Origin of the sequence: Actinoplanes sp. NPDC051861 (genome assembly GCF_040681145.1) — a bacterium.
Classification (GTDB): Bacteria; Actinomycetota; Actinomycetes; order Mycobacteriales; family Micromonosporaceae; genus Actinoplanes.
Window position 1 is genome coordinate 1 of the sequence record NZ_JBFAYE010000030.1, and the last position, 57,671, is coordinate 57,671.

Sequence of the window (57,671 nt, forward strand, 5' to 3'; positions counted from 1 at the left end):
TAGAACGGCGACGTCAAGCACCGCCACTCCTTCCGGAGGTCTCCTCTCTGATCAAGGCACCACGCCGAACGTCAACAACCTCCGTGGTCAGTACACCTAGCGCTTCGCGAACGATCTCGTAGACCTTGAAGAGATCTATCCAGGTGGTGGGTTCGGCTCGGCCCATGATCCGTAGCGCTTCGTTGGCGTCAACGTCACTCATGGCCTTCCGGATTCGCTCTGCCCCCGGCGGTGGGGGAGCGGGGGCTTCGTTGCCGACAGGATCGATCAGGACAGCGGCGGCATAGGCGTAACCGCGCGCCTCTGCCGTGTCGGCGAAGCCAACGTGGTGATGGTTGCTTTCGCCCTCCTGAAACCTTCCGACCAGGGCAACCGGTCGAAAACTGCTGCTGTTGGCCTGTCCTACCCCGTTCACGAGCGCCAAGACGCGCTCGGCGGCGTTGTAGAACTCCTCGCCAGGCGGACGTTGGTCGATCTCAATGGAGGCCAAGAAGTAGTCGTTGCCGTCCTTGATCACCTGTGTATCGCCAGACGAGAACAGGGCGCCGAGTTCGTATAGATCAAACTCGTGGCCCTTGAGAAAGGCTTTCCAGATCACGGATCATGACCTTAATCGGCCTAGTCGTTGAGTTCCAACGGGATATAGCCGATGACGCACGAGTTCGTATGGATGATCAGACATCTCTGAAGCCCTGTGCGCAGCCAGGCAGTGACATGGCCCAACTTGTGTAAGTGACCTAGTCTTACGCAAAAGAGAGCCCGACTGACCTTTTGCCGGAGGTCACACAGTGGCACGTCGTTTCAAGATAGTCCGAATTTATCCAAAGACGGCAGAACCTGAACCAAGCCAACGCCTTCGCAGGGCGGCAACCCGGCGACGGGCACTGGATTGGGTCAAAGCGATCGGCGCGTTGCTCCTGGCTGCGGCGACGTTTCTGGGGGCCCTTTCCGGCTTCCTGGGTCAGGTGCTGGGTCACTGAGAAGCGAGGGACGCCGGGTCAACGCCGGCGTCCCTCGCTCGGGTTTGCGGCGTCTGCCGGGTCCGTCGCGCTGCGATGTTGGCAACGATGAGCGTTCCGAACGCTTCACCTATAGCCAGGATGAGCCCGAACGACTCGACACCTGCCCGGAGGTCCGCGATGCGTGGTGGGGCGGGCAGCGCGTAACCCGGCGCGCCCAGATCAAGCTCGCCCGACCGGTGCCGCCTCGATCCCATGTCGGCGATGGCGAGTGTCGAGTCGGCTGGGTCTTTCGGCGGCCACTGAGACGGAAACTGAGACGCCAGAAGCGGCGAAGGCCGGACCCCGGGGTCCGGCCTTCCACGTTTGCCCTGCTCAGGGCTGGCGGAGGATACGAGATTCGAACTCGTGAGGGTGTTAACCCAACACGCTTTCCAAGCGTGCGCCCTAGGCCTCTAGGCGAATCCTCCGTGCGCCAGGATACAGACGCGTTCGCGAAGTTTCGCGCAGGGGGCTGCGCATGCCGGGAGTGCTCACCGGGTAGGCTCTGGATCAGCCCCTCGTGCGGCGTGCATCTCGTGAACCTCCCCAGGGCCGGAAGGCAGCAAGGATAAGCGGGCTCTGACGGGTGCACGGGGGGTCCTTTCACTTCCGGGGCACCTCGTTTGTTCTTGTCAGACCCTGCACGGAGAATGGGCGCGGTCGTCAGGAGGTGGCAGGAGTGGCGCTCGCCCTCTATCGGAAGTACCGGCCTCGCACCTTCGCCGAGGTCATCGGTCAGGAGCACGTCACCGAGCCGCTGTCGCAGGCGTTGCGCAGCGGGCGGCTGAATCATGCCTACCTGTTCTCCGGCCCGCGTGGCTGCGGCAAGACGTCCAGCGCGCGCATCCTCGCGCGCTCGCTCAACTGCGAGCAGGGCCCGACGCCCGACCCGTGCGGCGTCTGCGGCTCCTGCAAGTCGCTGGCCAACGACGGCGCCGGATCGATCGACGTCATCGAGATCGACGCGGCCAGCCACGGCGGTGTCGACGACGCCCGCGAGCTCCGGGAGAAGGCGTTCTTCGCCCCGGCCAGCAGTCGCTACAAGATCTATGTGATCGACGAGGCGCACATGGTCTCGTCGGCCGGCTTCAACGCGCTGCTCAAGCTCGTCGAGGAGCCGCCGGACTTCGTGAAGTTCATCTTCGCGACCACCGAGCCCGAGAAGGTGCTCGGCACGATCCGCTCGCGGACCCATCACTACCCGTTCCGGCTGATCCCGCCCGCGGTGCTCCGGCCGTACCTTCAGCAGCTCACCGACGCCGAGGGCGTCCAGATCGACCCGGCGGTCTTCCCGCTCGTCGTCCGGGCCGGCGGCGGCAGCGCCCGCGACACCCTCTCCGTCCTCGACCAGTTGATCGCCGGCGCCGGGCCGGACGGTGTCAGCTACTCCCGAGCGGTCGCCCTCCTCGGCGTCACGGACGTGGCCCTGATCGACGAGATGTGCGACGCCCTGGCCGCGGGCGACGGCGCGGCGGCCTACGCCACGATCGACCGCGTGGCCGAGGCCGGCCACGACCCGCGACGTTTCGCCTCCGACCTGCTCGAGCGACTCCGCGACCTCATCGTCCTGCAGCAGGTGCCGGACGCGGTCGCCAAGGGCCTGATCGACGGCCCGGCGGACCAACTCGACGCGATGGCGGGCCAGGCGTCCCGGCTGGGCGCGGCGACACTGTCCCGCTCGGCGGACATCGTGCACAACGGTCTGGTGGAGATGCGCGGCACGACCGCACCCCGCCTCCTGCTGGAGTTGATCACCGCGCGGATGTTGCTGCCGGGGGCGGAGGATTCGACGGGGGCGCTGCTGCAGCGGTTGGAGCGGTTGGAGCGCGGAGGGTTGCCGGTTTCGTCGGATTCGGCCCCTGTTCCTGTGGCGTCCGCTCCGTCTAGCTCCGTGGCGTCGGCCCCTTCCGCCCCTGCTGCTTCCGTTCCTTCCGCCTCGGGCGGCTCTGCTGCCTCTGGCTCGGGCGGTTTGGCGGCGGCCCGGGCTGCCGCGGCGGCCGCCGCGTCGGTGGCCAAGGGCCGCCCGACGACCGCGTCGGCGCGGCCGGTGTCGCCGGCCGCACCGGCGGCTCCGACTTCGGCTTCGGCTTCGGCTTCGGCTTCGGCTCCGGCGTCGGCTTCGGCTTCGGCTCCGGCGTCGGCTTCGGCTCCGGCTTCTGCGTCGGCTCCGGCCCCGGAGGAGCCTGCGGCTGCTGACTCGTCTGTTTCTGTTTCGGCGGATCCTGAGTCTTCCGTTCCTGCCGTGCCCGGGGCTTCCGATTCGGCCACGCCCATTTCGGATAAGTCGGGTTCGGGGGAGCCTGACTGGAATGACGTAGCCGACGGCGGTCGCGTCTCGCCTCCCGCGGACGCTGGTGTCTACGACGACGAGCCGCCGTGGGACGAGGAGCCGCCGGAGGACGGCGAGCCCGCCGGCCCGGCGCCGAAGGTGGACGAGCGCCTGGAGAAGATCCGCGCCGCCTGGCAGTCACTTGGCCGGCGGCAGGACAGGGTGCGGGCGATGCAGGAGTACGGCATCGGCGTGCGCGAACTCGACGGCGACACCATCGTCTTCGCCGCACCCAACCAGAAGCTGGTCGACCGCTTCCTGAACTGGCGCGACGCGATCGCCTCCGAGTTCGGCGAAGCACTCGGCGGCCGCTGGCGGATCCGCTGCGAGGTCGGCGAGGCAACCACCCCGGCTCGCGGTCCCGCCGCTCAGGGCGGCCCCTCCAACACCCGACGCCAGCAGCCCTCCGGCGGTCCCGCCGCACCCGGCCGCTCGGCACCGCAGGCCGCCGCGCCCACGACGCCCGCTCGCTCGGCCCCACAGGCCGCCGTGGCTCCCGCCCCCCAGCACAACACGGGCCGCACCGAGTCCCGCCCGTCCCGGCCTTCCCGGCCCCCGGCCGCCGACGACGACTGGCCTGAGCCGGCCCGTCCCGCCCCAAGCATCCCCGCCCCAGAACAATCACTGGCCGACAGCGACACCGGCTGGCCCGAACCCGCCCGTCCCGGCTCTGCGGGCAACGGCTCGCCCGAGGCTGCCCGGCCTGGAGCGGCGGCGAACTCGGCGAACGACTGGCCGGAACCGGTCAAACCGGGCGCGAAGGCGGCCTCCGCCGGCCCGGTGGCGGGTGCGGCGGGTGCCGGCGCGACCGGTGGCGACGCGGGTTCAGGCAGTGAGGCCGAATCCGGTCGTGAGGCGGAGTCGGGTGGTGAGGCGGAGTTCGGCGGGGCGCCATCGCCTGCCGAGTCTGACGCGGTTCGTCCGACTGCTGACCCGCCGGAACCCGGCACGCCGCCGACGCCCTCGTCCGTGCCGGCTCCCTCCGCGCCGGTTCCTTCGGCTGCGACTCCCTCCGGTGCGGGTCCGGCTCGATCGGCCGCGATGGAGGCGGCTCGGGCCGCCGCGCGGCCCGGTGGTGGCGTGCCCAGCAGCGGTCTGGCCGCGGCCCGCGCGGCGGCCGCCAACGCGCGTAATCCCGCCGCCGCCCGATCCGCCGCGGCACCGGCACCGGCGGCCAGCCCGTCCAGCGGTCCGGGCGGTCCCGGCGGTTCTGGAGGTCCCGGCGGCGCTGGGAGTGCAGGGCGTCCCGGCGGTCCCGGTGGCGCCGCCGGTGGTCCGGGTGGCGCGGCCGGTAGCGCCGGGGGTCGTCCCGGTGGTGCCAGCGGCGGCGCCGGTGGCCTCGGTCGTCCCGGCGGTCCGGGTGGTGCCGGGGGTGGCGGTGGTCCGGGCGGTGCCGGGGGTCGTGCCGGTGGTGGCGGTGGCCTGAGTCGGACTGGTGGGGCTGGTGGGGGTGCCTGGTCTGACGGCAGTCCGACGGAGGAGGCGCCTTACGACCCCGAGTACGACGGGCCGCCGCCCGGCGGCACCGCCGGGTTTGAGGGGTTTGATCCTGGTGATGAGCCGCTCGATGACGTGATCGATGAGAAGACCGCGCGGCAGAGCGGTGAGGAGCAGGCCATGCAGTTGCTTCGGGACGCATTTGGGGCGGAGAAGATCGGCGAGATCTGAGTGCGGTGCGGGGCGTGGGTGTCCCGTGGCGTCTCGGCGGGCAAAGGGAGCGCGACGGCTACGCTGGCGGCGGTAACTCCGGCCGCCGCGTGTCATCGATGGTGGTTCACGAAAACCGATGAGTTGAGGAGCGGTTCATGCGCCCCGGTGCACAGCCCAACATGCAGCAGATCATGAAGCAGGCGCAGAAGATGCAGCAGCAGGTCGCGCAGGCGCAGGCCGAGCTGGCCGAGGCTGAGTTGACCGGCACCGCCGGCGGTGGCCTGGTGACCGTGGTGATCACCGGGTTGGGTGAGTTCAAGGCGGTGAAGATCGACCCGAAGGCTGTGGACGCCGACGACGTCGAGACGCTGGAGGACCTGGTGCTCGCGGCCATCCACAACGCCGCCGAGGCGCAGCGGGAGCTGGCCGAGGCGAAGATGGGCCCGGCCACCGGCGGCTTCTCCCTGCCGGGGTTCTGATCCCGTGTACGAAGGCGCCATCCAGGACCTGATCGATGAGCTGGGCCGGCTGCCGGGCGTGGGCCCGAAATCGGCTCAGCGCATCGCCTTCCATGTCCTCTCCGCCGACCCCGCGGATGTGAATCGGCTGGCCGGGGCTCTGCGGAAGGTCAAGGAGCTGGTCCGGTTCTGCACGACCTGCTTCAACGTGGCCGAGTCGGAGCAGTGCCGCGTCTGCCGGGATCCGCGCCGTACCAACGAGGTGCTGTGTGTGGTGGAGGAGCCGAAGGACGTCGTGGCGATCGAGCGGACCGGCGAGTTCCGGGGCCGCTATCACGTGCTCGGCGGCGCGATCAATCCGCTGGAGGGCATCGGCCCGGACAACCTGCGGATCCGGGAGCTGCTGATGCGGCTCGGCACCGGTGAGGTCAACGAGCTGATCCTGGCGACCGACCCGAACACCGAGGGCGAGGCGACCGCCACCTATCTGGGCCTGCTCGTGAAGCCGATGGGCATCGCGGTGACCCGGCTGGCGAGCGGCCTTCCGGTCGGTGGTGACCTTGAGTACGCGGACGAGATCACTCTGGGTAGGGCCTTCGAGGGTCGCCGGGCGATCTGATTTAACATCCGGTAATGCCGCTGTAACGCCACGCAAGTTGTTTAGCCCGGATTAGCAACTTGCGAACTGTCTACGCGGTACTTTCCGTTTGTTCGGCGTCTAGGTCACGGTGACATCACGAGGGAGACACGGAAACGCTCGTGTGCGGTCGGTGAGCTTGACCCGGGGCACGCACTAGGTGAATGTTCCTCTCGATGGCGGCCACACCCGCTGTCGAGTCCCTCGTGCGTCGGCCCAATCTAGGCCGACGGGCACGGGGGTCGGCACTCGAGGCATGCGACAACCGATCGGTTGCCGTTCGCTGCGTGGGCCATCGTCAACGGCGGGGGATTTCCGTGTATCCCGGTGACCGGTGGCGTTGACTCCCGCTGCGCGGCGGCCGGGAGAGGACCGGACACTTCATGGTCGTTGGACCCGGAACGGCCGCGGACCAGGCTCCGGTAGCCCCGGACCCCGCGGAAGGCTCCGTTCCCGGCAAGGCGATCGAGGGCCGCTCCCTGGGCCGGATCGCATGGACCCGGCTCAAGCGCGACAAGGTCGCGATGGCCGGTGGCTCCGTCGTCATCTTCCTGATCCTGGTCGCGATCTTCGCGCCCGCGATTGTGAGCGTTCTCGGCTCCCCGCCGAACGAGTTCCACCAGAACCTGATCGACACGAGCACCCTGGCTCCCAAGGGCGGGACCGGCATCAGCGCCGAGCACCTGTTCGGTGTGGAGCCGCAGAACGGCCGGGACATCTTCAGCCGGGTCGTCTACGGTGCCCGGATCTCGCTGCTGATCGCCTTCCTGGCCACGCTGCTGTCGGTCCTCATCGGCGCGACGCTGGGCGTGGTCGCCGGCTACTTCGGCGGCTGGGTCGACTCGCTGATCAGCCGCGCGATGGACGTCTTCCTGGCGTTCCCGCTGCTGGTCTTCTCGATCGCGCTGGCCGGCGTCATCCCGGACACGGCCTTCGGGCTCTCCGGCGACTCGCTCCGCATCGCCCTGCTGATCTTCATCATCGGCTTCTTCAGCTGGCCGTACATCGGGCGCATCGTCCGGGGCCAGACACTGTCGCTGCGGGAGCGTGAGTTCGTCGACGCGGCGCGGAGCCTCGGCGCCCGCGGGCCGTACGTGATCTTCAAGGAGATGCTGCCGAACCTGGTGGCGCCGATCCTGATCTACGCGACGCTGCTGATCCCCACGAACATCCTCTTCGAGGCGGCGCTGTCGTTCCTCGGCGTGGGTATCCGGCCGCCGACGGCGAGCTGGGGCGGCATGCTCTCGGACGCGGCCCGGTTCTACACGATCTGGCACTTCATGTTCTTCCCGGGCATGGCGATCTTCATCACCGTGCTCGCGTTCAACCTCTTCGGCGACGGTCTGCGTGACGCGCTCGATCCCAAGGGGCGGCGCTGACCATGGCGCCCGATGCTTTCCCACCAGCCGTGCGGTTCGGACCCGGACCGTTCCACCAGGGAGGTTGCTGCAAGTGATTCGCAAATCGAGAGCGCTGGTGGCCGGTACGGCCGCTTTGGCGCTGACGCTCTCCGCCGCCGCGTGCGGCGGAAGCGACGATTCTGATTCCAACAACAGCTCCAGCGCGAAGCCGGAGTTCAACGCCGCCTTGACGAAGGTGTTCAACCCTTCGGACAAGAAGGGCGGCACCATCCGCATGGCCAACTCCGGTGACTGGGACACCCTCGACCCGGGCGAGACCTACTACGGCTACTCGTGGAACTTCCTCCGCCTGTACGGCCGTGGCCTGCTCATGTTCAAGCCGACCCCGGGCGCCGAGGGCAACACCCTCACCCCGGACCTGGCCGAGGGCATGGGTGTGCCGAGCGACGGCGGTAAGACCTGGACCTACAAGATCCGCCAGGGCATCAAGTACGAGGACGGCTCGCCGGTCACGGCGAAGGACGTGAAGTACGCGGTGCTGCGCTCCATCGACAAGGAGACGTTCCCGAACGGGCCGGCGTACTTCGAGGGCTTCCTCAACCTGCCCGAGGGCTACAAGGGCCCGTACAAGTCGAAGGGCGTGAACACCGACTCGGCGATCACCACGCCGGACGACAACACGATCGTCTTCCACCTGAAGGCGGCGTTCGGTGGCTTCGACTACGTCGCGGCGCTCCCGCAGACCGTGCCGGTGCCGGAGGCCAAGGACACCGGTGCGAAGTACAAGGAGCACGTGGTCTCCACGGGCCCCTACAAGTTCGAGACGAACAACCTCGGCAAGGACTTCAAGCTGGTCCGTAACGACCAGTGGGACCCGGCGACCGACCCGAACCGCAAGGCGCTGCCGGACGCGTACGAGGTCCAGCTGAACGTCAACGCGGACGACATCGACAACCGGCTGCTCTCCGGCGACCTGGACGTCGACGTCGTGGGCACCGGCGTGCAGCCGGCCGCACTCGGCCGCGTGGTCGGCGACCCGACCCTGAAGGCGCAGACCGACAACCCGGCTCTGGCCCGCCTCTGGTACACGTCGATCAACCCGACCGTGGCGCCGCTGGACAAGATCGACTGCCGTAAGGCCATCGAGTACGCCGCTGACCGCACCGGCTACCAGACCGCGTACGGCGGCCCGCTCGCCGGTGGCGACATCGCCACCTCGGTGCTGCCCCCGATGATCCCGGGCTACCAGAAGGTCGACCTGTACTCGGCCGGCGCCGACAACACCGGTGACGTGGCGAAGGCCAAGGAGGCCCTGACCGCGTGTGGCCAGCCGAACGGCTTCGAGACCAACATCTCGTACCGTGCGGAGCGCCCGAAGGAGAAGGCGGCCGCCGAGTCGCTGCAGCAGGCGCTGGCCCGGGTCGGCATCAAGCTGACGCTCAAGCCGTTCCCGCAGGGTGACTACTTCTCCCAGTACGCCGGCAACCCGCCGTACGTGAAGAACAACAAGCTGGGCCTGGTCGTCAACGGCTGGGGCGCTGACTGGAACGACGGCTTCGGCTTCCTCTCGCAGATCGTGGACAGCCGGGTCATCCGGGAGACCGGTGGCTCGTCCAACACCAGCGTGCGGATCCCCGAGGTCGACCAGATGCTGGACGCTGCGGTCGCCGAGACCGACAACGCCAAGCGTGAGGCCATGTGGACTCAGATCGACAAGCGCGTCATGGAAGAGGCTGTGATCTTCCCGGGCATCGTCGCGAAGAGCCTGATCATCCGGCCGAAGACGCTGTCCAACGTCTTCGTCAGCGAGGCGTACAACATGTACGACTACCTCTCGCTGGGCGTCGCGTAAACATCCCCACCATCACGACACCTTCGATAGGTAGGTGAAGGCAGCAGGCGGCCGGTCCGGGGCGACCCGGGCCGGCCGTCCCAGCCGGACTCTGTGATCACATACATCATCAGGCGTCTTTTTGCGGCAGTAGTGCTGCTCTTCATCATCAGCGCCGCCACTTTCTCGATCTTCTACCTGGTCCCTCGCCTGGTCGGGTCGACCCCGGAGACGCTGGCCACCCGGTACGTGGGTCGCGCCGCCACCCCGGAGACGGTCCACCTGATCGCCGAGAAGCTGGGCTTCTACGACCCGGTCTGGCTTCAGTACGGCCGCTGGGTGAAAGGCATCTTCTTCGGCGCCGAGTACAACTACGGCGCCGCCACCGAGCACTGCCCCGCGCCGTGCTTCGGCTACTCGTTCATCACCAAGCAGCCGGTCTGGCCGGATCTGATCGACCGGCTGCCGGTGACGCTGTCGCTGGCGATCGGCGCCGCGATCCTCTGGCTGATCTTCGGCCTCTCGATCGGCACCGTGTCCGCCCTGCGCCGGGGCTCGTTCCTGGACCGCGCCGCGATGACCTTCTCGCTGGCCGGCGTCTCGCTGCCGATCTTCTTCACCGGCATGGTCGGACTGCTGGTGTTCAGCTACACGCTCGGGTGGACCGCACCAGGCGGCACATATACCCCGTTCACTGAAAATCCTGGCGAATGGTTCTACGCACTGCTGCTGCCGTGGATCGTGCTCGCCCTCCAGTTCTCCGCCCAGTACGCGCGATTAACCCGCGCCGGAATGCTGGAGACGATGAGCGAGGACTACATCCGTACGGCGCGCGCGAAGGGTCTGCGTGAGCGCGACGTGAACGTCAAGCACGGCCTGCGCGCCGCGCTGACCCCCATCCTGACCATCTTCGGCCTGGACTTCGGCCTGCTGATCGGCGGCGCGGTGCTCACCGAGCAGGTGTTCTCCCTGCCCGGCCTCGGCAAGTACGCGGTGGACGCGATCACCAACAACGACCTGCCGAAGGTGCTGGGTGTGACCATGATGGCGGCGTTCTTCGTGGTCATCGCCAACCTGGTCGTGGACCTGTTGTACGCGGTCGTCGACCCGAGAGTGAGGCTGGGCTGATGCCGGACGGGCAGGCGTTCCTTCAGGTCAAGGACCTCAAGATTCATTTCCCCACCGACGACGGTCTGGTCCGCAGCGTCGACGGCCTCTCGTTCTCCCTGGAGCGCGGCAAGACTCTCGGCATCGTGGGTGAGTCGGGCTCCGGCAAGTCGGTGACGAGCCTGGGCATCATGGGGCTGTACAACAAGCGGAACTCCAAGATCTCAGGCGAGATCTGGCTGGACGGCGACGAGATCGTCTCGGCCGGGCAGGAGACCGTGCGCGGGTTGCGTGGCAACAAGCTGGCGATGATCTTCCAGGACCCGCTGTCCTCGATGCACCCGTACTACACGGTCGGGCACCAGATCATCGAGGCGTACCGGGTGCACCACAACGTCTCGAAGAAGGTCGCCCGCAAGCACGCGGTCGACATGCTGGGCCGGGTCGGCATCCCGCAGCCGGACCGCCGGGTGGACGACTACCCGCACCAGTTCTCCGGTGGTATGCGTCAGCGCGCGATGATCGCGATGGCGCTGGTCAACGACCCGCAGTTGCTGATCGCCGACGAGCCGACGACCGCGCTGGACGTGACGGTGCAGGCCCAGATCATGGACCTGATGCACGACCTGCAGGCGGAGTTCAACTCGGCCCTCATCGTGATCACCCACGACCTGGGCGTGGTGGCGGAACTCGCCGACGACGTGCTGGTGATGTACGGCGGTCGCTGCATCGAGAACGCGTCGGCCGCGACGGTCTTCGAGCGGCCTGAGCACCCGTACACATGGGGTTTGCTCGGCTCCATGCCCCGCATGGACCGTCCCAACCAGGACCGGCTCGTCCCGATCCCCGGCTCGCCGCCCTCGTTGATCAACCTGCCGCAGGGCTGCGCCTTCAGCCCGCGCTGCGCCTACGAGCCGCGCACCGGTGGGCTGGGCACCACGGTCATGCCGGAGCTGGCTCGTGCCGGCGGCAGCAACCACCTGGTCCGGTGCCATCTGCCCACCGAGGAGCGGCAGCGGATCTGGCTGGAAGAGGTAAAGCCGAAGTTGGAGGCCCCGTGAGCAACAAGGAAGCACTCCTGAAGGTCAAGGGGCTGGAGAAGCACTTCCCGATCACCAAGGGCCTGCTGCGCCGCCAGGTCGGCGCGGTCCGTGCCGTCGACGGCGTGGACTTCGAGGTCTTCAAGGGCGAGACCCTCGGCCTCGTCGGTGAGTCCGGTTGTGGCAAGTCCACCACCGGCCGCCTGCTGACCCGCCTGCTGGAGCCGACCGGCGGCTCGATCGAGTTCGAGGGCAAGAACATCGCCCACCTGAGTCAAGGTAAGCTGCGCCCGCTCCGGCGGGACATGCAGATGATCTTCCAGGACCCGTTCTCGTCGCTGAACCCGCGGCACACCGTCGGCACGATCGTCGGCGCGCCGCTGCGGATCCAGAAGGTCAAGACCGAGCACGGCGTCAAGCGGGCCGTCCAGGACCTGCTCAAGCTGGTGGGCCTGAACCCGGAGCACTACAACCGGTACCCGCACGAGTTCTCCGGCGGTCAGCGCCAGCGCATCGGCATCGCCCGCACGCTCGCCCTGCGGCCGAAGATGATCGTGGCGGACGAGCCGGTCTCCGCGCTCGACGTGTCGATCCAGGCGCAGGTGGTGAACCTGCTCGAGGATCTGCAGAACGAGTTCGACCTGACCTACGTGTTCATCGCGCACGACCTGTCGGTGGTGCGGCACATCTCCGACCGGGTCGCCGTCATGTACCTGGGCAAGGTGGTGGAGATCGCGGATCGGGAAGACCTGTACAGCAACCCGCGTCACCCGTACACCGTCGCCCTGATGTCCGCCGTGCCGGTGCCGGACCCGGTTCGCCGCGATCGCGCGCAGCGTGAGCGCGTGCTGCTCACCGGCGACGTGCCCAGCCCGATCAACCCGCCGTCGGGTTGTCGTTTCCGGACACGCTGCTGGAAGGCGCAGGACATCTGCGCCACCGAGGAGCCGCCGCTGGTGCAGCGCCTCGACGATCCGGCGTCGCACCTGACCGCGTGCCACTTCCCGGTTGCCGCGGATGAGCAGGTGGCCGGGCGCCGTCCGGCCGGCACCAAGGCCTGAGAGACGAAGGAGGCGGTCTTGCGGGGCCGCCTCCTTTTTCACACTAGGAAGACCACCGGACCTGCGGCGAGCGGTAAAAACGGACACCCAGCCGGGTCCAGCGAGGTCCATACGCGCCGAGCCGAGCGCGGAACGAGGGCCAATCATGCGTCGCACGCGGCGACCATCCCAGCTCGGCGAGCGCCACGAGACGCGGAAAAGCCAGAAACTCGATGTCCGCGAGATCGCGCAGGGTCTCCGACCACAGCGGCGCCTCAACACCGAAAACCCTTTCCTCGGGTACGCCGGACAGCAGCCGTCCCGGGTCCCAGTCATAGGCGGCCCGCACCTCGATCGTCCCCGCCCAGTGCAGCCCACCCGGCGTGAGCAGGTCGTACTGCATGTCCAGGTAGGTTCGGTTGGCCGGTGACATCAGCACCGGTGCGCCGGAGGCGACGAGCGGCCCGGTGTCCCACTCGTGGTTCCAGTGCTGCACCACCGCGTCGCGGGCCGCCCCGGCCTGGGCGATCTCCTGCCAGCCGATGGCCGTCTTGCCGTACTTGGCCACCAGCGGCAGCACCCGCTCGACGAACCGCAGGTAGTCGGCGTGCGGCGTCGAGTGCGCCTCGTCGCCGCCGATGTGCAGATACGGTCCGGGTGTCATCTCCGCGAGCTCACGGATCACGTCCTCGGCGAACCGGTAGGTGACCTCCTTGCCGGCGCAGAGCGAGCTGTATCCGACCCGGATGTCGATCCGCGGCCGCGGCGCCATTCCGTCGCAGGTCAGCTCGGGGTACGCGACCTGAGCAGCGTTGACGTGGCCCGGCATGTCTATCTCGGGAACGATCGTGACGAACCGGTCGGCGGCGTAGCGGACCAGTGCCCGGTAGTCGTTCTTGGTGAGGTAGCCACCGCCGATGCCGCGTACGCCGGTGCCCTTCGCGCCGCCGATGTCGGTCAGCCGGGGCCAGCTGTCGATCCGGATCCGCCAGCCCTGGTCGTCGGAGAGATGCAGGTGCAGGTGATTGATCTTGAAGCGGCTGATCTGGTCGATGTAGCGGCGGATCTCGGCCGGCTCGTGGAAATGACGGGCCAGGTCGAGCATGGCGCCGCGGTAGGCGTACCGGGGACGGTCCACGATCTGTCCGCCGGGAAACACCCAGTCTCGCTTCTGGACGGTCGTCGACTCGATCTCCGCCGGCAGCAGCTGCCGCAGCGTCTGCACGCCCGCGAACAACCCGGCCGGCCGGGTCGCTCGCACCTCGATGCCGTCCGCGCGCACATCGAGCCGGTAACCCTCGTCTCCGAGCCCGGTGTCGGCGAGGACCAGGGTGATCGCGTTGCCGGAGGCCGACGGCACGATCGGCAACGGGAAGCCGGTGGCCGGCCGGAACGCCTCGGCGAGCCGCTCCGCCACCGGTGTCGAAGCACCGGCAGCGACGATTGCGGTGTCCCGGCTCAGCGGGAAAGTGGTGTGCCGGTCGGGAATCGCCTGTGCCGGCGCGGGCAGGACCCCGGACAGCGACGCCGGAACGGGTCCCGGTCCCGGAGCTGCGGAGGCGCCGCTGACCAGCAGAGTCAGTGCCAGCAGGCTGGAGACGGCCAGACGAGGATGACGCATTGCGCTGACCGTACCCAGTCGGATCAATGTCAGCCGTCAGGACGGTTCAGCAGCGCCACGGCGATGGCGTGGACGGCGTCCAGGTCGGCGGGATCGGACAACGCTGTTTTGCCGCCTGTCACCCCGTACCATTCCTCGGCGTCCCTGTACTGAACGCTCAGGGTGACCTTGCCCTCGGAGAATGCGCTGCGCAGCGTCAGCTCGCCGGTCACGACGCCGACCTCGTCGGTCATCACGCCGCCCGGCCCGGGGGTGATGTCGGTGGTCCTGGTCTGCTCCGTTTCGGTCATCCGCAGGTCTCCAGCATGTCGGCGAGTGCATCCTTCTCCGCGCTGGTGACGGTCAGCTTCCAGTAGCTCTTGACCGTGATCCAGTCCTCGGCGTACGTGCACCAATGTTCCCGCGCGGGCGGTTTCCATGTCGATGGATCCTGATCGCCTTTCGACCGGTTCGACGTGGCCGAGACGGCGACGAGCTGAGGGCGCTCCAGATCGTTGGCGAATTCGCCGCGCTTGTCGTTGGTCCACTCGCCGGCGCCGGAGCGCCACGCGTTCGCCAGCGGCACCATGTGGTCGATGTCCACCTTGGTCGGCGAGCTGAGGACCTGGTCGTCGTAGACGCTGTGCCAGGTGCCGGCCACCACGTTGCAGCCGGAGAGTTTGACCTTCTCCCCGTCGCGTTCCAGGACGGTGTCGCGGACGTCGCAGTTGTCGCCGGTGTCGCGCCAGTGCGGGAACTTCTCCCGCGAGTAGCCCTTCATCGACGCCGCCTTGGCGACGGTCAGCTTGCTGAGCTGGACCGCGGCGTCGCTGCCGTCGGAGGTGCTTGCCGGCGGGTTGGGCTCGGCCACGACGACGTCGCAACCGGCGAGCAGCGCGGCGGTGAGCAGGAGCGGGAGGAAACGAGGCGCATGTGGGGGCACATTCGCCAGAGTAGGCGGGTTCCTCGCGTGCCGCGCGGCGGCGGCACGCGAGGGATGAATCTCAGCCCGCCCGGTTGACCGCGCTGGTCACCGCTTTGATGGACGCGCTCACGATGTTCGCGTCGATGCCGACACCCCATACGGTACGGTCGCCGACCTCGACCTCGACGTACGCCGCGGCCTGGGCGTCGCCACCGGAGGTCAGCGCGTGCTCGTTGTAGTCCAGCACCCGCGCGTTGATCCCCAGCGGCTCGATGGCCTGCACGAACGCGGCGATCGGGCCGTTGCCGACACCGACCAGCGGCCGGCGCGTGCCGCGGTGGAACACCTCGACGTCGATCTCGACCTTGCCGTCCACCGTGGCCGTGCTGTAGCTCTCCACCGTGAAGGCGGTCGCTGTCTGGTGGTCCACCAGGTATTCGCCGGCGAAGATGTCCCACATCTGCTGCGGGCCGACCTCGCCGCCCTCCTCGTCGGTGTGGTGCTGCACCACGCCGGAGAACTCGATCTGCAGCCGCCGCGGCAGGTCGAGTTTGTGCTCCTCCTTCATGATGTACGCCACGCCGCCCTTGCCGGACTGCGAGTTGACCCGGATGACCGCCTCGTACGTGCGGCCCACGTCCTTCGGGTCGATCGGCAGGTAGGGCACGCCCCAGCCGAAGTCGTCGATCGGCGTGCCGGCCTCGTCCGCGTCGGCCTGCAGCGCGGTGAAACCCTTCTTGATCGCGTCCTGGTGCGAGCCGGAGAACGCGGTGTAGACCAGGTCGCCCGCGTACGGGTGGCGCTCGTGCACCGGCAGCTGGTTGCAGTACTCAACCGTGCGCTTGATCTCGTCGATGTTCGAGAAGTCCACCTGCGGGTCGATGCCCTGCGAGAACAGGTTCAGGCCCAGCGTCACCAGGTCGACGTTGCCGGTCCGCTCGCCGTTGCCGAACAGGCAGCCCTCGATCCGGTCGGCGCCCGCCAGCAGGCCCAGCTCGGCGGCGGCCACCGCGGTGCCCCGGTCGTTGTGCGGGTGCAGGCTCAGGATCACGCTGTCGCGCCGCGGCAGGTTGCGGTGCATCCACTCGATGGAGTCCGCGTACACGTTCGGGGTGGCCATCTCGACGGTGGCAGGCAGGTTGATGATCAGCGGACGGGCCGGGGTCGGGTCGATCACGTCGATGACCGCCGAGCAGATCTCCAGCGCGTACTCCAGCTCGGTGCCGGTGTACGACTCCGGCGAGTACTCGTAGAAGATCTCGGTGTCCGGGGTGTGGATCTCGGCGTACTTCTGGCAGAGCCGCGCGCCGGTCGTCGCGATGTCGGTGATGCCATCCCTGTCCAGGCCGAACACCACGCGCCGCTGCAGCACCGAGGTCGAGTTGTAGAAGTGCACGATCGCGCGCTTGGCGCCGCGGATCGACTCGAACGTCCGGTCGATCAGGTGCTCCCGGCACTGCACCAGGACCTGGATCGTGACGTCGTCCGGGATCAGGTCCTGCTCGATCAGCTGCCGTACGAAATCAAAATCGGTCTGGCTGGCGGCCGGGAAGCCGACCTCGATCTCCTTGTAGCCCATCTTCACCAGCAGCATGAACATCCGCCGCTTGCGTTCCGGAGACATCGGGTCGATCAGGGCCTGGTTGCCGTCGCGCAGGTCGACCGCACACCAGCGGGGAGATTTCTCCACATGACGGCTCGGCCATTGCCGGTCAGGCAGGGGGATCGGGAACTGCTTCTGGTACGGCTCGTAGCGCTGGAACGGCATCGAGCTGGGCCGCTGGGTGGCAAACGGGTTGGTGGACATGTGACTGCTCCTGTCGATGAGAAGACGAGCAGGCGGCGTGCATCAACTCCGCGACGAGGTGCCGGCCTGGAATGGGGCCTCGTCGCGGCAGCGAAGGAGGAGAAACGCGTGCCACATGTCGCCAAACACGTTACGTGATCTACTTCCGGGTGGCTAACCATTCGCCCGGATGGTGGGAACCCGTCAGGCGGACGGTGCGACGTCGGGCGCGTTCATGCCCATCGGCTCGCCGGCGACCTCCGGGCCGGGTAGCTGCACGGCCTGTGGACCGGCGACCTGGCTGACGAGCGTGAGCAGTCCGAACTCGACCCGGGCCGCGCTGAGCAGGCCGTCCGGGGTGTAGCAGTAGATGCCCACGTCCACCGGCGCGTCCAGCGAGGCGGAGACCGAGTCGACCGCGAAGCAGCTGCCCTGCGCGCCGGGCAGCGGCTGGACGGCGGAGACGGCCAGCGCCGACTGGCGGTCGGTGAAGACCTTCAGCCACTGCCGGAACAGCCGCTGCACCTTCGGGTCGTAGCGGCGCGGCACCTTGTCGCCGCGCTCGGCCACCCGGATGCACATCCCGGTGACCGGATTCTCCGCGGTCGGCAGTGAGCACTGATAGACGCCGTTGGCGTTGCGGACGATCGAGACGCCCGTGGTGCCGCCGAGCGCGCCGTTCGGAATGTCCACCCGCCAGCTGCCGTCGTTCGCCACGGTGGCGATCACGTTGCGGGGCACGCCGTCGCCGACGTCCCAGGTGTACAGCGCGGCGTACCGGCGGTCGAGGGCGAGTGCGGCGAGCCCGGCCAGGGCGTCGCGGCCGTCGCCGGCCGGCTCGGACGCGGCCGCCGGTGACGCGGGCCCGGTGGGCGCCGGCCCCGGTTCGTCGCCGCCGCAACCGGCCAGGGCCACGCCCAGCAGGGTGGCGGTCAGCGCGGACAGTACGCGCCGGGAACCGGAGGGAAGGAACACCGCGCCATTCTCGCCCTATTCAGCGACACGCCGCTTTTGTGTCTTCGGCGTGTCGCGCCGCGGTGGCCGGAATCTGGGAACGCCTGTCGAGGCACCGCAACGGCGCGGCTAGGGTGGTGGCGATCGCTCTGACCCTAAGGAATGGTTCGCCGTGGCTCTTGTGGTGCAGAAGTACGGTGGCTCGTCGGTCGCGACCGCCGAGCGCATCAAGCGCGTGGCGGAGCGCATCGTGGCAGCCCGTAAGGCGGGCGACGACGTCGTGGTCGTCGTCTCCGCGATGGGCGACACCACCGACGAGCTGCTGGATCTGGCCAACCAGGTCAGCCCGCTGCCGCCCGGCCGCGAGCTGGACATGCTGCTCACCGCCGGTGAGCGGATCTCGATGGCGCTGCTCGCCATGGCCATCCACAACCTGGGTTACGAGGCCCGGTCCTACACCGGCTCGCAGGCCGGCGTGCTCACCACGTCGGCGCACGGCAAGGCCCGGATCATCGATGTCACTCCCGGCCGGCTGCGCACCGCGCTCGACGAGGGCGCGATCGCCATCGTCGCCGGCTTCCAGGGCGTCTCGCAGGACACCAAGGACATCACCACCCTCGGCCGCGGCGGTTCGGACACCACCGCTGTCGCTCTCGCGGCGGCGCTGCACGCCGACGTCTGTGAGATCTACACCGACGTGGACGGCGTCTTCACCGCCGACCCGCGGATCGTGCCGAACGCCCAGCACATCAAGCAGATCACCTACGAGGAGATGCTGGAGCTGGCCGCGGGCGGGGCGAAGGTGCTGATGTTGCGATGCGTGGAGTACGCACGCCGTTTCCGCGTGCCGATCCACGTACGCTCGTCGTACTCGAACAAAGAAGGCACGCTCGTCACCGGATCGATGGAGGACCTCGACGTGGAGCAGGCACTGATCACCGGGGTCGCGCACGACCGCAGCGAAGCCAAGATCACGATCGTGGGGGTGCCGGACGAGCCGGGCGCCGCCGGCCGGATCTTCGAGACCGTCGCGCAGGCCGGCATCGACATCGACATGATCGTCCAGAACGTCTCCACCGAGGGCACCGGGCGCACCGACATCTCGTTCACGCTGCCGAAGGCGGACGGCCCGAGCGCGATGTCCGCGCTCGACAAGATCAAGGACCAGATCAAGTTCAAGACCCTGCTCTTCGACGACCACGTCGGCAAGGTCTCGCTGATCGGCGCCGGCATGCGCTCGCACCCGGGCGTCGCGGCGGCGTTCTTCGCCTGCATCGGTGCGGCCGGCGTCAACATCGAGATGATCTCCACGTCGGAGATCCGGGTCTCGATCGTCTGCCGTGACACCGACCTGGACACCGCGGTCCGCGCCGTCCACGACCAGTTCGAACTCGGTGGTAATGAGGAGGCGGTCGTCTACGCGGGAACCGGCCGGTAAGCCGGGCGATGGCGCAGCCAACGCTCGCCGTCGTCGGGGCGACCGGCTCCGTCGGAGCCGTCATGCTCGACCTGCTCTCGTCCCGCCGCAACGTGTGGGGCGAGATCAGGCTGATCGCGACGGCCCGGTCGGCCGGCAAGGTGCTCACCTGCCGCGGCGAGCAGCTGGTCGTGCGCGAGCTGAGCCCCGAGGCGTTCGACGGGATCGACGTCGCCATGTTCGACGTGCCCGACGACGTCGCGCTCCAGTGGGCCCCGATCGCCGCCTCCCGCGGCACGATCGTGGTGGACAACTCCACGGCGTTCCGGATGGATCCGGACATCCCGCTGGTCGTCCCCGAGATCAACCGGGAGGATCTCCAGCACCGCCCGCGCGGCATCGTGTCCAGCGCCAACGCCACCACCGCGACGATGGTCATGGCGGTGGCCCCGCTCCACGCGGAGTACGGGTTGCGCGAGCTCGTCCTGGCCTCCTACCAGTCCGCCTCCGGCGCCGGTCAGTACGGCATCGACACGCTGCACGACCAGCTCAGCAAGGTGGCCGGTGATCGGCTGCTCGGCTCCCGCCCCGGCAACGTGCGCCAGGCCGTCGGCGACGACCTCGGCCCGTTCCCGGCACCGCTCGCGCTCAACGTGGTCCCGTGGTCGGGCGAGCAGGCCGCGCTCGGCTGGTCCACCGAGGAGCTCAAGCTCCGCAACGAGACCCGCAAGATCCTCGCGCTGCCGGCCCTGAAGGTCTCGGCCACCTGCGTACGCGTGCCGGTGGTGACCGGGCACTCGATCGCGGTGCACGCGGTCTTCGCCTCCGAGGTGACCGCCGACGGCGCCCGCCAGGTGCTGCGCAACGCACCCGGCGTGATCCTGGTGGACGACCCCGAGGCCGGCGAGTTCCCGATGCCGATCGACGCGGTCGGCACCGACCCGTCGTGGGTCGGCCGCATCCGCCGGGCGATGGACGACCCGCGCGCCCTGTCCCTCTTCGTGACCGGCGACAACAGGCGCAAGGGCGCGGCGCTCAACACGGTTCAGATCGCCGAGGCCATCGCTGCGGAGTTCGGTAAGTGACCGGCATCTGCGAGGTCGTGATCACGGCCGCCGACCCCGAGTGGCTGGCCGAGTTCACCCGCCGCCTGGTCGCGGACCGGCTCGCGGCGTGCGGTCAGCAGGTCACGGCGATCCGCTCGATCTACCGCTGGGACGGCGAGGTGCAGGACGAGCCGGAGGCCCGGGTCGCCCTGCACACACGGCTCGATCTCGTCGACCAGATCATCGAGCGGGCGAACGCCGAGCATCCGTATGAGGTGCCCTGCGTCCTCGCCCTCCCGGTCGTGGCAGCCAACCCGGCCTATGTCGCCTGGGTACGCGAGGAAACCCAGGGCTAGCTAGCGCGCGGCTGTGGCGATTTGCGCCCGCATACGAACCCGAAATCGCCACAACCGTGCCGGCAGCGTGCTGACCGAGTGGGTGGTGGGGGCGTCAGGCGACGGCGTCGAGGTCCGCGCGGGTCAGCAGCGCCCGCAGCGTGATCCCCTCGGCGGCCAGCGCCTGCGCGCCGCCCTCCTGACGGTCGATGACGCAGACCGCGTGGTCGACGTGTGCGCCCAGCTTGCGCAGGTCCTTGGTGGACAGCACGACCTGGCCACCGGACGTGACCACGTCCTCGACGACCAGCACGCGGCGGCCGGCGACCTCGGCGCCCTCGGCGAGGCGGGCGGTGCCGTACTGCTTGGCCTGCTTGCGGACGAAGGCGGTGGGCAGCTTGGCGTGCCGCGCCAGGGCGGTGACGACCGCGATGCCGCCCATCTCCAGTCCGGCGAGGACCTCGGTGCCCTCCGGGATGAGGACGGCCAGCTGCTGGGCCAGGTTGTCGAGCAGGACGGGGTCGGCCTCGAACTGGTACTTGTCGAAGTATTCGGTCGCGGTGCGGCCGGAGCGCAGGGTGAATTCGCCGGTCAGCCGGCTCACGCTGCGAACCTGCCGGGCAAGGTCGGAGTCAGTCACAAGGACTCAGCTTGTCAGGCGTCCACCGCGCGGCGCGCAGCGGCCCCGACGGTCACCCGTTGGCGTACTTGATCTCCTCACTACCGCATCATATGTCTGTTTGGGGTAGTTTTCGCCTAATTAGTGGCTTGCGCCCGGAAGGAAAGTTCTGTGACACCCTTCGCGATGCTCTTCCTGCTCGCCCTCGCCGGCTCCTCCTGCTTCGCCCTCGGCCGCGCTCTCGGCCGGGGCGAGCGCTACGAGCGGGGCTACCGCGAGGGCTTCCGCGACGGCGAGACCGGCTCCCTGGCCCGCGCCACCCGGCTCATGCAACTCGGCGAGCGCACCGCCATCGCACCGGTCGTGGAGACCATGCTCGGGCCGTACACGGTTCCGCAGCAGATGGCTCCGCGCGTGGTCAGCCCTCAGTTGGCGCTCTGAGCTCCCCGTACGCGATCAGGGCCGGTTCCCGGAGTGGGAACCGGCCCTGCTGTTCGTCCGAGCCGCGCGACGCGGTGGTGGGCTGCCTCGGGTGCACGTTCAACGGGGGGCCGAACGGCGGCAAGGGCAGCGCGAAGACTGAGGACGGGCCATGCCCGAATCGTGTCCGCTGCCGGCTCGGGAGCGCCGAGAAAGTCGGCGGTCGTCGGCGGTCAGAGGATGAAGATCCGCTGCTGCGTGCCGTCCTTGCGGGTCACGACGAGTTGTCCCTCGCCGTCGCTCAGCAGGTCCTCGACGAGGGCGTAGACCTGGACCGCGCGGTTGAGCACGTCCGTTTTCCCCAGGCCTGTCTCTTCCGTCAGCTTCTGGAGATCCCGGTGGGACCGCTTCGTCAGATTGACGGTGACGCGGACCAGTCCGTTGCCACCCGAGCCCTCGGCCGTGGGCTTCTCCCCGGTCGGGGGTGGCGGATTCTCGCCGGCCTGCATGGAATCGCCCGATTTGGTTAGCGAGTTTGCGGGCTCAGCCACGATCTGTACCTCCACTGCTTCCGGACCCAGAGTGACTGGGTCATGACCTGACTGTAACTATGCAGGTCTTCTGCTGCTGTCTAACGGTGAACATTGCTGGTCGACACTCAGGCTTCAGCAGTTTTTCTGCTGCATCAACGGACAGCATGTCCGGTGGGTCGAGGATACAGAGATCAACTGCAGATCGACACCCCTTGGAGATCCAAATCTATTAGATCGTTGTGCATATGACGAGGTAGCGACGGCGCATGGTGACGCAACTATCACTGATAGTTGTGTCCGAAACCAAAATCGGTAAGGAGCGACCCCGCGCGCAGGCATACTTAAGTCATACGACTGCTGCATCTTGACTGGCAATCGGCCGTTTCATGGGTGCTACTCTGGTCCAACCGGACGACAGCCCGTCGTCCAACCGCATGACATCGAAGTCGCGCGGTTCAGGGAAGGTGGACCAGAGACAATGTCAGTCCCGACCACCGGAGAGGAGGAGAGCGAGCCAGAACTCGTCCGGAGGGACGATTTCTTGGCCAGCCCCTCGGATCCTCGATCGATCCCCTCGCAGGTGAGCAACCCTGATGTGGTCTATGCCCGCAACCGGGTGCACGCCTTGTGGATCAGAATGCGCACCGCCGTCAGGCGAGCATTCAGCCAGCGCCACCCCGTCCCGCTGACAGTCGACGAGTGCGAGATCGTCGAGGACAACCTCGCGGATGGTTCTGTCAATCCTATCCCGACCATCGATGCGAGCCCTCTCGTCATCCGCCGGCCCCACCAGGGCGACCCGGAGCACGAGGCACGCCACCCGGACAAGACAACCGTCTGGGTCGGGCTCAAGGTCCTCGAGACACTCGAGATAACGGTCGGTTTCATCACCTCGAGGACCTCGCTCGTGCGAGCGTTCGTCTTCCTGGCGGTGACTTCCGCGGCGCTCGGCACCGTTGCGCTGCTGAGCCTGCTCATTCCCGATGTGCCCGACCCGGTTCTGGCCGCCTCTCTCTGGGGACTTCTCATCGTCCTCGTGGGCGGACCGGTGTTCGGCATAGGCCTGTGGTTCGTCGACCGCAAAGTCGATCGCAAACACGACCACGGCGGTAACACCGACGGCAAGCGTAACCGCGACGACCCCGGCCGCGACCGCCACTGACGTCCACATGAACACCGTCGGCCGGCCGGGAGCGACCCGGTGGTCAAGAGCCGCCCGCACCCGCCGGCCGACGCCCCTGACCTTGTTGACCTGGGAGTTTGATCACTGTGGTCGTCATGGAGACAACGGCTGAAGAAGACGACACCCTTATCCACCACGCGTTCGCCGCGCCGGCGGACGCCTGGACCTTCCGCTGGAAGGTCACCCTGACCCTCCGGCTCGACTCACTGAGCACCTACGAGACGCACCGCACCGTCAACACCCCCGACGAGCTGTGCGAGCTCGTCCTGCACAGCAGCATGGACCCGCGGATCGTGGCGTACAGCTATCACCGCTACGCGACCTTCGACATCAACGCCGCGCCGACCGCGTGCCGCTGGTGCGACGAGTCGTTCGTCGACACCCCGCCGCGTCAGGAGTGGCGCAACTGCACCTGCGGCGTGCATGTCGTGCACACCTGCTGCGCGTGCGGATCAAGCGACATCTTCCCGCGCCCCAGCCACACCTGCAGCGAGTCGGTCGGTGCGTGACGAGAGGGGCCGGTTCCTGTCTCAGGGGCCGGCCCTGACGGCCACCGAGATGTCGCCCTCCACCTCGAGGCCGGACCCGTGGAACAACTCCAGGTGGTACGTGCCTTCCTCGAGTCCGGACCAGGTCAGCACGCTCTCCTGACCGACGATCGCCAGCTGCTTGCTGATGTCGTCATCGCCCCGGTGCAGCCAGACGTTGATGCGGGCGCCCAGCATCGGCTCGAACTCACTGCGCGCGGCGATCGTCACCGTGATCGAGCCGCTCGCCGGCACCGGGAAGCTCCGGGTCCTCGGCAGGCGAGCCTTCATCCGGAACCAGCTCGTCCAGCTTCCCGGGGACCGGCTGGGAGCGGTGATGTACTGCCGCGGTGTCCGCTGGCGCAGGACGCTGCTGTAGACCTCGGTCATGTCCGGCCGCAATCCGCCGCCGAACACCTCGGAGCCGATCACACCGCCGGTGCCCCGATTCACCTGGCGATATGAGGTGCGCCCGAGCCAGGCGGTCACCGGCCGTCCGGTGGCGTCGGCGACCTCGGCGGCGAGGCTGCGCTCGCCATACTCGATGCCGGGCAGCAGCGACGGATCGGTCCCGGTGTTGCAGGAGTCGAAAGTCACCTCGGCGTCCGCTGTGAAGGGCGCCGGCGGGAGACCGCGCGCCTCGGCGAGGCTGAGCCCGTAGTCCTTGAGGTCCGGCCAGCCGTACCGCAGGGTCAGCGCGCCCGGCACCCCGTGACTGAACACGTGGAGCCCGGTGATCGAACCCGGCGGGAACTGCCGCAGCCGGTCGGCCAGCGTCCGCTCCGGAGTGATCCACAGGACGGTGGCACCTCCCGCCCGGGCCTCGATCTGGGCCGGGTCCACGCCCGCCCGGTCGTAGCCGGTCCGTTCGACCAGCCAGACCCGCTGCGCCCCGCCGACCTGGGCACCGGCGTCGGCGAACTGGAAGGCGTGCCCGGGAAGCTCACCCGGCCCGGGGGAGCCCACCACGACGACTGTGTAGTTGCCGGGCGGGAGCGAGCCCTGGACCGCCTGCGCGAGCGCGGCGTTGCCGACGGGCGGGAGCACGGCGGGGTCGTCACCAGCCTTGACCGCCTGCGCCAGGACGGCATTGCCGACGGTGCCGGCCCGGGCGGAGGACAACCCGCCGGCCGGGGCGCCCCGGGCGGAGGACAGGCCGCCGGCCGCGCCCCGGGTCGGGGACAAACCGCTGGCAGCACGTTTTGGCGTGACGATCGGGCCGCCGACGAGCTGCGGCCCGGAGGTGCGGAGCTTCCGATTCCCCACACCCCACTATCTCCCGGATCCCGCTGTCAGGAGCCCGGCGGAACACGGGATGGCATGCACATGTCAGGGCGGCGGGGCGTTGACGGCGGTGACCATGCAGGTGTCCCGGCGGTCGCCGGGCGGCCCTGAGCGGCACCCTGATCGCGCCGACTCACGAGAGCCGCCTCGCTGCTTCTGGGGGACTTCGGTCACACGTAAAGAAAAAGAAGCGGAAGCAACCGACTAGCTGAACCACCGGCTGAAGAAGCCTTTGCGAGCGCCCGGATTATGGACAGTGGGCGTTTCGTCCTCGTGCGTCGGCGTATTGGGAACAATCGGACGTGGCCGAGGCAGATGGTTCGACGTCGAGCGGTAGACCGCCGGCGGGGGCTGGGGCAGATTCGGGTCCAGCTGGAGGTTGTTGAGCAGGTCGCGTAGTTGTTCGGCGCTGGGGCGGGAGGCCGGGTCGTTGGCCATGCCGTAACGCAGGATGTCGGTCAGTGACCGGGGGACGCCGTGCAGCTCGGGGATCGGCTGGTGGAACAGGTCCATCAGGGTGATCAGGCTGGGGCTGCGATCGGTGCTCCAGCGTGGCGGGCGGCCGTTCATCACCGCGTAAAGAGTGGCGCAGAGGGCGTAGACGTCAGCGGCGCCGGACGGGCTGTCGTGGCGGAACATCTCGGGTGGGGCATAGGCCGGCGTCAGCACCTCGAGGGTGACCGAGGAGTCGCGCATCTCGCCCAGGACGGCCAGGCCGAAGTCGGCGAGGACGGCCGCGTTGAACTGCGAATACAGGATGTTGGCCGGCTTCACGTCGCGGTGCAGGACGCCGTTGGCGTGTGAGTGCACGAGGGCGTCGGCGATCTTGATGCCGACGTCGCGGGCCTCGACGGGTGTCAGCGGGGAGACGCGCATCCGGTCCAGGTAGGAGCCGTCGCAGAGCTCCATGATGAGGTACGGATGCTGGTCGACGGTCACGCCGACGTCGAAGAGGTCCACCACGTGCGGGTGGGAGGACATGCGGCCGGCGGCGCGGGCCTCGCGGAGGAAGCGGGCCTGGTCGCGGGCGTTGTCGAGGGTGCGGTTCTCCATCTTGATGGCGACCTCGCGCCCGACGGAGTCCTGGGTGGCCCGGTAGACGGTGGCGTAACCACCGCGGGCCATGACCGACAAACCGGACATGCCTGGCACGTACGGTACGGGTAGGGCGCCAGGCGGAGTCTCCGTCACGTTAAAGAAAATACGCCAGGCGGATCAAAGATCATCCAGGCATGTCAGACGCGTAGGCGACAGTTTCCGCCGCAGCCGTTTCGAGACCTGGTAGGGCGAGGGTATCGCGCAGTTCCTCGGCGGCTGCCCGCTCGCTGGCCTGCTCGGTGGCGTTCGCCAGACGGACCGCCTCCTCGGCGGCGGCCAGTGCCTCCTCGCACCGGTCGGCGGCGGCCAGCACGCGGGCGCGGACCATGGCGGTGATCACGCCGCTGCGGACGTCCTCGGCGGGAACCTCACGGGCGCGCTCGATCCAGGTCAGTGCCGACTCGACGCGGCCTTCGGCGAGAAGGGCGGAGGCGTACGCGGCAAGCGCGTGCCGCCGCGAGAAGAGCAACGACGGTGTGGCCGTGTCACTGGCGATCGGCGCCAGCAACCCGATCGCCGTCGTCGCGTCGCCCGCGCGGTTGCGGGCCTCGGCGAGCAGCACCCGGGGTCCGACCTGGGCCGGCGCCAGCGGGTTGTGCGGCTCCACCGCGGTCATCACCCGGCGGGCGTCCGCCTCGGCAGTGGCCAGGTCGCCGCGTTGCAGGGCGACGAAACCGTGCAGCGTCCCGGCCATGCCGATCAGCAGCGGGTGCCCGGTGCGGTCGGCGTAGACGAGAGCGTCGGTGAGCAGGTCGGCGGCGTGGTCCAACTCGTTCAGGCTGCGGGCGATGGCGCCGCGCACGACCATGGCGAGTCCCCGCCCCCAGTCGTCGGAGAGCTCGTTGAACTCGCGGAACGCCCGCCGCGCCTGACTGTCCGCGGCGCCGAGATCGCCCAGTTCGGCGGCCGCGTACGCCTCGACGACCCGCAACGTGCCGACCGCCCAGCCCTCGCCGACCCGGTCGCCGAAGGGCAGGAAGATCCGCGCGAGCCGGCGGGCCTCCTGCAGGCGGCCGGCGAGCAGGCGGGCGAACGCGGTGGTGCCGCGCATCCAGGACCGGCCGACCGGATCGCCGAGCTCGGCGAAGAGGCGCGCGGCCCGGCCGAGGACGGCGTCGGTGCCGGCGAAGTCGCCACGGGTGGTGGTCACCCACGCCAGGTTCTGCAGGGCCCAGGCCTGACCGTGGCGGTCGCCCGCCGCCAGCGTCACCTGGTATGCCGCGGCGAACCGGCTGCTCGCCTGGCTGAGCCGCCCGGACAGGAAGTCGGCCATGCCGAGCCGCCGCATGGCGTTGGCTCGCTCCGGCAGCAGCTGGGCCTCGGTGGCGACCTCCAGGGCCTCCTGCCAGGCCGAGACGGCACGGCTGGTGTCGCCGAGTGCCTCGTACGCCCGGCCGACCAGGATCGTGCCCTCGGCGCGGCACACCGGATCGTCTGCGGCCGCCTTGGTGATCTTCTCGCCGTACGCCAGCGCCTCCTCGGCCCGGCCCAGGCGCAGCAGCGCACGGGCGTGCACGAGCTGGTCCGGCAGCGGCAGGCCGTCCTTGGTGAGCGCGGTGGCGCGTTCCGCGTACTCGATCGCGGCGGCCGGCTCGATGTTGGCCAGTGCCCGCCGCGCCATCCGCCCCAGCGCGGCCACGCCCAGCGGCGCCACCTCGCGAGCCGCGGCGTCCGGGCGCAGGCGTACCGCGTCGGCCAGTGCCACGGTCGCTTCGACGTGGGTGGCGATGAACGCGTCCCGCTCGTTGTCGGACAGGTTGAGCCGCACCGACCCGTCGGCGCCGTCCGCCCAGCCGGCCAGGTACGCGTGCCGCTCCGCCAGGTCGGCCTTGCCGATGTTCGCGTACGCCGCCTCGCGCATCAGCGGCGTGGAGAACGAGTATCCGCCCCGGGTCCGGTGCAGCATGCGGCGTTGCAGCAGCTCGTCGACGGAAGGCTCCAGTTCCGCGACCTCCGAGCGGCGTTCCCACAACGCCTCCAGGACACCGGACGGCACTGTCGTCCCGGCCACCGAGGCGTCCCGCAGGACCGAGCGTGGCTCGGCGGGCAACGCGTCGATACGCGCCGCGAGCACGGCGGCCAGGTCACGGGAGAGCAGCCGGCTGCCGAGCGACCCGGCGGCCAGGTGCCACCGGCCGGCCGCGTTGGCGCCCACCGCCGGGGTGAGCGCGCCCCGCTCCATCAGCAGCGTGACCATCTCGGCCAGATAGAACGGGTTGCCCTGCGCGGTGGCGAGCAGCCGGTCGCTGTCCGGCTGGGGCAGCTTGCCGCCGTTCAGATACGACGTGAGCAGCCGGGACGCGTCGGCACCTCGCAGCGGCGGCAGCGTGTGCACCTCGGCGTCGGCCAGCCGGGTCATCGCGCCGGCGGTGCGGACCAGCTCCGGGCGGCCGAGCAGGAGCACCACGACCGGGCCGTCGAGCCGGGAGAGCGTGCTCCCGAGAGCCGCGACGGTGGTGGCGGTGGCGTCGTGCAGGTCGTCCACGATGACCATCAGCGGCGCCTCGACGGCCAGCGCGCTGAGCAGGTCGGCGACCGCGATCGAGATCGCCTCGGCGTCGACCCGCTTGGCGCTCGGCGGCCAGTCGGCGGGCGCGGCCGGCCCGACCGGGTTGCCGGGCGCCTCGCCGTAGCCGAGCAGCACCAGCAGCCGGTCGGTGTCGAGTTGGGCGCCGATGCGGGCGGCCAGCTTGCGCAGGCGTTCCTCGACGACCGCGCGGCCGATCGTGGCGATCATGTCCTTGGGCAGGCCGGCCGCCTTGCGGACGATGTCGGCCAGGGGCGCGTAGCGCCGGCGCTCACCGAACGCGCGGCAGCGCACCCGCAGGACCCGGGCGCCGTGTCCCGCATAGGGACCGGTGCCGGCCTCGTAACCGGCGGCGAGCCGTTTCACCTCGCCGGCGAACCGGGACTTGCCGATGCCGGCCTCGGCGGTCATCACCATGATCCGCGGAGTGCCGGAGTCGATCGCCTCGGCGAGCCGGCCGGAGACCCGGCCGAGCTCGGTCTCACGGCCCACGAACGGCGCCTCGTCGCCGAGCCCGGAGCGGGTGCCCGGCGCGTCGTGCAGGCCGAGCAGCTCGTAGGTGGGCACCGGCTCCCGCTTGCCCTTGAGCCGCAGGGGCCGCAGCTGACGCCAGGAGGCCACATGCCGGGTGCCGGCGCTGGTCCGCTCGCCGGCGTAGACCCCGCCGACCGCGGCCGCGTCGGCCAGCCGGGCGGCGGTGTTCACGGTGTCGCCGATGACCGTGTACTCGATGCCGGCCTGCATGCCGGCGACCACCTCACCGGTGTTCAGCCCGACCCGCAGGCCGAGCGGCGCGCCGCCGCCGCGCTCGTCGTCGAGCACCCGGCGGACCGCGCGCTGCATGCTCAGGGCGGCACGGACCGCGCGCTCCGCGTCGTCCTCGTGCGCCACGGGTGCGCCGAAGACCGCCATGATCCCGTCGCCGGTCAGTTTGTCGACGTGCCCGCCGAACGTCTTGACCGCTCCGGCCAGGGACGCCAGCACCCGGTCGGTCACCGCGCCGACCCGCTCCGGGTCGAGGTCCTCGGACCAGGAGGTGAAGTCGGAGAGGTCGCCGAAGAGCACGGTCACGATCCGGCGCTCGGCAGCCGGCAGCGCCGCGGCCGCGGGCAGGGCCGCACCGCAGTGATGACAGAAGCGGGCGCCGGGCACGGCGACGGTCCCGCACACGGGGCAGGTCACGGCCGATCCAACCGATTCACGCCGGTCCCGGATTCCCGATTGAGGTGATCGATCTGCGCGGCGGCGGACCACTCGGCGGCGAAGCGCAGGTGGGGATCGATGTCCGGGTAGACCAGATCGACCACCGCCGCCGGGGTTCTCGCCCCGGTCGCCATGGCGGCACGGACCTGCGCCAGTCGCTCGCGGCGGTGGCCGAGGTAGAAGTGGGCACGCTCGGCGGTGTCGGTCCGGGCCGGTCCGTGGCCCGGCAGCATCAAGACCGAGGGGTACGCGCTGAGCACTCCCAGACTCGTCAGATAGGCACCCAGGTCGCCGTCGGGCGGGGCCACCACAGTGGTCCCACGCCCCAGCATCGTGTCGCCGGTGAACATCACGCGGTCGTTCCCACACTCGACGAGAAAGCACACGGAATCACTTGTGTGCCCCGGAGTGTCCAGCACCGTTATTTCCAGGCCGTTCCCGTCGAGAGGCCCGTTCGGGTCCAACGGCTCACTGTCGCGGCAGTGCCGCGGGTCGGCGGCCCGGACCGGGGTGCCACCGAGCAGCTCGGCGAGCCGGTCGGCGCCCTCGACGTGGTCGTGATGACCGTGCGTGACAAGAATGGAACCGAACGGCCCGTGCTCGGCGATCCGGCGCAGGTGACCCTCGTCCAGCGGCCCGGGGTCGATCACGGTGGCGAAATCCGCTCCGGGAGCGCGCAAAATCCAGGTGTTGGTGCCGTCCAGCGTCATCGGTCCCGGGTTGGGCGCCCGCAGCAGCGTCACCCAACCCGGCAACCGGTCGACCTCTGCCGACTCGGGCTCAGCACCCCCCATGCCCCGAATCGTACGTCGCCTCATGGGTGATGGCCGAGACACGATGTCCGATCCGGTCACCTTCGGTCACCAAAAGCGGCCGAATCCCCACAAGATCACGCTACTTCGGCGATGACCTCGACCTCCACCGGTGCACCCAGCGGCAATTCGGAAACGCCGACCGCGCTGCGGGCGTGCCGTCCCTGCTCACCGAGGACGTCGCCGAAGAGGTTGGACGCGCCGTTCACCACGAGCGGCTGACCGGTGAAGCCCGGCGCGGACGCCACGAAACCGGTCACCTTGACGATCTTGACGAGCCGGCCGAGGCCGACCAGCGACTCGATCGCGGCGAGCGCGTTCAGGCCGCAGATGCGGGCCAGGTCGGCGGCCTCCTCGGGGGTGACCTCGTCGCCGACCTTGCCGGTCTTCGGCAGCTTGCCGTCGACGAGCGGGAGCTGGCCGGAGACGTAGACGTAGTTCCCGGACTGCACGGCCGGCACGTAGGCCGCCAGCGGCGGGACCACCTTGGGCAGGCTGAGGCCGAGTTCGGCGAGTTTGGCGTACGCGTCCACGCCGCCCTCACCGGCCACCGGGGCGGGCCCGGTCACGACTTGGGCCGCTTCAGGTAGGCGACAAGCTGCTCCGGGTTGGGGCCGGGCACCACCTGGACGAGCTCCCAGCCGTCCTCGCCCCAGTTGTCGAGGATCTGCTTGGTCGCGTGGACCAGCAGGGGCACGGTCACGTACTCCCACTTCTGCATGGCTGGACTTCTCCCTCTCGATCGGCTACGGCGTTCAGCTTAGGACCCGGCGGTCCGGGTGGTTGGTTAGGCTGAGCCCAGATCACTGAGCGCGAATCAGCGGAGGTGACATGACGCATCGTGCAGAGGACGGCGCCTCCGGGCATCCGGAACCGCCGCCGTCACCCGAACCGGAACCGCCCATGCCCATCCCGCCCGACGAGCCGATTCCCATACCGGAGCCGCCGCACCTGGCGGACCGGTTCGGGAGCGGCCCGCCGGCCGGGCTCCCGATCGCTGGAGGTCTGCCACCGCCGGCCCTTCCGCAAGCCGGTCCGGACGCCGCGGGGGCGTCCGGACCGCAACTCGAGGCGACCGCCGAGCATCCGGCGCTGTACCCGCCGCCCGATCCCACCCAGGTGATCTCCCGTACACCGCCTGCCGGATGGCAGCAGCCGCCGCCGTCCGGGCCGTGGCACGCCCGGCACGAGAAACCCGGCGAGTGGCAGCACCCGCCGCCCGAACATCTGGCCTTTCAGCACTCCCCGCCGGCGGAGACCGGCCCCCAGGAACCGATCTGGGTGGGACCGCAGGCCGCCGGCGCGGCACCGCTGCTGCCCGGCGGACCGCGCCGCCGCTCCACCGTCTTCCTCTCGCTGGCCCTCGCGGCCACCCTGGTGCTCTGCGGCGGCGGTGCGGTCTCGGCGTACTTCCTGTTCCGCGACGCCGACAATCCCGGCTCGCCGGACCCCGCGACGGCCGTCAACCGGTTCCTGACCGCGGTCTACACGCAGCAGGACGCGAGCGCGGCCGAGGATCTCGTCTGCCGCAAGTCGCGGGACACCGAGAAACTCGCGCAGCGGGTGGAGCAGATCAGCACGTACGCCGACAGCTACGACGGTGCCGTCTTCCGCTGGGACGACCCGGCCGTTGGTGACCGCGGGGACGACGAGGCCACGGTCGGCGTACGCGTGGTGCTGTCGACCGAGGACGAGAAGTCGGCGAACCAGGATCTCCGGTTCACGGTCATCCGGAAGACCGGCTGGCTGGTGTGCGACGTGTCCGGCTGACACCTCGCCGTACCTTTGACGCATGGGCGAACACCGGAACTGGCCGGAGCGGCTGCACGTGGTCACCGGCAAGGGCGGCACCGGCAAGACGAGCGTCGCCGCCGCTCTGGCGCTGGGCCTGGCCTCCGGCGGGCGGCGCACGCTGCTGGTCGAGGTGGAGGGCCGGCAGGGCATCGCCCAGCTGTTCGGCCTGGATCCGCTGCCGTACGCGGAACGCCGCATCGCCACCACGACCGGCGGCGGCGAGGTCCGCGCCCTGGCCGTGGACCCCGAGGAGGCCCTCCTCGAATACCTGGACATGTTCTACAAGCTCGGCGCGGCCGGCCGGGCACTGCGCAAGGTCGGCGCCATCGACTTCGCCACGACCATCGCGCCCGGCCTTCGTGACGTGCTGCTCACCGGCAAGGTCAAGGAGGCGACCACCCGGTCGCACGAGGGCCGCCGGTATTACGACGCCGTGGTGCTCGACGCGCCGCCCACCGGTCGCGTCGGCCGGTTCCTGAACGTCACCGAGGAGACCGCCCGGCTGGTCAAGGTCGGCCCGATCAAGACGCAGAGCGAAGGTGTGGCGTCCCTGCTGCGCTCCCCGATGACCGCGGTGCACGTGGTCACCCTGCTGGAGGAGATGCCGGTCCAGGAGAGCCTGGACGCGATCGCCGAGCTCAAGGCCCTGCACATCCCGGTCGGCCGGATCATCGTGAACAACACCCGCCCGGCGCTGCTGGACTCCGGCAAGGTGACCAAGGCGGAGCTCAAGCGCGGCCTGGCGGCGGCCGGTGTGACGACCGCCCCGGCGACGGTGAGCCAACTCGCAGGCGAAGCACAGGCGCACCTGACCCGCCGGGAGCTGGAGGAGTCGCTGCGGCTGGAGTTGGCCGAGCTGGGACGCCCGATGGTGGAGCTGCCGCAACTCCCGGACGGCGTCGACCTGGCCGGCCTGGAGCGGTTCGCGGCGCGCCTGTTGCGCGCTTGATCAGGGGAATGTCCGATCAAGACGCACTACGCTGGAACGGTGGCTGAACTGACCGCTCCACGCCTCGACGTCGATGGCCTGCTCGCCGACCCGGCCATCCGGATCGTGGTCTGCTGCGGCGCCGGCGGGGTCGGCAAGACCACGACGGCCGCGGCGCTCGGCCTGCGCGCCGCCGAGGTGCACGGGCGCCGGACGGTCGTGCTGACCATCGACCCGGCCCGCCGCCTCGCCCAGTCGATGGGACTCACCGAGCTGGACAACACACCCCGTCAGGTGAAAGGCATCGACGCCGCGGAGAACGGCGGCGAGCTGCACGCCATGATGCTGGACATGAAGCGCACCTTCGACGAGGTGGTGGAGCAGCACACCACGCCGAAGCGCGCCGCGGAGATCTTCGCGAACCCGTTCTACCAGGCCATGAGCTCCACCTTCTCCGGCACGCAGGAGTACATGGCGATGGAGAAACTGGGCCAGTTGCGCGCCGGCGACGAGTGGGACCTGATCGTGGTCGACACCCCGCCGTCGCGGTCCGCGCTCGACTTCCTGGACGCGCCGGCCCGGCTCTCCCGGTTTCTCGACGGCCGCATGCTGCGCATGCTGCTGGCGCCGGCGCGCACCGGCGGGCGGAGCATGTTCAGCCTGGTCACCGCGTCGTTCGGGCTCTTCTCCCGCGCGGTGCAGAAGATTCTGGGCGCTCAGCTGCTCACCGACCTGTCCGGCTTCGTCGCGGCGCTCGACTCGATGTTCGGCGGGTTCCGCCAGCGCGCCGACCAGACCTACCGCGTCCTGCAGGACCCGCAGACCGCGTTCCTGCTGGTCGCGGCGCCCGAGCGGGACGCGATCCGGGAGGCGGCGTATTTCGCTGAGCGCCTGGTGGCCGAGCGGATGCCGCTGGGCGGTCTCGTGCTCAACCGGATGCACCAGACCGAGCCGGCCGGCCTGACGGCCGAGGAGAGCGAGGCGGCGGCCGAGCGGCTGGACGCCGAGGGCGACCAGCGGATCACCGCCGACGTGCTGCGCATCCACGCCACCCTGCTGCGGCAGACCGAGAGAGAGGTACGCGTGGCGGCCGCCTTCACCGAGGCTTTCCCCTCGGTGCCGGCCACCGCTGTCGCCGCGCAGCCCGCCGACGTTCACGACGTCGACGGGCTGCGGACGATCGGAGCGCTGCTCGCCTAGGACACGCCCTAATCGATCAGCGGGTGGTGGAGACGAGCACCTTGTCGGCACCCTTCTCCCGCAGAGCGGCCTCGAACATCTTGCGCCAGCTCGCCACGTGCGGGTGCCGGCGCAACAGGGCGCGGCGCTCCCGTTCCGTCATGCCTCCCCACACGCCGAACTCGATGCGGTTGTCCAGGGCGTCGGCGAGGCATTCGTAGCGGACCGGGCAGCTGCGGCAAATCCTCTTCGCCACGTTCTGCTCGGCGCCCTGCACGAACAACGCGTCAGGGTCGCCACTCTGACACGCCGCCATGCTGGGCCAGTCGCTGATCATCCCCATCGGTAAACGTCCCCCCTTGCTGTCACCCCCTGCGTCGGCGGCAATGTCCCCCTCGCCGCGCGGACGCCGTGCGATGTCTCGCCGGACCATCATGCTCTGTAGTTGGGTGATTACGCAACGTTGTCCCTCAAATACGTATAGCCCGGTAGTTCCGGGCATAGCGGCCACGCAGGTGTAGCGGAACGGGGGTTTCTTTGGTGCATATGTGGGAAACCGCCCCGCCGGAAGGGGGTGACACCTCACACTCGATACGGTCAGAGCTGGCCTTCTCGACGGGCGGTCGCGTGCGTCGTTCGCGTACCCTGCTCGGGTGACCTCGACCTCCTGGTTTCGCAGACGCGATCACAACATCTTCACGAACGCCACATCGCTGCTGGTCTGCGGCCTGTTGGCGGGCGTCGTGGTCGCTGCTGCAGCCTTCCCCGCCGCCGCTATGACCGGGCTGGCCGCCAAGGCCGGCGGCCAGACGTTTGCGAACCTGCCGAGTGAGCTCAAGGACTTCAGCTCACCGCAGATCAGCCGGGTCTACGCCAGAGACGGGCGGACCCCGCTTGCGCAGTTCTACGACGAGTTCCGCAGCAACGTTCCGCTGAAGGACATCTCGAAGAACATGCAGAACGCGATCCTGGCGGCCGAGGACCGCAAGTTCTACGACCACAACGGCGTCGACCTCAAGGGTGTCGCCCGTGCGTTCGTGGGCAACAGCTCGGGCGGCACCCAGCAGGGCGCCTCCACGCTGACGATGCAGTACGTGCGGATGTCGCTGGCCTACTCGGCCACCAACCCGCAGGAGGTGGTCGACGCCACCGAGGACAGCCCGAAGCGCAAGATCACCGAAATGAAGTACGCGCTGCAGGTCGAGAAGCAGCTCACCAAGGACCAGATCCTCGAGCGCTACCTCAACACCGCGCCCTTCGGCAACCAGGCGTACGGGGTCTTCGCCGCCAGCCAGGTCTATTTCAACAAGCGGCCCAAGGACCTCACCGTCGCCGAGGCCGCGATGCTCTCCGGCATGGTGAAGGCGCCGTCCAGCTTCAACCCGACGACCCCGTCGGGCCACGAGCAGATCACCGCGCGCCGCGACAACTACATCATCCCCGGCATGGTCACCATGGGGGCGATCACGCAGCAGCAGGCCGACGAGGCCAAGAAGGAGAAGGTCCCCACCAAGGTCAAGCAGGTCGGCAACGGCTGCGCCTGGGTGTCGAAGAACTACTGGGGCTTCTTCTGCGACTACTTCTACCGCTGGTGGATGGAGCAGGACGCCTTCGGCGCGACGGAGTACGACCGGGAGCGCCGCCTCAAGAGCGGTGGCTACCGGGTCGTCACCACCATCGACCTGCAGGGTCAGGCGGCGGCTCGCAAGGAGATCGCGAAGCGCCAGTCCGACAAGAGCCAGAACGCCGTGATGCTGGCCGGCATCGAGCCCAGCACCGGCAAGGTGCGCCTGCTCGCGGCGAACCGGAAGTACAAGCTCGACGACTCCGACGACCCGCAGAACGAGATCTCCTCGGACCCGAGGAAGGCCAAGAAGAACATCCGCGGCACCCACCCGAACACCACCAACCCGCTGCTCAGCGGTGGTGGCGACATCAGTGGTTACCAGGCGGGCTCGGTGTTCAAGATCTTCACGATCGTGGCCGGCCTGGAGGCGGGCTATCCGCTGGGCTACACGATCAAGACCGACGCGCAGTACCGGTCGAAGTACAAGACCAGCCCCAGCGACCGCTCGGCGTGCCCCGGCACCGACCAGTGGTGCCCGAAGAACTCCGGCAAGGGTGTCGGCGTCTTCACGATGTGGAGCGCCTTCGCGAAGTCGATCAACACGTACTTCGTACCGCTCGAGGAACGCGCCGGCGCCGACAAGGTGGTCGCCGTGGCCAAGCGGTTCGGCGTCCAGTTCCGGGCCGGCAAGGACCGCGAGATGGCCGACGATCCGGATCAGGCGCGGGCCTGGGGCACGTTCACCCTCGGTGTCTCCCAGTCGACCCCGCTGGACATGGCGAACGCGTACGCGACGCTGGCCGGTGACGGCATGTACTGCCAGCCCACCCCGGTGGAGAACATCACCACCAACGAGGGCGAGAAGCTCGACGTCGGCAAGCCGCACTGCATCCGGGCCACCACCAAGGACGTGGCCCGGGCTGCGCTGGACGCGGCCCGCTGCCCGGTCGGCGACTCGGCCCAGCTCGGCGCGTGCAACGGCAACACGGCCGGCCCGACCAGGGGCATCGTCGGCCACCCGGTCTTCGGCAAGTCCGGTACCACCGACAACGACAAGACCGCCTCGCTGATCGCGGGCACCACGTCGCTGGTCGTCGCCGGATACATGGCCAACCCGGACTGGCCGGAGCACCGGGACCGGATGAGCCACGATGTCATCAACCCGGCCGTCCAGTACACGCTCAAGGCGTACATGCAGGACAAGCCGAAGGAGCAGTTCAAGAAGCCGGGCAGCACCAAGATCGCGTACGGCGACCAGCGCTCCATCCCGAACGTGGAGTGCGACTCGATCGGCTCGGCCCGCTCCAAGCTCGAGGGCGCCGGCTTCGAGGTGTCGACCGGCGGCGAGGTGGACTCGGAATGCCCCAAGGGCACCGCGGCGGGCACCAACCCGTCCGGCCGGACCATCAAGAACGGCGCCGTGATCATCGAGATCAGCAACGGGAAGAACTCGAAACCCGAGACGCCAGAGGGCGAGGAGGGGCCGACCCCACCGGGTAGGCGCAACGGCAACTAGCCACACCACCGGAAACGGGCGGGAGATCGAATCTCCCGCCCGTTTCTCAGTTCAGCCGGCGCCGCACCTCGGCCGCGACCCGGCCGCCCTCAGCACGTCCCGCGACCGCCGCCTGTGCCGCCTTCATAGCCGGGCCCATCTGGCCCTTGCTGGTGAAACCGCCCGCCGCGAGCGCCTGACCGACAAGCTCGGCGATCTCCGCATCGGTGAGCTGCTTCGGCAGGTAGCGGTCCAGCACCTCACCCTCGGCCGTCTCCTTCGCCGCCTGGTCGTCCCGCCCGGCACCGGCGAAAGCGGTAGCCGCCTCCCGGCGCTTCTTCGCCTCCTTGGTCAGCACCGCCAGCACCTCGTCGTCGGACAGCTCCCGCGCCTCGTCACCGGCGACCTCGGCGGTCCGCACGGCCGACAGCGCCATCCGCAGCGTCGACGTGATCAGCTCGTCGCGGGACTTCATGGCGGTGTGCAGGTCATCGTTCAGGCGGTCTTTCAGCGTTCCCATGGCGGAGAAACTACCCTTGCCGTCATGCGCAAGCGCTCCCTTATTTCCGCCGCCGCCGCGTTGACCGCGCTGGGCGGGGCGACGTTCGCCTATGCCTCCCTGATCGAACGCAACATGTTCACGCTCCGGCGCTTCGACGTCCCGGTGCTGGAACCCGACGCCGAACCGCTGCGCATCCTGCACATCTCGGACCTGCACATGATGCCCGAGCAGCGGCGCAAGCAGGAGTGGGTGTCCGCGCTCGGCGGCACCGACCCCGACCTGGTCATCGTCACCGGCGACAACATGGCCTCGCCGTACGCGATCCCCGGCGTCCTGCGAGCCCTGGAACCCTTCCTCGACGTGCCCGGCGCGTTCGTCTTCGGCTCCAACGACTACCGCGGCCCGGTCTTCAAGAACCCGCTCAAATACGTCCTGCCCGGCGAGCGCGAGTACGTCCAGGGCACCGACCTGCCCGCCGACGACCTGCGCGACGCCTTCACCGACGCCGGCTGGGCCGACCTGAACAACGCCCGCACGGTCCTGAAAGCCGGCGGCCGCTCCATCGAACTGGTCGGCGTCGACGACCCACACATCGAGCAGGACGACTACCCGTCGGTGGCCGGCCCGATCAGCACCGGCGCCGACCTGCACCTGGGCGTCACCCACACCCCCGCCTCCCGCGTCCTCGACGCCATGGCCGCCGACGGCTTCGCCCTCCTCCTCGCCGGGCACACCCACGGCGGCCAGGTCTGCGTCCCCGGCTTCGGCGCCCTCACCACCAACTGCGACCTCCCCCTCTCCATGGCAAAGGGCCTCCACCGCTGGCCCGGCACCGACACCTGGCTCCACGTCTCCGCCGGCCTGGGCACCCACCCCACCGCCCCCATCCGCTTCGCCTGCCGCCCGGAGGCTTCACTGCTTACACTGATACCGCGCTGACCTGCGGTTTCGCGGTTGGGGGATACCGATTTCCGGAGGGTGGGGGGCGTCAGCTAGTATTTCTCTCGCAGCTCGGGGTGTGGCGCAGCTTGGTAGCGCGCTTCGTTCGGGACGAAGAGGCCGTGGGTTCAAATCCCGCCACCCCGACCAAGTTGCAGTGCAGGTCAGGGCCGATTTCCGGAAACGGATCTCCGGCCCTGACCTGTTTCTGCGGCCGGTTCGGCTTGCTCCCGTGCGGCCTGTTCAGCGCACAACTCATCCAGAATGGGTGAGTCGCCGGGGTGATCCTTGAGCGAGGCTGAGGGCCGAGCGAAGGAGTGGCATGAAGGCTCGGCCGGCCCATCTCAACGCGGCGATCGCGAGCCTGTTCATCGTGGGCTCGGCGTGTTTCGTGCTGGGATCGGTGTCGGCGTACGCCGACGCGGTCGGCGGGGTGGCCGACGCCGTCACCTTCTTCGTCGGTTCGATCTTCTTCACCGCTGCGTCGTTCCTTCAACTCGTGCAGGCCCAGACCCCGGCCATGACCGGTGTCGACGCCGTGCTGCTGACTGAACCCGAACCGCTGCGCTGGTGGAACGTGTCACCGCACAACCGGAGCTGGCTCGCGGCGATCACCCAGTTTCCCGGCACGCTGTTCTTCAACGCGAGCACGCTGGCGGCCCTGGCTCGCAACGCCTCGGTGCAGCAGCAGGACAGGCACGTGTGGCGGCCGGACATCTACGGATCGACGCTGTTTCTCGTGGCCGCCGTTTTCGGCATTCTCGCGGTCGGGACCTTCTGGAGCTGGCGGCCGCGGTCGCTGCCGTGGTGGATTGCGTGGTTGAACATGATCGGATCCGTCCTGTTCATGGCCTCCGCTCTGGCCAGCTTCGTCGTGCCCGGCTCCGGTGACGTGCGCAATCTGTGGATCGATGTCGCCGGCACGCTGTTCGGCGCGCTGTGTTTCCTGATCGGAGCCGTCCTGATGTTCCCGGCCTGGACACGGGCCGGTCACCACGCCGACCCCGCGGCCCGGCCGACCTAGGAGAACGTGCATGACCACGACACCCGACGGCAACCGCGACGCCGACGCAGAACTGTTCGGCAACCGGTTCGCCACCCAGGAAGTGCCGACCCGGACGTTCCCGGACGGCGGCATGACAGCCACCGACGCGTTCCGTCTCGTCTCGGAGGAGATGGCTCTGGAAGGCGATCCGGCCCGGAACCTGGCGACGTTCGTCACGACGTGGATGGAGCCGGAGGCGCAGCGGATCATCGCCGCCAACCTGCACCGGAACTTCATCGACCACGCCGAGTACCCCCGCACCGCCGAGATCGAGCAGCGCTGCATCCGCATGATCGCCGACCTCTTCCACGCGCCGGGTGAGACGACCGGCGCGCGCACCCAGGGCTCGTCGGAGGCGATCATGCTGGCCGGCCTGTCGCTCAAGTGGAACTGGCGCAAGCGGCGCGGCTCGGCGGCCACGAATCCGAACCTCGTCTTCGGCGGCGACGTGCACGTCGTGTGGGAGAAGTTCTGCCGCTACTTCGACGTCGAACCGCGGATCGTGCCGCTGCGGCCCGGCAAGTACACGATCGGCCCCGATGACGTTGCACCCCACATCGATGAGAACACCATCGGTGTGGCGGCCGTGCTCGGGACGACGTTCACCGGACACAAGGACGACATCGTCGGCATCAACGACCTGTTGCTCCAGATCAAGAGCGAGCGCGGCCTCGATGTGCCGTTGCACGTCGACGGTGCCAGCGGCGGTTTCGTGTGGCCGTTCCTCTACCCCGATTCGCCGTGGGACTTCCGGCTCGAACAGGTGCGCTCGATCAACGTGTCCGGGCACAAGTTCGGCCTGGTGTATCCCGGCATCGGCTGGCTGATCTTCCGGGAGAAGGCGGACCTGGCCAGAGAGCTCGTCTTCGAGGAGAACTACCTCGGCAAGACGGACTCGACGTTCACCCTCAACTTCTCCACCGGCTCGGCGATGGTGCTGGCCCAGTACTACAACCTCGTCCGCTACGGCCGCGCCGGTTACCGCTACGTCATGAAGAGCATGCAGACCAACGCCCGCGCGCTCGGCGAGAAGCTGGCGGCGATGGGCCACTTCGAGCTGATCGGGCCCGGCGAGGAGCAACTCCCGCTGGTGGCATTCCGCCTCGCCGCCGACAACGGATACGACGAGTTCGACCTTGCTTGGCAGCTTTCGGCCGAACGCGGCTGGATGGTGCCCGCCTATACCCTTCCGCCGAACGCGCAGACCGTGACGATCATGCGGGCGCTGGTCAAGGAGACGATGACCCACGAGCACGTCGACACGCTCGCTCGCGACATCGAAGAGGCGTGCGCCACGCTCGCGAAGAAGGGCGGCGCACACGAGTCCGAACGGAACAAGATCGTCATTGGTCCCGGCCACTGACGGGGGACCGTAGGATCAGCCGGTCTCGGACGAGGGCCGGGGCGCGGAGGCGGCACGGCGGGCGGTGAGCAGAAGTGTGGCGATGTAGGCGACGACGACCGACAGGATGATCAGGGGTGCGGCGCCGGCCCCGGCACGGGTCAGCAGTAACGCGATCACGATCGAGGACAGGGGAAGCCGGAGCACCGCGACGACCGAGGCCCCGACGAGCGCACCGATCATCGCCGTCTGTGCGGTCGTGGCCAGGTGCCCGGCGAGCAGACCGCCGACCAGTCCCAGGAAGATCGCTGGGAAGGTGGGGCCGCCCCGGGCGCTGCCCAGCGACAGCGCCCAGGCCACGGCCTTGCACAGCAGCAGGAGGGCGAGGGTGCCGACGGAAACGGTGCCCGCCTGTTCGAGCAGCGGAGTTATCGCTTCCTGGCCCGAGAACAGCACCGCTTCGGCCGGCTGTCCGCTGACCTCGTGGAAGGCAATCGCACCGAGACCGACGATCAAGGCCGCGACCGGGGTCAGCAGGAGGCGGTGCCGGGCGACCAGGGTGCGTACCAGTTCGGCGAGCCGGATAACCAGGAACACGACTACGGCAGCCAGCAGGGCCAGCGGCACGCTCCACAGGAAGTCGGTGAGTTGCGGCGTCGGATAGGGCGGCAGGGTGATCGCCGGTAGGGCGAACGCGTTGGTGCTCAAACCGGTCAGTGAACCGATGCCGACGAACATCAACGAACCGGTACCGGCGGCGAGCAGGCCAGGCAGCAGGATGACCGGCAGGGTCGAGCCGCCTATCGCAGCCGCCTCGATGATGATCACTGCGCCGACGACCGGCGAACCGAAGATGGTCGCCAGCGCAGCGAACCCGGCCGACGCGGTCAGGATGAGCTTTGCCTGGTCCGGCAGCTGGCGGCGGGGCAGGCCGATCAGGAACATCGTCAGGCCGGTGCCCAGGGCGATCAGTGGTGCCTCCGGTCCCAGTACCAGCCCCAGGCCGACCGTGGCCACCGCAGCCAGGACGACGCCCGGCATGTCGGCTGCCGTGGTCGGCGCAGCGATCCTGAGTCCCTCGGACGGCTCGTGGCCGCCATTACCGGGCAGCCAGACCACCGCAGACGCGATGACGAACCCCGCCACGGCGAGCACTGGGAGCGGCCACCACCAGGGGGGCGAGGAGAATCCGACCGAGGTGGGCAGCTCCCGGTACAACCACACCTGCAACCAGTGCGTGAACTCCAGGAATGCCCAGCATGCCGCGGAAACGACCACGCCCAGCACGGCGGACAGCAACAACAGCAGCCAGTACCGCCGACTCCGGATCAGCGCCCAGGGATCCGTTATGGCGTACGTCCCCGCCCGGTCGGCCTGATTCGGCTCTGCCCCGCGCGCCTGGCCCATGGCTGTCAGCATGCGAGGCGACGGCTGGCCCCGCATCGCCCGGTAGGGATGACCGGACGTGCGGGCGCTGACAGCACACGACCTCGGTCAGGCGTGGGGTGACCAGAGGTCGTACTCGTGGTCGTCGAGGAACTCGGTGGGGGTCCAGCGGCCCGAGGCCAGCGACTGGACCAGAGGGCGGGCCGGGGTGAAGGGGTGCCAGCCGGGAGAGGCGTCGGCCGCGAAGTTCGTCCATGTGGTGGTCAGGCGGGCGGCCAGGCGGTCCTGGGCGGGCGTGCGGGGTGCGAAGAGGTCCAGGTCGAAGAGGTACGCCAACTCGGCCATGTGCTGGGCGCGCCACGGCAGATCGGGCGCCGGGTAACCCGCGAACCAGGGCGTGTCGTGCTCGGCGAACTCGTACATATGGGTGTTTGTCCACCGGGACAGCAGGAGCGCGGTGTCGAAGGTCGGGACGGCCCAGTCGCGGTCGGTGGCGATGGTGGCGAGGGCGAGGCTTGCGGAGTTGTCGTAATCGGACAGCGGGTAGTGGGCCAGGACCTCGGGGCCGACTGTTGCGGGATATGAGTCGGCGGGGATCGGCGGGGCAGCGGCGTAGCGGCCGTTCTCCTCGTCGTGGTTGACGCCGATCATGACGGGGACGCGGTTGAAGCGGCCTGTTCGGAAGGCGTCCGCGGGTGAGAGTGGGAGCAGCGCGGTGCCGGCGACAGGGCGCGGCTCGGACCAGACGTCGTAGGCGGCGAGCAGGTCAGCGACCGGAACTGCCCGCAAACATGCCGCTATATCCGGCTTATCAGTGCAGCCGACGGCTGAGATGACACCGGTGCTGTCGGCCTCGGCCGAGGCTCGGGTGCGTGAGCCGCCCGTCGCGCAGGGCGCGCTCTGAATGATCGCCCGAGTGAAAAGCCCCCGGGACACCGGTGAGGCCAGGTGGTCGCAGACCGCATACCCGCCGCCGGACTGCCCCATGATCGTCACATTCCGCGGGTCGCCACCGAAGGCGCCGATGTTGGTGCGAACCCAGCGGAGCGCGGCCTGCTGGTCTTCGAGGGCCAGACTGCCGGAACCGAACCGGGAGCCGGAGTCCAGCGCGGGGTGGGTCAGGAACGACAGAACGCCGAGTCGGTAGTTCATCGACACCACGACGGCGTCGGCGGCCAGGCGGTCCGGACCGTACATGTCGCCGGTGCCGAACATCATGCTGCCGCCGTGGATCCAGACGATCACCGGCAGGTTCCGTCGGTTGCCGGCCGGCGCGGTGACGTTGAGGTAGAGGCAGTCCTCGGCCTCGCTGGGTACGCCGACCGGGAGTCCGGCGGGCTGGGCGCAGGCGGCCCCGGGCCGGGTGGCGTCCCGGACGCCGGCCCACCGGGCGGCGGGTTGCGGCGAGGCCCAGCGCTCAGGCGGCGCCGCATAAGGAATGCCTTGGTAACTGCGGGTCCCCGAGGCGGTGACAGTCCCGCGGACGACGCCCTTGTCGGTCGTGACGGTGGTGGGAGACGAGGCCGGTGCGACCAGAGCCAGGCCGGCCAGCAGAGGGATCAGTGGATTCATGCCCATCACCATACGATCGTCTGAGACGATCGTGCAAGACGGGTGTCTGATAGCGTCGGATCATGGGTAATCGGGAAGCTCTGCTCGCCGGCGCGAAGACCTGCCTGCTCGAGAAGGGCTTCGACCGCACCAGCGCACGCGACATCGCCACCACGGCGGGGGTCAGCCTGGCCGCGATCGGCTACCACTTCGGCTCCCGGGAGAACCTGCTCTTCCAGGCGCTGTTCGCGATCCTCGACGAGTGGGGCGACCTCTCCGGCCGCGTCCTGGTGCCGCCGGCCGAGCCCGGCATGACTCCTGCCCAGGCCTACGAGCGGATGTGGGACGAGCTCCTCGCCCAGGTGCGTGAGCATCCGAGGATGTGGCTGGCCTCGGTCGAGCTGTTCATGCAGGCGCAGCGACAGCCCGACCTCATGCCGCACCTCAGCGACGGCATCCGTCAGGGCCGCAGCGGCATGGCCGGGATCCTGACCAGCACTCCGGAGGCCGACGTCGAGGACCGGACCGCCCGGACACTGGGCATGCTCCAGGTGGCCCTGATGTCCGGCGTGGTGATCCAGATGCTCGCCGACCCCGAGCACCCGCCTACCGGCGCCGACGTCGTAGCCGGCCTGCGGGCGCTCGGAAAAATCGTCCAGTAACGGATCTACTCCGGATCGAGGACCGCCAGCAGCTCGCCGGTGTCCACCTCGGCCCCAGGATGCACCGGCAGCGAGGCGACGACACCGGCCGAGGGCGCGTGGACCGGATGCTCCAGCTTCATCGCCTCAAGGGTCAGCAGCAGCTCACCCGCCCTGACCCGTTGACCGGGAACGACCAGCACACGGCGAACCGCCCCAGGTAGCGGTGCGATCAGCGAGCTCTCGGCGGCCTCCGGCGCGGGCAGGGGGAAGCGGGAGATCTCGCGCAGCGCCACCGAGCCCTCGGGGCTGTCCACATACGACACGTCGCCGACCCGGTGCACCAGCACGGTGAGCCGGATGCCCTGCACGTTGAGCACGACCCGCTCGGCGGCCGCCTGCACCACCACGATCGGCGGGTGGTCGTCGGAGACCGGCGCCTGTCCGAGACCGGCCAGATCCAGTTCCTCCGGGTCCACGGCGCGGACCCACCAGACGGCCAGCTCGCCGTGGCGGTTCATCCGGTAGCCGACCTCCACGGGGCCGGTCGGGCCGTCGTAGACCGCGGTCTGCGAGCCGGACGGGACGTTGCGCCAGCCGGAGGGCAGGGAGCCGAGCACGGGGGCGGTCGCGCGCCGAGATGCGGCGCCGGCCAGGGCGGCGGCGAGGCACGACAGGCGTACGGCGTCCACTGACGACAGCAGCGGAGCGAATACCTCGGGGTGGCGGTCCAGGAAGCCGGTGTCGACGTCACCGGCGCGGAAGGAGTGATGGCGGAGTACGCGTACCAAAAGATCCCGGTTCGAAACCACGCCGTGCAGTTGCGTCCTGGCCAGCGCCGACGCCAGCATCCTGGCCGCCTCCTGGCGGCTCGGCGCCCAGGCGATCAGCTTGGCCAGCATCGGATCGTGGTGCATGCCGATCACCGACGCGTCGGCCACCCCGGCGTCCAGGCGCAGGCCGGGCTGTGGCAGCGGCCGGAACGTGCCCGCCACGTCCGGTACGGCGAACCGGTGCAGCGTGCCCGCCGCGGGCAGCCAGGCGTACGCCGGATCCTCCGCGCTGATCCGCACCTCGATGGCGTGTCCCCGGATCGGTGGCGGCCCCGGCATCGGCAGGCTGCCGCCCTCGGCGACCAGCAGCTGCAGGCGAACCATGTCGTATCCGGAGACGCACTCGGTGACCGCGTGGTCGGCCTGCAGCGTCGGGGTCAGCTCCAGGAACCAGAAGTCACCGTCGGCGTCGAGCAGGAACTCGACCGCGCCGGTGCCGACGTAGCCGAGTGCCCGTACCGCCACGATCGCCGCACGGCAGAGTTCCTCGCGCAGCGCCGGGTCGACCGCCGGCGACGGCGTCTCCTCGACGATCTTCTGGTATCGGCGCTGCACCGAGCACTCACGCTCGCCGAACGGGACCACGGCACCCTGCGCGTCGGCCAGGATCGGCACCTCGATGTGGCGGACGTTGCTGACGTACGGCTCGCAGAAGACGTCCCCGCCCACCTCGCGCCGGGTCGAGGCGACCGCCTCGGCCAGCGTCGTCGCGTCGCGGACGACCCGCATGCCGGTGCCGCCGGTGCCGGTCGAGGGTTTGATGAGCACCGGGAAGCCGGGCACCGAGTCCGGGTCGGTGAAGGTCGGCAGGACCGGGACCTGCGCCTCGGCGACCAGCTTCTTCATTTCGGTCTTCACGCTCAGCGTACGCAGCGTGGCAGCCGGCGCCCCGACCCAGATCATCCCGGCCTCGGACACCGCCTCGGCGAACTCCGGGTCCTCGGCCAGCACGCCGATGCCGGGATGCAGCGCGTTGGCGCCCGCCCGCTGTGCCGCCGCGATCAGCGCCTCGGTCCGCAGGTACGTCGCGGACGGCGTGTTGCCCGGCAGGTGGACCGCGTAGTCGGCCTCGGTGACGTGCGGTGCGTTGGAATCGACGTCGGAGTAGACGGCGACCGTTTCGATGCCGACCAGTCGGCAGGTGGCGAACACCCGGCGGGCGACCTCACCTCGGTCGGCCACCAGAATTCGTCGGATCACTGGTCTACCTTTCAGGGTCTGAACACGCCGACGTGTCCGGCGCCTTCCACGGCCGCGCTGTGCACCGCGGAGAGGCAGAGGCCGAGGACCGTACGGGTGTCGCGGGGGTCGATGACGCCGTCGTCGGCCGGGGTGCGGCCCGCTGCGGGCCAGCTGAACTGGAAACGGGGCTCGTCCGGGCGGTCCACCAGGTCGCAGGCCGCCGTTCCGACGCTGAGCACCAGGTGCGGCACGGCCGACTTGGCCACGGCGTGGACCAGTGGTGCGTCATGCCGCGCGTCCGGCGCCTCGCTGTCCTCGCCGGGCAGGGTGCCAACGTGCCGCAGGAACAGCAGCGGGGTGGCGGTGGCGTTGGCGAGGTGCAGGAAGTGCACGGCCTTCTGCGCTTCGGCGGCCGAGCACACGGCGCTCGGGGTCGCCAGCACCCCGACCGGGTATCCGTGCAGCTCACCCCAGCCGGCCACCAGGGTCGTGGCGGTGGAGCCGGGCTTGAACTCGTCGAAGTCGCTGTCGTCGAGGATCCGGGCGAGCACCTCACGTGGCTCGAAGGCGGCCGGTTCGGCGGCGGCCAGGGTCAGCAGGTCCTCGGCGTCGTAGCGGGGCGGCAACGGGTACGCGGTGCGCGGCAACGGCCCGTGCTTGCGCCAGTTCAGTCGCCGTACGCATTGCCGCGCCAGCCGCAGCCCGTCCCGCTCGTCCTCGGCCAGCTGGTCGGCGGGTCCCGCCGGCCCGGCCGGCACCACCGGGGTGGCCCGTACGTCGACGCCCGCGTGACCGTTCGCCGTTCCGCGCACCGGCTGCGGGTGGATGGTGAGCACCTTGGCGTGCCCGCGCACCATGATCGTGTAGTCGGAGAGGGCCGGCAGATAGGCCGCGTCGCCGGTGGTGACCCCGAAGATCACGCAGACGGTCGGCACCCGGTCGGCGGTGAGCCGGCTCAGCTCACGGGCGATCCCGCCGCCCGGCTTCGACTCACCGACCGACTCCACGAGGTTGATCAGCGGCAGCCGGTTGACCGAGCCGATGCGCGCGGCCCGGCGGATCTTCTCAGCGGTGTACGGGTTGACCGCACCACCGTCCACCGTCGGATCGTTGGCGATCACCACGCACTCGACGCCCTCGACGACGCCCACGCCGGTCACCACGCTCGCACCGGGCGGGTACTCCGAGCCCCGCGCCGCGGCCGGCGCCAGCTCCAGGAACGGGCTGTCCTGGTCGAGCAGCATCTCGATGCGCTCGCGGGGCAGCAGCTTCCCGCGCGCGTGGTGCCGGGTGACCCACTTCTCCCCGCCGCCACCACGTGCCTGGTCGAGCACGGCCTCCAGCTCGGCGAGGAGTTGCAGGGTGGCGCTGCGCCCCTCCAGATAGGCGGGGTCGCGGGGGTCCAGCGTGGTCTCGAGCGCGGTCATGAAGACACCCCGATGCCCGCCACGCCCCTACCTGCGTCCAAAGCCGCGCCCTTCCCTGTCACGCCGGTGCCTCTCGGCCACCTCCGTAACGAGCGTCCGTGCGGGTGCGACACGGATTCGGCTGCGGAGGCCCGGTACCTCGAACAGGTGGATCGGGCACGTTTAAGGGGCCGTCCGCATGGACGACCCCTTATAGAACTGTTATCTCAGACGCGCGCGCGGCGAGCCAGGCGCTCCGGGTCCAGGATGATCACGCTCTTGCCGTCCAGCCGGAGCCAGGCGCGCGAGGCGAAGTCGGCGAGCGCCTTGTTGACCGTCTCGCGGGACGCGCCGACCAGCTGGGCCAGCTCCTCCTGGGTCAGGTCGTGGGTGACCCGCAGGACGCCGCCGTCCCGGGTGCCGAACCGGCCGGCCATCTGCAGCAGGTTCTTGGCCACCCGGCCGGGCACGTCGGTGAAGATCAGGTCGGCCAGGGCGTCGTTGGTCCGGCGCAGGCGGCGGGCGAGCACCCGCAGCAGCTGCTCGGCGATCTCGGGCCGGTTGTTCAGCCACGGGCGCAGCGACGACTTCTTCAGCCGGGCCAGCCGGCTGTCGGTCACCGCCGTCGCGGTCGCGGTCCGCGGACCGGGGTCGAAGAGCGAGAGCTCACCGAGCATGTCGGACGGGCCCATGATGGAGACGAGATTCTGTCGGCCGTCCGCCGCACGCCGTCCGAGCTTGATCTTCCCGGAGAGCACGATGTACAGGCTGTCGCCGGCCTCGCCCTCGTTGAAGACCACGTCGCCCTTGCGGACTTCGATCGTGTCCATCTCCTTGGCGAGCGCCTCGGCGGCTTCCGGGTCAACGCCCTGGAAGATTCCGCTGCGCGCCAGTACCTCATCCATCGCCGCACCTCCGAAAACGCGCAACGTCTGCGCTCGATCAGTCTAGGCGCACGCGGGCGGGAAACGGGCGGCCACCCCTTGATCCAGATACTGGGCGGTAGCCAGATTTGCCCTGACCGCCTGAGATGAATCGGCGGTACGGGCATATCAGGACAGGCCATTCGTCGGTCGATCCCGCTTGCAGGCCGACGGTATCGTCCCGGTCGATGAATTCGCACCCCCCGTCTCGCCGTCAGGGCCTTTTCGGTCGGCCCGTTCTGACCATCACCGTTGGCCTCGCCGCCCTGGTTGGTGCCGGTTTGGGGGGAATTGCCCTAGCCAATCGGGACGGTTCGGAAGCGCCGACGTGGAGTCCGCCCGCCGCTGTTTCCTCCGAACCTGCGACCCAAGAGACCGATTCCGGACAGCAGACTGAGTCCGCCCAGGTCGAATCGATCACGCTCTCGGCAACCGGCGACATCATCATGGGCAGCGCGCCGAACAAGCTTCCGGCCAATGGCGGCGACGGCTTCTTCGACTCGGTCAAGGAGGGGCTCTCCTCCGATCTGGTGATGGGCAACCTCGAACAGCCGCTGACCGGCGACACCGGCACCTCCAAGTGCGGATCGCCGCCGCGGCCGAACTGCTTCGCGTTCCGCTCGCCACCCTCCTACGCGAACCACCTCAAGAGCGCCGGTTTCCAGCTGCTCAACACGGCGAACAACCACTCCAAGGACTTCGGCACCCAGGGTTACCGCAACACCGTGAAGGCGCTGGAGGGCGCCGGGCTGGAGCACACCGGCGCCGAGGGCCAGATCACCGTGGTCGAGGTCAAGGGGATCAAGGTCGCGGTGCTGGGCTTCTCGTCGTACGCGGGTGCGAACAACCTGAACGACCTGGACGCCGCCGAGGCTGTCGTGAAGGAGGCGAAGGGCCAGGCCGACCTGGTCGTGGTGCAGGTGCACATGGGTGCCGAGGGTTCCGACAAGACACACGTGAAACCGGGCAACGAACTGTTCTTCGGGGAGAACCGGGGTGACCCGATCAAGTTCAGCCACACCGTGATCGACGCGGGCGCTGACCTGGTCGTCGGGCACGGGCCGCACGTGCTGCGGGGCATGGAGTTCTATCAGGGCAAGCTGATCGCGTACAGCCTCGGGAACTTCGCCGGTGGCGGCAAGACGCTGTCGCGCAACGGCGTGCTCAAGAACGCGGGGATCCTGCACGTGTCGCTGACCAAGGACGGCACGTTCACCGGCGGAAAGTTCCTGTCGACCTATCTCAACAGCACCGGCGTGCCGATCCGCGACGACGAGGACGAACGCGGCCGCGAGCTGGTCAACGAGCTCTCGGCGGCGGACTTCGACGACACCGCGATCACGATCGGTGACGACGGGACGATCAAGCCTCCGGCGTGACCGACCAGGTCGCGCCGGCGACGTACTCTTTACCGGTGACCCCACCCCGCGCAGCGACTGCTTCCCGCTTCGCGCGGGAGACGGAGCTCGGCCGCAAACGCCGGGCCCGCAAGATGGCCCGGGTGCTGGCCGAGACCCACCCGGACGCGCACTGCGAGCTCGACTTCACCAACCCGCTCGAGCTGGCCGTCGCGACCATCCTGTCCGCGCAGACGACGGACGTCCGGGTCAACCAGGTGACGCCGAAGCTGTTCCAGCAGTATCGGTCGGCCGCCGACTACGCGGCCGCCGACCGCGCGGAGATGGAACAGCTGCTGCGGCCGACCGGGTTCTTCCGGGCCAAGACCAACTCCCTGATCCGCCTCGGGCAGGCGCTGGTCGAGAAACACGACGGCCAGGTGCCGAACAGGCTGGACGACCTGGTGAAGCTGCCGGGGATCGGGCGCAAGACGGCCAATGTGGTGCTGGGCAACGCCTTCGGCGTACCCGGCATCACCGTGGACACCCACTTCCGGCGGCTGACGAACCGGTTCGGCTGGGTCGACGAGGCCGACGAGGTGAAGATCGAGTTCCTGATCGCCGACATGATCGAGAAGCGCGACTGGACGATGCTGTCGCATCGGGTGATCTTCCACGGCCGGCGGGTCTGTCACGCGCGCACGCCCGCCTGCGGCGCCTGCACGCTGGCCACCATGTGCCCGTCGTACGGGACCGGCCCCACCGAGGCGGCACCGGCGGCGAAGCTGCTCAAGGGCCCGCGTGCCCGCGAGCTGGCGGTGGCCGCCGGGGTCGACCCCGACCTCGTGCCGGCGGCCGCCGTGCTGGCCCCGGAGGAACCGTGATCAGGTTCGGCGTGGCGGCAACCGTCGTCCTGCTGATGCTCGCGGGCTGTACAGCCGCTGTCGAACCGGACGATCCGGAAATACCGTCGCCGTTCGCGGAGTGTGCCGAGATCACTGGCGCGACACCCGTGAGCACCGAGGTGCCGGAGGTCTCGCTGCCCTGCTTCACCGGCGGCGGCGAGGTGCGGATGCCCGCCCTGCGCCGGCCCGTCGTGATCAACATCTGGGCGTCCTGGTGCCCGCCCTGCCGCGACGAGCTGCCGGTGTTCCAGGGGCTGGCGGACCGCGCCGAGGACCGGTTCACCGTGATCGGCGTGGACAGCGGGGACGGGCGGGACGCGGCCGCCTCGTTCGCCACCGACCGGGCCGTCGACTTCCCGACGCTGTTCGACCCCGAACGTAGGTTCGCCGGTGCGCTGGGCGCGGCCACGCTGCCGGTCACCGTGTTCGTCAACCCGGACGGCGAGATGTATGTGCACCGAAAGGCCGTCGACGTCGACCAGCTGATCGACCTGATGGCGAAGCACACCGGTGTGACGGTGACCCGATGAGCCGCGGGCAGATCCTTGGCCGGCCGGACGACCTGCCGTCGTGGTTCGAGCCACTGCTGACGCGGGCCGGCGACTGCCGGACCGAGGACTTCACCACCCTCCGCGAGCCGACCGGAGGCGGCGGCCGCTCCAGCGCTGTGCTGGTGCTGTTGGGCGAGGGCGAACGGGGAGGCGGTGGCGGGGGCGAGCCCGACCTGCTCGTCCTGCAGCGAGCCGCGACCATGCGCAACCACGCCGGTCAACCCGCCTTCCCCGGTGGTGCCACCGACCCGGAGGACGCCGACGCGACGGTCACCGCGTTGCGGGAGGCGGACGAGGAGGTCGGCCTCGACCGGTCCAGCGCGGAGGTCCTGGCGCTGCTGCCGGATCTGTGGATCCCGGTCAGCCGGTTCGTCGTCACCCCGGTGCTGGCCTGGTGGCGCCGGCCGCACCCGGTGCTTCCCCGGCAGCCCGAGGAAGTCGCGCATGTCGCACGTCTGCCGATCAGTGAACTCGCCGACCCCGAGAACCGTATCCGGGTGCGACATCCGAGCGGCTGGATCGGGCCCGCGTTCCAGGTCCGGGGCATGCTCGTCTGGGGCTTCACGGCGGGGGTGATCTCGGTTCTGCTCGACATGGCCGGGTGGTCCCGCCCCTGGGAGCCGGGCCGCATCGTCGAGCTTCCCGACGCCGCAGCGCCCGTGCCGGCCGCGCGCGGCGGAGCGCCCGATGAGGTGGTGCCATGAGGTGGCCACCGACTTCTACGCTTAGTGAGTGCCCGTGGTCGATGTGATTCTGGTCGTGCTCATGCTGCTGTTCGCGATCAGCGGATATCGGCAGGGCTTCGTGATCGGCGCGCTCTCCCTCGGTGGTTTCTTCAGCGGCGTGCTGATCGGGCTCCAGCTTGGACCGTTGCTGGCCCGGCAGTTCGAGGACGGCACCGTGCGGCTGGTGGTCGCGCTCGCGGTGATCCTCACCCTGGCGGTGCTGGGGCAGACGCTGGCCGGGTGGCTCGGCACCAACCTGCGGCGCGGCATCCTCAGCAAGCCCGTGCAGCACGTCGACGACGCCGGTGGCGCCGTGATCTCGGTGGTCGCCCTGCTGCTGGCGGCCTGGCTGGTCGCCGTTCCGCTCGGCTCGACCCCGTTCCCGGCGGTCAACCGGGAGTTCCGCAGCAGCGCGATCCTCTCCGGCATCAACGGCCTTATGCCCGAGGAGGCGCAGACGCTGTCCTCGGCGCTGCGCGACACCCTGGACACCAGCGGTTTCCCGGACGTGTTCGGCGGGCTGGCGCGGACCCAGGCCAAGGAGGTCGCCGAGCCGGACCCGCGGCTGAAGAACTCCAAGGTCGTGCAGGATTCGAAGCGGTCGGTCCTCAAGGTGCTGGGTGCGGCCCCGAGCTGCTCGCGTCGCATCGAGGGCACCGGTTTTGTGTACGCGGACGAGCGCGTGATGACCAACGCACACGTCGTGGCCGGCACCGAGGAGGTGGTCGTCGAGACCTCCCGCGGCCAGATCGAGGGCCGCGTCGTGGTGTACGACCCGAAGCGCGACCTAGCCGTCATCTACGTTCCCGGCCTGCGCGCCCCGGTCATGTCGTTCGTCGCCAAGGAAGCCACCACGGGGGCGAACGCGATCGTGCTCGGCTACCCCCAGGACGGGCCGTACAACGCGCAGTCGGCCCGCGTCCGCGACGTCAGCCGGATCACCGGCCCGGACATCTACGACTCCGGTGACGTGACCCGCGAGATCTACACGATCAAGTCGTTCGTCCGCAGCGGCAACTCGGGCGGCCCGCTCATCGACCCGAACGGCGACGTGCTCGGCGTGATCTTCGCGGCCGCGGCCGACGACAAGAACGTCGGTTTCGCCCTCACCGCGGACGAGGCGGCGGGCGTGGCGAAGGCCGGGCGGGAGAACACCAAGGGAGTACGCACCGGCGAGTGCGCCTGAGCCGTCTGTATTACCCGGTATTACCCGGTCGTGCGGGCGAACCGGCGGACGGTGACCGCGGCGGCGACCGCGGAGAGCAGGAAGAGCAGCAGCGCGATCAGCTTGGCGTGACTCGAGCCCTCGGAGGCCGGTGCCGCCGGCGCGGCCCAGCCGCCCGCGTTGGCACCGGGGACACCGGCGGTGGCGCCGGGCTGAGCGGACGACTCCGGCGCCGACTGGGCCTCGCCGGAGACCGGCGCGCTGCCGAACCGGGCCACACCCTGCGGTGGCGTGTTGTCGAGCGGGTTGTCCAGAGCGGGTGACACGTCGGCGGTGAGCGCGCCGACCGGGTCGACGAGACCGAACCCGTACTGCGGGTCGCGGCCGGGTGCACCGCGGTCCTTGGCGGTTTTGATGATCCGGTTGACCACCTCGCCCGCGGACATGTCGGGCCAGCGGGAGCGCAGCAGGGCCGCGGTGCCGGCCACCATCGGGGCGGCGAAGCTCGTGCCCTGCACACGCCAGTAGTCGTTCGGGCCGCGGGCGCCGACCAGCTGGGTCGCGGGCGCGGTGATCACGGTCTCCTTGCCGGTGATCGAACCGCCCCAGAGGACGTCGCCCTCCTTCTCCATGCCGGCGACGGCCAGCACACCGGGCTCGCGTGCCGGATACCAGACGCCGGAGGAGGAGCTGTTCGAGGCGTTCGCGTTGCCGGTGCAGGCGACCACCACGACGTCCTTGGCGAACGCGTAGTCCAGTGCCGCCGCCAGGGTGGCGCTGGAGCCGCTGCCGCCGAGCGACAGGTTCAGCACCTTGGCGCCCTTGTCCACCGCCCAGCGCACCGCTTTCGCCACCACGAGGGCGTCGTTGTAACGGTTGTCCGCGTCCAGCACCCGGACCGGCAGGATCTTGGCTTTCGGTGCGATCCCGACGACGCCGGCGTTGTCGTCGGAGCGGCCGGCGATGAGGGCCGACACCGTGGTGCCGTGTCCGACCGGGTCGGTCTGCCCGTCGCCGTCACCGGCCACCAGGTCGAGGCCGGGCAGCACCTGGCCCTCCAGGTCGGGGTGGTGAGCGTCGACGCCTGAGTCGATGACGGCGACCGTGACGCCGGTGCCGTCTGCGTACGTCCACGCGCCGGCCACGTTCAGCGTCTTGAGGTGCCACTGCTCGTAACGCACCCAGTCGGCGCCGGCGGCTGCCGGTTCGGCGGAGGCCGCCGTGGCCGGTGCGCCGACGGCGAGGAATCCGGCCAGCGCGGCAGCGCACAGCCGGCGTGCGCTCGGCAGGGACTTCTCGCTCACTCTGCTCACGGGTCGGCGTCGCCATTCCTAGACGGGTCAGTCGATGGAGGGAGATTACTCCGATCGGAGGGCGTGTCGCTGCGGTCCTGAGTGGCTAATCGCACTCGGAGTCTGCTGATTTACGCGAATCCTGGACGGCCGGGAGGTGTGCCAGCTGGATCAGCCGCATTCCCTCACGGCGTGTGATCAAACGACCACGGCCGGGTGGCATCGGCGCGGGTCGTACGCTGCCGATCAGCGCGCCCTCCTCCGGTGCGCCGGACATCACCAGCCCCGGCGCGGACAGCTCCCGGAGTCGCTGGATCACCGGTTCGTAGAGCGACCGGGCGGCACCGCCGCAGCGGCGGGTGAGGATCAGGTGCAGGCCGATGTCGCGGGCCTGCGGCAGGTGTTCCAGCAGCGGCGTCAGCGGGTTGACCGGGCCGGCCGCCACCAGGTCGTAGTCGTCGACCAGGACGAACAGTTCCGGGCCGGTCCACCAGGAGCGGTCGCGCAGCTGCTGTGCGGTCACGGCGGGGCCGGGACGGCGGCGTTGCATGTATCCGGCCACGGACTGCATCAGGTTCAGTGTTTCCGCGGCCTGAACTCCGTACCCGATGCGGTGTTCTGTCTCGGGAAGGTCCATCAGGCTGCGGCGGTAGTCGATCAGGATGATCCGGGCCTGTGACGGCTGGAACCTTGACGTCACCGCGGTGGCGACCAGGCGCAGGAAAGACGATTTGCCGCATTCCGCGTCACCGAAGAGCAGAAAGTGCGGATCGGTCGTGAAGTCGATCACCACCGGCGCCAGATCCGCCTCGGCGATGCCGATCGGGATGCGCAGGCCCGTGCCGCGATCGATGTCGCCGTACGCGACCACAGCGGGCAACATCCGCACCGGCGGCGCCTGCGGGCCGGTCCACGCGGCCGCCATCGCCCTGACCAGACCGGGAGTGTCGCCCAGAGCGCGCACCTCGGGCCGGGCGGTGAGCAGGTGCAGACCCCGGGCGCGGTCGGTCGGATGCTCCAGCACGCCCCGCCCCGGCGCCTCCGGGACAGCCGCCGCCGACCGCCGGTTGACGATCGAGTCGGCCGGATCGCCGAGCCGCAGCTCGATCCGGGAGCCGAGCAGGTCCCGGACGGCCGGGCGGAAGTCCATCCAGCGCGAGGTGGCGGCGGCGAGGTGGATCCCGTACGACAGCCCGCGCGTAGCCAGATCGGTGAGCACCGGCTCGAGCTCCTCGAAGTCGTTGCGCAGCGTCGCCCACCCGTCCACCACCAGGAAGACGTCGGCACCGCCGGCACTCCGGTATCCCGCCATCTCCAGTCCCCGCTCGGCGAAGTGGCGCTCCCGCTCGGCGAGCAGCGTCACCATCTCCCCGGCCGTACGCCGTACGCCCTCCGCCTCGAGACGACCGAACACCCCGCCCACGTGCGGCAGGTCCCGCAACGTCCCGAGGCCGCCGCCACCGAAGTCGAGGCAGTAGATCCGCACCTCGGCGGGAGTGTGCGTGAGCGCCAGCCCGCACACGATCGTCCGGAGCACAGTGGACTTGCCGCTCAGCGTCCCGCCCACGACGGCCACGTGCCCGGCCGATCCGCCCAGGTGCAGCCACATCACGTCGCGTACCTGCTCGCGGGGTTTGTCGACGAGTGCGACCGGCACCCGCAGATTGCCGTGCACCGCCGGGTTCGCGCAGGTCAGTCCGCGTTCGGCGGAGGCGCTGACCGGCCCGAGCAGCTCGTCCAGCGTCGCCGACCGGGACAGCGGCGGCAGCCACACCTGGTGCGCCGGCGGGCCCTGTCCGGCGAGCTTGCCGACCAGCAGGTCCACCAGATTCCCGGCCGGCCGGTCCGGAGCGTGGACGGGTGTGGCGACGACGCGGGAGGAGAAGATGCGAACTCCCGGCGACACGATCAGGGATCGGCGTACCGGGCCTGACGCGTAGGCCACCTTGAACCGGATCAGCTCCTCGGTGCCGGCCTTCAGGAACGCGTGCCCCGGCGACCGTGGCAGCTCGTAGGCGTCCGGCACACCCAGCACCGCCCGGGACTCCAGGGCCGAGAACGTCCGCAGCCCGATCCGGTACGACAGGTGGGTGTCCAGGCCCCGCAGCCGCCCGTCCTCCAGCCGCTGACTGGCCAGCAGCAGGTGCACACCCAGCGACCGTCCCAGCCGCCCGATCTGCAGGAACAGCTCGATGAACTCCGGTTTCCGCTGCAGCAACTCGGAGAACTCGTCGCAGACCACCAGCAGCGACGGCATCGG

Annotated in this window: 49 protein-coding genes, 2 tRNA genes, 1 other RNA gene and 1 pseudogene (1 of these 53 running past the window's edge); 29 read left to right on the top strand and 24 right to left on the bottom strand. The window is 69.6% G+C overall.

Annotation, left to right across the window (positions count from 1 at the left end; genetic code table 11):
* Positions 1-13: 13 nt before the first annotated feature.
* Positions 14-598, bottom strand: a complete 585-nt coding sequence (locus AB0M02_RS42895) for a hypothetical protein (protein WP_364238268.1) — start codon at positions 596-598, stop codon at positions 14-16.
* A gap of 743 nt (positions 599-1,341) precedes the next feature.
* Positions 1,342-1,429 (bottom strand) — tRNA-Ser (locus tag AB0M02_RS42900).
* An 81-nt stretch (positions 1,430-1,510) separates the two neighbouring features.
* Here AB0M02_RS42900 and ffs point away from each other — a divergent pair.
* The 9 genes from ffs (at position 1,511) to AB0M02_RS42945 (ending at position 12,475) form a co-directional block, all read left to right on the top strand.
* An RNA gene (gene ffs / locus AB0M02_RS42905) (signal recognition particle sRNA small type) lies at positions 1,511-1,607 on the top strand.
* A 73-nt stretch (positions 1,608-1,680) separates the two neighbouring features.
* Positions 1,681-4,998 (top strand): DNA polymerase III subunit gamma and tau, encoded by a 3,318-nt coding sequence (locus AB0M02_RS42910; protein ID WP_364238269.1) that lies wholly within the window; start codon positions 1,681-1,683, stop codon positions 4,996-4,998.
* Between the two features lie 137 nt (positions 4,999-5,135).
* Complete coding sequence (locus tag AB0M02_RS42915; protein WP_364238270.1) at positions 5,136-5,459, top strand: YbaB/EbfC family nucleoid-associated protein; 324 nt, start codon at positions 5,136-5,138, stop codon at positions 5,457-5,459.
* Between the two features lie 4 nt (positions 5,460-5,463).
* Positions 5,464-6,057, top strand: a complete 594-nt coding sequence (recR, locus tag AB0M02_RS42920) for a recombination mediator RecR (protein WP_364238271.1) — start codon at positions 5,464-5,466, stop codon at positions 6,055-6,057.
* A 401-nt stretch (positions 6,058-6,458) separates the two neighbouring features.
* Positions 6,459-7,454, top strand: coding sequence for an ABC transporter permease (locus tag AB0M02_RS42925; RefSeq protein WP_364238272.1), 996 nt, complete (start codon positions 6,459-6,461; stop codon positions 7,452-7,454).
* Positions 7,455-7,527: 73 nt separating this feature from the next.
* A complete protein-coding gene (locus AB0M02_RS42930; RefSeq protein ID WP_364238273.1) occupies positions 7,528-9,288 on the top strand; it encodes an ABC transporter substrate-binding protein in 1,761 nt (586 codons plus the stop codon).
* Between the two features lie 93 nt (positions 9,289-9,381).
* Positions 9,382-10,395, top strand: a complete 1,014-nt coding sequence (locus AB0M02_RS42935) for an ABC transporter permease (protein WP_364238274.1) — start codon at positions 9,382-9,384, stop codon at positions 10,393-10,395.
* The gene (locus AB0M02_RS42940; protein WP_364238275.1) at positions 10,395-11,435 is read left to right on the top strand and encodes an ABC transporter ATP-binding protein; all 1,041 of its coding nucleotides are present in this window, start codon (positions 10,395-10,397) and stop codon (positions 11,433-11,435) included. The genes AB0M02_RS42935 and AB0M02_RS42940 overlap by 1 nt, the downstream gene beginning before the upstream one ends.
* Positions 11,432-12,475 carry a dipeptide ABC transporter ATP-binding protein gene (locus AB0M02_RS42945; protein WP_364238276.1) on the top strand — a complete coding sequence of 348 codons (1,044 nt, stop codon included), beginning with the start codon at positions 11,432-11,434 and terminating at the stop codon, positions 12,473-12,475. The genes AB0M02_RS42940 and AB0M02_RS42945 overlap by 4 nt, the downstream gene beginning before the upstream one ends.
* Before the next feature lie 43 nt (positions 12,476-12,518).
* Here AB0M02_RS42945 and AB0M02_RS42950 read toward each other — a convergent pair whose 3' ends face one another.
* The 5 genes and pseudogenes from AB0M02_RS42950 to AB0M02_RS42970 form a co-directional block, all read right to left on the bottom strand.
* Complete coding sequence (locus tag AB0M02_RS42950; RefSeq protein WP_364238277.1) at positions 12,519-14,075, bottom strand: beta-N-acetylhexosaminidase; 1,557 nt, start codon at positions 14,073-14,075, stop codon at positions 12,519-12,521.
* 29 nt (positions 14,076-14,104) lie between these two features.
* A pseudogene (locus AB0M02_RS42955) lies at positions 14,105-14,344 on the bottom strand (hypothetical protein); the annotation flags it as partial.
* Between the two features lie 17 nt (positions 14,345-14,361).
* Entirely contained in the window at positions 14,362-14,997 is a 636-nt protein-coding gene (locus tag AB0M02_RS42960) for an HNH endonuclease family protein (RefSeq protein WP_364238278.1), read from the bottom strand.
* Between the two features lie 61 nt (positions 14,998-15,058).
* Positions 15,059-16,786: a 2-isopropylmalate synthase gene (leuA, locus tag AB0M02_RS42965; RefSeq protein WP_364238279.1), complete on the bottom strand. Its 1,728-nt coding sequence runs from the start codon at positions 16,784-16,786 to the stop codon at positions 15,059-15,061.
* A 183-nt stretch (positions 16,787-16,969) separates the two neighbouring features.
* The gene (locus tag AB0M02_RS42970) at positions 16,970-17,740 is read right to left on the bottom strand and encodes a hypothetical protein (protein ID WP_364238280.1); all 771 of its coding nucleotides are present in this window, start codon (positions 17,738-17,740) and stop codon (positions 16,970-16,972) included.
* 151 nt (positions 17,741-17,891) lie between these two features.
* Between AB0M02_RS42970 and AB0M02_RS42975 the strand changes: the two genes are divergently transcribed.
* The 3 genes from AB0M02_RS42975 to cutA are packed head-to-tail and all read left to right on the top strand — an operon-like array spanning position 17,892 to position 20,538.
* Positions 17,892-19,157: an aspartate kinase gene (locus AB0M02_RS42975; protein WP_364238281.1), complete on the top strand. Its 1,266-nt coding sequence runs from the start codon at positions 17,892-17,894 to the stop codon at positions 19,155-19,157.
* 8 nt (positions 19,158-19,165) lie between these two features.
* A complete protein-coding gene (locus tag AB0M02_RS42980) occupies positions 19,166-20,221 on the top strand; it encodes an aspartate-semialdehyde dehydrogenase (RefSeq protein ID WP_364238282.1) in 1,056 nt (351 codons plus the stop codon).
* Positions 20,218-20,538, top strand: coding sequence for a divalent-cation tolerance protein CutA (gene cutA, locus AB0M02_RS42985; RefSeq protein ID WP_364238283.1), 321 nt, complete (start codon positions 20,218-20,220; stop codon positions 20,536-20,538). Before AB0M02_RS42980 ends, cutA begins: the two co-directional genes overlap by 4 nt.
* A 94-nt stretch (positions 20,539-20,632) precedes the next feature.
* On the opposite strand, the gene pyrE is transcribed toward cutA, so the two are convergent.
* Positions 20,633-21,157: an orotate phosphoribosyltransferase gene (pyrE, locus tag AB0M02_RS42990; protein ID WP_364238284.1), complete on the bottom strand. Its 525-nt coding sequence runs from the start codon at positions 21,155-21,157 to the stop codon at positions 20,633-20,635.
* A 150-nt stretch (positions 21,158-21,307) separates the two neighbouring features.
* Between pyrE and AB0M02_RS42995 the strand changes: the two genes are divergently transcribed.
* Positions 21,308-21,577 carry a hypothetical protein gene (locus tag AB0M02_RS42995; protein ID WP_364238285.1) on the top strand — a complete coding sequence of 90 codons (270 nt, stop codon included), beginning with the start codon at positions 21,308-21,310 and terminating at the stop codon, positions 21,575-21,577.
* A gap of 212 nt (positions 21,578-21,789) precedes the next feature.
* Here AB0M02_RS42995 and AB0M02_RS43000 read toward each other — a convergent pair whose 3' ends face one another.
* Positions 21,790-22,107 carry a hypothetical protein gene (locus AB0M02_RS43000; RefSeq protein ID WP_364238286.1) on the bottom strand — a complete coding sequence of 106 codons (318 nt, stop codon included), beginning with the start codon at positions 22,105-22,107 and terminating at the stop codon, positions 21,790-21,792.
* Positions 22,108-22,567: 460 nt separating this feature from the next.
* Between AB0M02_RS43000 and AB0M02_RS43005 the strand changes: the two genes are divergently transcribed.
* Positions 22,568-23,251, top strand: coding sequence for a hypothetical protein (locus tag AB0M02_RS43005; protein ID WP_364238287.1), 684 nt, complete (start codon positions 22,568-22,570; stop codon positions 23,249-23,251).
* 116 nt (positions 23,252-23,367) lie between these two features.
* Positions 23,368-23,781: a hypothetical protein gene (locus tag AB0M02_RS43010; RefSeq protein WP_364238288.1), complete on the top strand. Its 414-nt coding sequence runs from the start codon at positions 23,368-23,370 to the stop codon at positions 23,779-23,781.
* Between the two features lie 21 nt (positions 23,782-23,802).
* Here AB0M02_RS43010 and AB0M02_RS43015 read toward each other — a convergent pair whose 3' ends face one another.
* The 6 genes from AB0M02_RS43015 to AB0M02_RS43040 all read right to left on the bottom strand — a co-directional run bounded on the left by AB0M02_RS43015 (position 23,803) and on the right by AB0M02_RS43040 (position 31,444).
* The gene (locus tag AB0M02_RS43015; RefSeq protein ID WP_364238289.1) at positions 23,803-24,984 is read right to left on the bottom strand and encodes a hypothetical protein; all 1,182 of its coding nucleotides are present in this window, start codon (positions 24,982-24,984) and stop codon (positions 23,803-23,805) included.
* Positions 24,985-25,287: 303 nt separating this feature from the next.
* Positions 25,288-26,274 carry a serine/threonine-protein kinase gene (locus AB0M02_RS43020; RefSeq protein ID WP_364238290.1) on the bottom strand — a complete coding sequence of 329 codons (987 nt, stop codon included), beginning with the start codon at positions 26,272-26,274 and terminating at the stop codon, positions 25,288-25,290.
* A 31-nt stretch (positions 26,275-26,305) separates the two neighbouring features.
* Positions 26,306-29,890 carry an adenylate/guanylate cyclase domain-containing protein gene (locus AB0M02_RS43025; RefSeq protein WP_364238291.1) on the bottom strand — a complete coding sequence of 1,195 codons (3,585 nt, stop codon included), beginning with the start codon at positions 29,888-29,890 and terminating at the stop codon, positions 26,306-26,308.
* The gene (locus tag AB0M02_RS43030) at positions 29,887-30,705 is read right to left on the bottom strand and encodes an MBL fold metallo-hydrolase (protein WP_364238292.1); all 819 of its coding nucleotides are present in this window, start codon (positions 30,703-30,705) and stop codon (positions 29,887-29,889) included. Before AB0M02_RS43030 ends, AB0M02_RS43025 begins: the two co-directional genes overlap by 4 nt.
* A 95-nt stretch (positions 30,706-30,800) precedes the next feature.
* Positions 30,801-31,292 carry a RidA family protein gene (locus AB0M02_RS43035; protein WP_364238293.1) on the bottom strand — a complete coding sequence of 164 codons (492 nt, stop codon included), beginning with the start codon at positions 31,290-31,292 and terminating at the stop codon, positions 30,801-30,803.
* Positions 31,289-31,444: a DUF4177 domain-containing protein gene (locus AB0M02_RS43040; RefSeq protein ID WP_093619400.1), complete on the bottom strand. Its 156-nt coding sequence runs from the start codon at positions 31,442-31,444 to the stop codon at positions 31,289-31,291. The genes AB0M02_RS43035 and AB0M02_RS43040 overlap by 4 nt, the downstream gene beginning before the upstream one ends.
* A 110-nt stretch (positions 31,445-31,554) precedes the next feature.
* Here AB0M02_RS43040 and AB0M02_RS43045 point away from each other — a divergent pair, with 110 nt between their 5' ends.
* From AB0M02_RS43045 to AB0M02_RS43055, 3 genes are read left to right on the top strand one after another with little or no spacing between them, the layout of a single operon-like run.
* Positions 31,555-32,493: a hypothetical protein gene (locus tag AB0M02_RS43045; protein WP_364238294.1), complete on the top strand. Its 939-nt coding sequence runs from the start codon at positions 31,555-31,557 to the stop codon at positions 32,491-32,493.
* Between the two features lie 22 nt (positions 32,494-32,515).
* The gene (locus tag AB0M02_RS43050) at positions 32,516-33,466 is read left to right on the top strand and encodes an ArsA-related P-loop ATPase (protein WP_364238295.1); all 951 of its coding nucleotides are present in this window, start codon (positions 32,516-32,518) and stop codon (positions 33,464-33,466) included.
* Between the two features lie 48 nt (positions 33,467-33,514).
* On the top strand, positions 33,515-34,645 hold the full coding sequence (locus AB0M02_RS43055) for an ArsA family ATPase (protein ID WP_364238354.1): 1,131 nt from the start codon (positions 33,515-33,517) through the stop codon (positions 34,643-34,645).
* 16 nt (positions 34,646-34,661) lie between these two features.
* On the opposite strand, the gene AB0M02_RS43060 is transcribed toward AB0M02_RS43055, so the two are convergent.
* Positions 34,662-34,967 (bottom strand): WhiB family transcriptional regulator, encoded by a 306-nt coding sequence (locus AB0M02_RS43060; protein ID WP_364238296.1) that lies wholly within the window; start codon positions 34,965-34,967, stop codon positions 34,662-34,664.
* Between the two features lie 433 nt (positions 34,968-35,400).
* Between AB0M02_RS43060 and AB0M02_RS43065 the strand changes: the two genes are divergently transcribed.
* Positions 35,401-37,707, top strand: a complete 2,307-nt coding sequence (locus AB0M02_RS43065) for a transglycosylase domain-containing protein (RefSeq protein ID WP_364238355.1) — start codon at positions 35,401-35,403, stop codon at positions 37,705-37,707.
* A gap of 46 nt (positions 37,708-37,753) precedes the next feature.
* Here the strand turns inward: AB0M02_RS43065 and AB0M02_RS43070 are convergent, their stop codons facing one another.
* Entirely contained in the window at positions 37,754-38,206 is a 453-nt protein-coding gene (locus tag AB0M02_RS43070; protein ID WP_364238297.1) for a GatB/YqeY domain-containing protein, read from the bottom strand.
* A 24-nt stretch (positions 38,207-38,230) separates the two neighbouring features.
* On the opposite strand from AB0M02_RS43070, the gene AB0M02_RS43075 reads away from it, so the two are divergent.
* The 4 genes from AB0M02_RS43075 (at position 38,231) to AB0M02_RS43090 (ending at position 41,535) form a co-directional block, all read left to right on the top strand.
* Complete coding sequence (locus AB0M02_RS43075; protein ID WP_364238298.1) at positions 38,231-39,127, top strand: metallophosphoesterase; 897 nt, start codon at positions 38,231-38,233, stop codon at positions 39,125-39,127.
* Between the two features lie 73 nt (positions 39,128-39,200).
* A tRNA-Pro gene (locus AB0M02_RS43080) sits at positions 39,201-39,277 on the top strand.
* A 172-nt stretch (positions 39,278-39,449) separates the two neighbouring features.
* Positions 39,450-40,151: a hypothetical protein gene (locus tag AB0M02_RS43085; protein WP_364238299.1), complete on the top strand. Its 702-nt coding sequence runs from the start codon at positions 39,450-39,452 to the stop codon at positions 40,149-40,151.
* A gap of 10 nt (positions 40,152-40,161) precedes the next feature.
* Positions 40,162-41,535: a glutamate decarboxylase gene (locus tag AB0M02_RS43090; RefSeq protein WP_364238300.1), complete on the top strand. Its 1,374-nt coding sequence runs from the start codon at positions 40,162-40,164 to the stop codon at positions 41,533-41,535.
* Positions 41,536-41,550: 15 nt separating this feature from the next.
* On the opposite strand, the gene AB0M02_RS43095 is transcribed toward AB0M02_RS43090, so the two are convergent.
* Together AB0M02_RS43095 and AB0M02_RS43100 are read right to left on the bottom strand one after the other, a co-directional pair.
* On the bottom strand, positions 41,551-42,921 hold the full coding sequence (locus AB0M02_RS43095; protein ID WP_364238301.1) for a chloride channel protein: 1,371 nt from the start codon (positions 42,919-42,921) through the stop codon (positions 41,551-41,553).
* An 87-nt stretch (positions 42,922-43,008) separates the two neighbouring features.
* Positions 43,009-44,472 (bottom strand): carboxylesterase family protein, encoded by a 1,464-nt coding sequence (locus tag AB0M02_RS43100; protein WP_364238302.1) that lies wholly within the window; start codon positions 44,470-44,472, stop codon positions 43,009-43,011.
* Positions 44,473-44,534: 62 nt separating this feature from the next.
* Between AB0M02_RS43100 and AB0M02_RS43105 the strand changes: the two genes are divergently transcribed.
* Positions 44,535-45,113, top strand: a complete 579-nt coding sequence (locus AB0M02_RS43105; RefSeq protein WP_364238303.1) for a TetR/AcrR family transcriptional regulator — start codon at positions 44,535-44,537, stop codon at positions 45,111-45,113.
* Positions 45,114-45,118: 5 nt separating this feature from the next.
* Here AB0M02_RS43105 and AB0M02_RS43110 read toward each other — a convergent pair whose 3' ends face one another.
* The 3 genes from AB0M02_RS43110 to AB0M02_RS43120 all read right to left on the bottom strand — a co-directional run bounded on the left by AB0M02_RS43110 (position 45,119) and on the right by AB0M02_RS43120 (position 49,418).
* A complete protein-coding gene (locus AB0M02_RS43110) occupies positions 45,119-47,125 on the bottom strand; it encodes a biotin carboxylase N-terminal domain-containing protein (RefSeq protein ID WP_364238304.1) in 2,007 nt (668 codons plus the stop codon).
* An 11-nt stretch (positions 47,126-47,136) separates the two neighbouring features.
* Complete coding sequence (locus tag AB0M02_RS43115) at positions 47,137-48,534, bottom strand: carboxyl transferase domain-containing protein (RefSeq protein WP_364238305.1); 1,398 nt, start codon at positions 48,532-48,534, stop codon at positions 47,137-47,139.
* 206 nt (positions 48,535-48,740) lie between these two features.
* Complete coding sequence (locus tag AB0M02_RS43120) at positions 48,741-49,418, bottom strand: Crp/Fnr family transcriptional regulator (protein ID WP_014447921.1); 678 nt, start codon at positions 49,416-49,418, stop codon at positions 48,741-48,743.
* A 206-nt stretch (positions 49,419-49,624) separates the two neighbouring features.
* On the opposite strand from AB0M02_RS43120, the gene AB0M02_RS43125 reads away from it, so the two are divergent.
* From AB0M02_RS43125 to AB0M02_RS43145, 5 genes are all read left to right on the top strand, one after another.
* Positions 49,625-50,815 (top strand): CapA family protein, encoded by a 1,191-nt coding sequence (locus AB0M02_RS43125; protein WP_364238306.1) that lies wholly within the window; start codon positions 49,625-49,627, stop codon positions 50,813-50,815.
* Positions 50,816-50,928: 113 nt separating this feature from the next.
* The gene (gene nth, locus AB0M02_RS43130; protein ID WP_364238356.1) at positions 50,929-51,657 is read left to right on the top strand and encodes an endonuclease III; all 729 of its coding nucleotides are present in this window, start codon (positions 50,929-50,931) and stop codon (positions 51,655-51,657) included.
* A complete protein-coding gene (locus AB0M02_RS43135) occupies positions 51,654-52,208 on the top strand; it encodes a TlpA disulfide reductase family protein (RefSeq protein ID WP_364238307.1) in 555 nt (184 codons plus the stop codon). Before nth ends, AB0M02_RS43135 begins: the two co-directional genes overlap by 4 nt.
* Positions 52,205-52,933 (top strand): CoA pyrophosphatase, encoded by a 729-nt coding sequence (locus tag AB0M02_RS43140; RefSeq protein WP_364238308.1) that lies wholly within the window; start codon positions 52,205-52,207, stop codon positions 52,931-52,933. Before AB0M02_RS43135 ends, AB0M02_RS43140 begins: the two co-directional genes overlap by 4 nt.
* A gap of 28 nt (positions 52,934-52,961) precedes the next feature.
* Positions 52,962-54,140 carry a MarP family serine protease gene (locus tag AB0M02_RS43145; RefSeq protein WP_364238309.1) on the top strand — a complete coding sequence of 393 codons (1,179 nt, stop codon included), beginning with the start codon at positions 52,962-52,964 and terminating at the stop codon, positions 54,138-54,140.
* A 20-nt stretch (positions 54,141-54,160) separates the two neighbouring features.
* Here AB0M02_RS43145 and mycP read toward each other — a convergent pair whose 3' ends face one another.
* Together mycP and eccCa are read right to left on the bottom strand one after the other, a co-directional pair.
* Positions 54,161-55,423, bottom strand: coding sequence for a type VII secretion-associated serine protease mycosin (mycP, locus tag AB0M02_RS43150; RefSeq protein WP_364238310.1), 1,263 nt, complete (start codon positions 55,421-55,423; stop codon positions 54,161-54,163).
* 94 nt (positions 55,424-55,517) lie between these two features.
* Positions 55,518-57,671, bottom strand: the 3' portion of a protein-coding gene (gene eccCa / locus AB0M02_RS43155) for a type VII secretion protein EccCa (protein ID WP_364238311.1). Its footprint extends 1,665 nt past the window's final position; the window shows 2,154 of its 3,819 coding nt (coding positions 1,666-3,819); the start codon falls outside the window, past its right edge; the stop codon is at positions 55,518-55,520.

Excerpts from the sequence above, each read along its gene's own strand:
- AB0M02_RS42915 (WP_364238270.1), top strand. The coding sequence starts at position 5,136 with ATGCGCCCCGGTGCACAGCCCAACATGCAGCAGATCATGAAGCAGGCG.
- AB0M02_RS42925 (WP_364238272.1), top strand. The coding sequence starts at position 6,459 with ATGGTCGTTGGACCCGGAACGGCCGCGGACCAGGCTCCGGTAGCCCCG.
- AB0M02_RS42940 (WP_364238275.1), top strand. The coding sequence starts at position 10,395 with ATGCCGGACGGGCAGGCGTTCCTTCAGGTCAAGGACCTCAAGATTCAT.
- AB0M02_RS42950 (WP_364238277.1), bottom strand. The coding sequence starts at position 14,075 with ATGCGTCATCCTCGTCTGGCCGTCTCCAGCCTGCTGGCACTGACTCTG.
- leuA (WP_364238279.1), bottom strand. The coding sequence starts at position 16,786 with ATGTCCACCAACCCGTTTGCCACCCAGCGGCCCAGCTCGATGCCGTTC.
- AB0M02_RS42980 (WP_364238282.1), top strand. The coding sequence starts at position 19,166 with ATGGCGCAGCCAACGCTCGCCGTCGTCGGGGCGACCGGCTCCGTCGGA.
- AB0M02_RS43005 (WP_364238287.1), top strand. The coding sequence starts at position 22,568 with ATGTCAGTCCCGACCACCGGAGAGGAGGAGAGCGAGCCAGAACTCGTC.
- AB0M02_RS43010 (WP_364238288.1), top strand. The coding sequence starts at position 23,368 with ATGGAGACAACGGCTGAAGAAGACGACACCCTTATCCACCACGCGTTC.
- AB0M02_RS43030 (WP_364238292.1), bottom strand. The coding sequence starts at position 30,705 with ATGGGGGGTGCTGAGCCCGAGTCGGCAGAGGTCGACCGGTTGCCGGGT.
- AB0M02_RS43040 (WP_093619400.1), bottom strand. The coding sequence starts at position 31,444 with ATGCAGAAGTGGGAGTACGTGACCGTGCCCCTGCTGGTCCACGCGACC.
- AB0M02_RS43045 (WP_364238294.1), top strand. The coding sequence starts at position 31,555 with ATGACGCATCGTGCAGAGGACGGCGCCTCCGGGCATCCGGAACCGCCG.
- AB0M02_RS43050 (WP_364238295.1), top strand. The coding sequence starts at position 32,516 with ATGGGCGAACACCGGAACTGGCCGGAGCGGCTGCACGTGGTCACCGGC.
- AB0M02_RS43060 (WP_364238296.1), bottom strand. The coding sequence starts at position 34,967 with ATGGGGATGATCAGCGACTGGCCCAGCATGGCGGCGTGTCAGAGTGGC.
- AB0M02_RS43065 (WP_364238355.1), top strand. The coding sequence starts at position 35,401 with ATGACCGGGCTGGCCGCCAAGGCCGGCGGCCAGACGTTTGCGAACCTG.
- AB0M02_RS43070 (WP_364238297.1), bottom strand. The coding sequence starts at position 38,206 with ATGGGAACGCTGAAAGACCGCCTGAACGATGACCTGCACACCGCCATG.
- AB0M02_RS43075 (WP_364238298.1), top strand. The coding sequence starts at position 38,231 with ATGCGCAAGCGCTCCCTTATTTCCGCCGCCGCCGCGTTGACCGCGCTG.
- AB0M02_RS43085 (WP_364238299.1), top strand. The coding sequence starts at position 39,450 with ATGAAGGCTCGGCCGGCCCATCTCAACGCGGCGATCGCGAGCCTGTTC.
- AB0M02_RS43090 (WP_364238300.1), top strand. The coding sequence starts at position 40,162 with ATGACCACGACACCCGACGGCAACCGCGACGCCGACGCAGAACTGTTC.
- AB0M02_RS43095 (WP_364238301.1), bottom strand. The coding sequence starts at position 42,921 with ATGGGCCAGGCGCGCGGGGCAGAGCCGAATCAGGCCGACCGGGCGGGG.
- AB0M02_RS43100 (WP_364238302.1), bottom strand. The coding sequence starts at position 44,472 with ATGAATCCACTGATCCCTCTGCTGGCCGGCCTGGCTCTGGTCGCACCG.
- AB0M02_RS43105 (WP_364238303.1), top strand. The coding sequence starts at position 44,535 with ATGGGTAATCGGGAAGCTCTGCTCGCCGGCGCGAAGACCTGCCTGCTC.
- AB0M02_RS43115 (WP_364238305.1), bottom strand. The coding sequence starts at position 48,534 with ATGACCGCGCTCGAGACCACGCTGGACCCCCGCGACCCCGCCTATCTG.
- AB0M02_RS43120 (WP_014447921.1), bottom strand. The coding sequence starts at position 49,418 with ATGGATGAGGTACTGGCGCGCAGCGGAATCTTCCAGGGCGTTGACCCG.
- AB0M02_RS43125 (WP_364238306.1), top strand. The coding sequence starts at position 49,625 with ATGAATTCGCACCCCCCGTCTCGCCGTCAGGGCCTTTTCGGTCGGCCC.
- nth (WP_364238356.1), top strand. The coding sequence starts at position 50,929 with ATGGCCCGGGTGCTGGCCGAGACCCACCCGGACGCGCACTGCGAGCTC.
- AB0M02_RS43140 (WP_364238308.1), top strand. The coding sequence starts at position 52,205 with ATGAGCCGCGGGCAGATCCTTGGCCGGCCGGACGACCTGCCGTCGTGG.